The organism is Halorubrum sp. BV1 (genome assembly GCF_000746205.1).
Lineage (GTDB): Archaea > Halobacteriota > Halobacteria > Halobacteriales > Haloferacaceae > Halorubrum.
On record NZ_KN050825.1, the window covers coordinates 113,519 to 170,251 of the forward strand.

51 protein-coding genes and 3 pseudogenes (2 of these 54 only partly in view) are annotated in these 56,733 nt (G+C 69.1%); 37 read left to right on the top strand and 17 right to left on the bottom strand.

Features of this window, described 5'->3' with window-relative positions:
- The 11 genes from EP28_RS12120 to EP28_RS12170 form a co-directional block, all read left to right on the top strand.
- On the top strand, positions 1–305 hold the 3' portion of the coding sequence (locus EP28_RS12120) for a PUA domain-containing protein (RefSeq protein WP_049984266.1). It extends 223 nt beyond the left edge of the window; the window shows 305 of its 528 coding nt (coding positions 224–528); the start codon falls outside the window, past its left edge; its stop codon occupies positions 303–305.
- 70 nt (positions 306–375) lie between these two features.
- Positions 376–1,341, top strand: coding sequence for a rhomboid family intramembrane serine protease (locus EP28_RS12125; RefSeq protein WP_049984267.1), 966 nt, complete (start codon positions 376–378; stop codon positions 1,339–1,341).
- The gene (locus EP28_RS12130) at positions 1,342–2,262 is read left to right on the top strand and encodes an endonuclease V (RefSeq protein ID WP_049984268.1); all 921 of its coding nucleotides are present in this window, start codon (positions 1,342–1,344) and stop codon (positions 2,260–2,262) included. It begins immediately after the preceding gene.
- Positions 2,263–2,379: 117 nt separating this feature from the next.
- Positions 2,380–2,652: a DUF7385 family protein gene (locus tag EP28_RS12135; RefSeq protein ID WP_049984269.1), complete on the top strand. Its 273-nt coding sequence runs from the start codon at positions 2,380–2,382 to the stop codon at positions 2,650–2,652.
- Between the two features lie 51 nt (positions 2,653–2,703).
- Positions 2,704–3,471: a nucleotide-binding protein gene (locus EP28_RS12140; protein WP_049984270.1), complete on the top strand. Its 768-nt coding sequence runs from the start codon at positions 2,704–2,706 to the stop codon at positions 3,469–3,471.
- Positions 3,468–4,118: a DUF8054 family protein gene (locus tag EP28_RS12145; protein WP_049984271.1), complete on the top strand. Its 651-nt coding sequence runs from the start codon at positions 3,468–3,470 to the stop codon at positions 4,116–4,118. The genes EP28_RS12140 and EP28_RS12145 overlap by 4 nt, the downstream gene beginning before the upstream one ends.
- A gap of 126 nt (positions 4,119–4,244) precedes the next feature.
- Positions 4,245–4,880 (top strand): DUF8116 family protein, encoded by a 636-nt coding sequence (locus tag EP28_RS12150; RefSeq protein ID WP_049984272.1) that lies wholly within the window; start codon positions 4,245–4,247, stop codon positions 4,878–4,880.
- Positions 4,881–5,288: 408 nt separating this feature from the next.
- Positions 5,289–7,583, top strand: coding sequence for a phosphoenolpyruvate synthase (gene ppsA / locus EP28_RS12155; RefSeq protein ID WP_049984273.1), 2,295 nt, complete (start codon positions 5,289–5,291; stop codon positions 7,581–7,583).
- Between the two features lie 84 nt (positions 7,584–7,667).
- Positions 7,668–8,735, top strand: coding sequence for a tyrosine decarboxylase MfnA (gene mfnA / locus EP28_RS12160; RefSeq protein ID WP_049984274.1), 1,068 nt, complete (start codon positions 7,668–7,670; stop codon positions 8,733–8,735).
- A gap of 240 nt (positions 8,736–8,975) precedes the next feature.
- Positions 8,976–9,656, top strand: coding sequence for a 2,5-diamino-6-(ribosylamino)-4(3H)-pyrimidinone 5'-phosphate reductase (locus EP28_RS12165; RefSeq protein ID WP_049984275.1), 681 nt, complete (start codon positions 8,976–8,978; stop codon positions 9,654–9,656).
- Between the two features lie 233 nt (positions 9,657–9,889).
- Entirely contained in the window at positions 9,890–10,813 is a 924-nt protein-coding gene (locus tag EP28_RS12170; protein ID WP_049984276.1) for a coiled-coil protein, read from the top strand.
- Between the two features lie 182 nt (positions 10,814–10,995).
- Here the strand turns inward: EP28_RS12170 and EP28_RS12175 are convergent, their stop codons facing one another.
- The gene (locus tag EP28_RS12175) at positions 10,996–12,525 is read right to left on the bottom strand and encodes a uracil-xanthine permease family protein (RefSeq protein ID WP_049984277.1); all 1,530 of its coding nucleotides are present in this window, start codon (positions 12,523–12,525) and stop codon (positions 10,996–10,998) included.
- Positions 12,526–12,744: 219 nt separating this feature from the next.
- Here EP28_RS12175 and sppA point away from each other — a divergent pair, with 219 nt between their 5' ends.
- The 3 genes from sppA to EP28_RS12190 all read left to right on the top strand — a co-directional run bounded on the left by sppA (position 12,745) and on the right by EP28_RS12190 (position 15,861).
- Positions 12,745–13,680, top strand: coding sequence for a signal peptide peptidase SppA (sppA, locus tag EP28_RS12180; protein WP_049984278.1), 936 nt, complete (start codon positions 12,745–12,747; stop codon positions 13,678–13,680).
- Positions 13,681–13,757: 77 nt separating this feature from the next.
- A complete protein-coding gene (locus EP28_RS12185) occupies positions 13,758–14,882 on the top strand; it encodes a DUF373 family protein (RefSeq protein WP_049984279.1) in 1,125 nt (374 codons plus the stop codon).
- Positions 14,883–15,036: 154 nt separating this feature from the next.
- Entirely contained in the window at positions 15,037–15,861 is an 825-nt protein-coding gene (locus tag EP28_RS12190; RefSeq protein ID WP_049984280.1) for a shikimate dehydrogenase, read from the top strand.
- Positions 15,862–15,905: 44 nt separating this feature from the next.
- Here the strand turns inward: EP28_RS12190 and EP28_RS12195 are convergent, their stop codons facing one another.
- Complete coding sequence (locus tag EP28_RS12195) at positions 15,906–16,364, bottom strand: hypothetical protein (protein ID WP_049984281.1); 459 nt, start codon at positions 16,362–16,364, stop codon at positions 15,906–15,908.
- A gap of 113 nt (positions 16,365–16,477) precedes the next feature.
- On the opposite strand from EP28_RS12195, the gene EP28_RS12200 reads away from it, so the two are divergent.
- The 6 genes from EP28_RS12200 (at position 16,478) to EP28_RS12225 (ending at position 22,285) form a co-directional block, all read left to right on the top strand.
- Complete coding sequence (locus EP28_RS12200) at positions 16,478–16,963, top strand: helix-hairpin-helix domain-containing protein (RefSeq protein ID WP_049984282.1); 486 nt, start codon at positions 16,478–16,480, stop codon at positions 16,961–16,963.
- 100 nt (positions 16,964–17,063) lie between these two features.
- Positions 17,064–18,695, top strand: coding sequence for an anthranilate synthase component I family protein (locus tag EP28_RS12205; protein WP_049984283.1), 1,632 nt, complete (start codon positions 17,064–17,066; stop codon positions 18,693–18,695).
- Positions 18,688–19,371, top strand: a complete 684-nt coding sequence (locus tag EP28_RS12210) for an anthranilate synthase component II (RefSeq protein WP_049984284.1) — start codon at positions 18,688–18,690, stop codon at positions 19,369–19,371. The genes EP28_RS12205 and EP28_RS12210 overlap by 8 nt, the downstream gene beginning before the upstream one ends.
- Positions 19,364–20,371, top strand: a complete 1,008-nt coding sequence (locus EP28_RS12215; RefSeq protein ID WP_080506163.1) for an aminotransferase class IV — start codon at positions 19,364–19,366, stop codon at positions 20,369–20,371. The genes EP28_RS12210 and EP28_RS12215 overlap by 8 nt, the downstream gene beginning before the upstream one ends.
- A gap of 64 nt (positions 20,372–20,435) precedes the next feature.
- On the top strand, positions 20,436–20,906 hold the full coding sequence (locus tag EP28_RS12220; protein ID WP_049984286.1) for a Rieske (2Fe-2S) protein: 471 nt from the start codon (positions 20,436–20,438) through the stop codon (positions 20,904–20,906).
- A 194-nt stretch (positions 20,907–21,100) separates the two neighbouring features.
- Entirely contained in the window at positions 21,101–22,285 is a 1,185-nt protein-coding gene (locus EP28_RS12225) for a S24/S26 family peptidase (RefSeq protein ID WP_049984287.1), read from the top strand.
- Positions 22,286–22,322: 37 nt separating this feature from the next.
- On the opposite strand, the gene EP28_RS12230 is transcribed toward EP28_RS12225, so the two are convergent.
- Entirely contained in the window at positions 22,323–23,276 is a 954-nt protein-coding gene (locus EP28_RS12230) for a DUF5658 family protein (protein WP_196219644.1), read from the bottom strand.
- Positions 23,277–23,365: 89 nt separating this feature from the next.
- Entirely contained in the window at positions 23,366–24,091 is a 726-nt protein-coding gene (locus tag EP28_RS12235) for a TetR/AcrR family transcriptional regulator (RefSeq protein WP_049984289.1), read from the bottom strand.
- 240 nt (positions 24,092–24,331) lie between these two features.
- On the opposite strand from EP28_RS12235, the gene EP28_RS12240 reads away from it, so the two are divergent.
- Entirely contained in the window at positions 24,332–25,987 is a 1,656-nt protein-coding gene (locus EP28_RS12240; RefSeq protein ID WP_049984290.1) for a COG1361 S-layer family protein, read from the top strand.
- A 3-nt stretch (positions 25,988–25,990) separates the two neighbouring features.
- Positions 25,991–28,471 (top strand): efflux RND transporter permease subunit, encoded by a 2,481-nt coding sequence (locus EP28_RS12245; protein WP_049984291.1) that lies wholly within the window; start codon positions 25,991–25,993, stop codon positions 28,469–28,471.
- Here the strand turns inward: EP28_RS12245 and EP28_RS12250 are convergent.
- Both EP28_RS12250 and EP28_RS12255 read right to left on the bottom strand, forming a co-directional pair.
- Positions 28,468–29,937, bottom strand: coding sequence for a tubulin/FtsZ family protein (locus tag EP28_RS12250; protein WP_049984292.1), 1,470 nt, complete (start codon positions 29,935–29,937; stop codon positions 28,468–28,470). The genes EP28_RS12245 and EP28_RS12250 overlap by 4 nt on opposite strands.
- Positions 29,938–30,015: 78 nt before the next feature.
- Positions 30,016–31,188, bottom strand: coding sequence for a tubulin/FtsZ family protein (locus tag EP28_RS12255; protein ID WP_049984293.1), 1,173 nt, complete (start codon positions 31,186–31,188; stop codon positions 30,016–30,018).
- A gap of 223 nt (positions 31,189–31,411) precedes the next feature.
- On the opposite strand from EP28_RS12255, the gene EP28_RS12260 reads away from it, so the two are divergent.
- From EP28_RS12260 to EP28_RS12275, 4 genes are all read left to right on the top strand, one after another.
- A complete protein-coding gene (locus EP28_RS12260; protein WP_230455361.1) occupies positions 31,412–31,843 on the top strand; it encodes a DoxX family membrane protein in 432 nt (143 codons plus the stop codon).
- 120 nt (positions 31,844–31,963) lie between these two features.
- Positions 31,964–32,206: a ribbon-helix-helix domain-containing protein gene (locus tag EP28_RS12265; RefSeq protein WP_049984294.1), complete on the top strand. Its 243-nt coding sequence runs from the start codon at positions 31,964–31,966 to the stop codon at positions 32,204–32,206.
- Complete coding sequence (locus tag EP28_RS12270; protein ID WP_049984295.1) at positions 32,199–32,924, top strand: queuosine precursor transporter; 726 nt, start codon at positions 32,199–32,201, stop codon at positions 32,922–32,924. The genes EP28_RS12265 and EP28_RS12270 overlap by 8 nt, the downstream gene beginning before the upstream one ends.
- A gap of 77 nt (positions 32,925–33,001) precedes the next feature.
- A complete protein-coding gene (locus EP28_RS12275) occupies positions 33,002–33,733 on the top strand; it encodes a DUF5781 family protein (protein WP_049984296.1) in 732 nt (243 codons plus the stop codon).
- Between the two features lie 70 nt (positions 33,734–33,803).
- Here the strand turns inward: EP28_RS12275 and EP28_RS12280 are convergent, their stop codons facing one another.
- On the bottom strand, positions 33,804–35,183 hold the full coding sequence (locus EP28_RS12280) for a hemolysin family protein (RefSeq protein ID WP_049984297.1): 1,380 nt from the start codon (positions 35,181–35,183) through the stop codon (positions 33,804–33,806).
- Between the two features lie 136 nt (positions 35,184–35,319).
- Between EP28_RS12280 and EP28_RS12285 the strand changes: the two genes are divergently transcribed.
- Positions 35,320–35,580, top strand: a complete 261-nt coding sequence (locus EP28_RS12285) for a glutaredoxin family protein (RefSeq protein ID WP_049984298.1) — start codon at positions 35,320–35,322, stop codon at positions 35,578–35,580.
- Between the two features lies 1 nt (position 35,581).
- Positions 35,582–36,091, top strand: coding sequence for a redoxin domain-containing protein (locus EP28_RS12290; protein ID WP_049984299.1), 510 nt, complete (start codon positions 35,582–35,584; stop codon positions 36,089–36,091).
- A 39-nt stretch (positions 36,092–36,130) separates the two neighbouring features.
- Here the strand turns inward: EP28_RS12290 and EP28_RS14600 are convergent.
- The 6 genes and pseudogenes from EP28_RS14600 to EP28_RS12310 form a co-directional block, all read right to left on the bottom strand.
- A pseudogene (locus EP28_RS14600) lies at positions 36,131–36,742 on the bottom strand (replication factor C small subunit); the annotation flags it as partial.
- Positions 36,743–36,745: 3 nt separating this feature from the next.
- Positions 36,746–38,074: pseudogene (locus tag EP28_RS14605) on the bottom strand (replication factor C small subunit); the annotation flags it as partial.
- A pseudogene (locus tag EP28_RS14610) lies at positions 38,048–38,419 on the bottom strand (AAA family ATPase); the annotation flags it as partial. The pseudogenes EP28_RS14605 and EP28_RS14610, both read right to left, overlap by 27 nt.
- 66 nt (positions 38,420–38,485) lie before the next feature.
- Complete coding sequence (locus tag EP28_RS12300; RefSeq protein WP_049984301.1) at positions 38,486–39,436, bottom strand: electron transfer flavoprotein subunit alpha/FixB family protein; 951 nt, start codon at positions 39,434–39,436, stop codon at positions 38,486–38,488.
- Complete coding sequence (locus EP28_RS12305; protein ID WP_049984302.1) at positions 39,433–40,221, bottom strand: electron transfer flavoprotein subunit beta/FixA family protein; 789 nt, start codon at positions 40,219–40,221, stop codon at positions 39,433–39,435. The genes EP28_RS12300 and EP28_RS12305 overlap by 4 nt, the downstream gene beginning before the upstream one ends.
- 40 nt (positions 40,222–40,261) lie before the next feature.
- A complete protein-coding gene (locus tag EP28_RS12310; RefSeq protein WP_049984303.1) occupies positions 40,262–41,725 on the bottom strand; it encodes a DUF7345 domain-containing protein in 1,464 nt (487 codons plus the stop codon).
- A gap of 129 nt (positions 41,726–41,854) precedes the next feature.
- Between EP28_RS12310 and EP28_RS12315 the strand changes: the two genes are divergently transcribed.
- Positions 41,855–43,189, top strand: a complete 1,335-nt coding sequence (locus EP28_RS12315; RefSeq protein WP_049984304.1) for a DUF7094 domain-containing protein — start codon at positions 41,855–41,857, stop codon at positions 43,187–43,189.
- 79 nt (positions 43,190–43,268) lie between these two features.
- Here EP28_RS12315 and EP28_RS12320 read toward each other — a convergent pair whose 3' ends face one another.
- Entirely contained in the window at positions 43,269–43,631 is a 363-nt protein-coding gene (locus EP28_RS12320) for a hypothetical protein (protein WP_049984305.1), read from the bottom strand.
- A 157-nt stretch (positions 43,632–43,788) separates the two neighbouring features.
- Here EP28_RS12320 and EP28_RS12325 point away from each other — a divergent pair, with 157 nt between their 5' ends.
- Both EP28_RS12325 and cysS read left to right on the top strand, forming a co-directional pair.
- Complete coding sequence (locus EP28_RS12325) at positions 43,789–45,219, top strand: cryptochrome/photolyase family protein (RefSeq protein WP_049984306.1); 1,431 nt, start codon at positions 43,789–43,791, stop codon at positions 45,217–45,219.
- Between the two features lie 358 nt (positions 45,220–45,577).
- A complete protein-coding gene (gene cysS, locus EP28_RS12330) occupies positions 45,578–47,065 on the top strand; it encodes a cysteine--tRNA ligase (protein WP_049984307.1) in 1,488 nt (495 codons plus the stop codon).
- Positions 47,066–47,315: 250 nt separating this feature from the next.
- On the opposite strand, the gene ilvA is transcribed toward cysS, so the two are convergent.
- A complete protein-coding gene (gene ilvA / locus EP28_RS12335; RefSeq protein WP_049984308.1) occupies positions 47,316–48,527 on the bottom strand; it encodes a threonine ammonia-lyase in 1,212 nt (403 codons plus the stop codon).
- Positions 48,528–48,865: 338 nt separating this feature from the next.
- On the opposite strand from ilvA, the gene EP28_RS12340 reads away from it, so the two are divergent.
- From EP28_RS12340 to EP28_RS12360, 5 genes are all read left to right on the top strand, one after another.
- Positions 48,866–49,936: an ATP-binding protein gene (locus EP28_RS12340; protein WP_049984309.1), complete on the top strand. Its 1,071-nt coding sequence runs from the start codon at positions 48,866–48,868 to the stop codon at positions 49,934–49,936.
- Between the two features lie 29 nt (positions 49,937–49,965).
- A complete protein-coding gene (locus tag EP28_RS12345) occupies positions 49,966–51,522 on the top strand; it encodes an MATE family efflux transporter (RefSeq protein ID WP_080506149.1) in 1,557 nt (518 codons plus the stop codon).
- A gap of 53 nt (positions 51,523–51,575) precedes the next feature.
- The gene (locus tag EP28_RS12350; RefSeq protein ID WP_049984310.1) at positions 51,576–53,084 is read left to right on the top strand and encodes a stage II sporulation protein M; all 1,509 of its coding nucleotides are present in this window, start codon (positions 51,576–51,578) and stop codon (positions 53,082–53,084) included.
- A 49-nt stretch (positions 53,085–53,133) separates the two neighbouring features.
- Positions 53,134–53,676 (top strand): Hsp20/alpha crystallin family protein, encoded by a 543-nt coding sequence (locus tag EP28_RS12355; protein WP_049984311.1) that lies wholly within the window; start codon positions 53,134–53,136, stop codon positions 53,674–53,676.
- 68 nt (positions 53,677–53,744) lie between these two features.
- Entirely contained in the window at positions 53,745–54,302 is a 558-nt protein-coding gene (locus EP28_RS12360; protein ID WP_321163597.1) for a type IV pilin domain-containing protein, read from the top strand.
- Positions 54,303–54,339: 37 nt separating this feature from the next.
- Here the strand turns inward: EP28_RS12360 and EP28_RS12365 are convergent, their stop codons facing one another.
- The gene (locus tag EP28_RS12365; protein WP_049984312.1) at positions 54,340–54,963 is read right to left on the bottom strand and encodes a methyltransferase domain-containing protein; all 624 of its coding nucleotides are present in this window, start codon (positions 54,961–54,963) and stop codon (positions 54,340–54,342) included.
- Positions 54,964–55,141: 178 nt separating this feature from the next.
- Here EP28_RS12365 and EP28_RS12370 point away from each other — a divergent pair, with 178 nt between their 5' ends.
- Positions 55,142–55,939, top strand: coding sequence for a DUF6663 family protein (locus EP28_RS12370; RefSeq protein ID WP_049984313.1), 798 nt, complete (start codon positions 55,142–55,144; stop codon positions 55,937–55,939).
- Positions 55,940–56,017: 78 nt separating this feature from the next.
- Here EP28_RS12370 and EP28_RS12375 read toward each other — a convergent pair whose 3' ends face one another.
- Positions 56,018–56,733 carry the 3' portion of a C-terminal binding protein gene (locus tag EP28_RS12375; RefSeq protein ID WP_049984314.1) on the bottom strand. Its footprint extends 259 nt past the window's final position, so the window shows 716 of its 975 coding nt (coding positions 260–975); the start codon falls outside the window, past its right edge; its stop codon occupies positions 56,018–56,020.

The window sequence follows — 56,733 nt, forward strand, 5'->3', positions numbered from 1 at the left end:
GAGTCGCCGGCGGGCGGCGGCTCCGGTCGGCCTTCGGAGCGCCTCGACACCGAGTTGTCGTGGGGGAGGAGAGCGAGCCGTTCGTCCGCGAGGGGAAAAACGCCTTCGCGAAGTTCGTCACCGAGGCCGACGACGCGATCCGCCCCGGCGACGAGGTGCTCGTCGTCGACGGGGGCGACGCGCTGTTCGCCGTCGGTCGCGCGGAGCTGTCGGGCCCCGAGATCGCGGCGTTCGACACCGGTCCCGCGGTGAGCGTCCGGAACGGGGTCGGCCCAGCGAACGCCGTGGACGACGACGGCCAGTGACCGCCGGGCGGTCGTCGGGACGCCCCCGCGGAGCCAAACCGCTTTAGGAGCGCCCGCACAAGGGCGGGTAATGGCGACGTGCGACGTGTGTGGGGAGTACGAGAACCTCCCGTACCAGTGTAAGCGGTGCGGGCAGACGTTCTGCGCCGAGCACCGCCTCCCGGAGAACCACGACTGTCCGGGGATCGGGGAGTGGAACGACCCGGGCGGCGTCTTCGACAGCGGGTTCGACGACGGTGTCGACGGGAGAGCCGGGGGAACGGTCGGCGGCGATAGCGACGGCGGCGTCGTGAGCCGCCTCAAGCGCCGGATCGACCGCGAGACGAGCACCGGCGGGCTCGTGAGCTACGTCCGCGGCAACGCGACGTACGCGATCCTCGCAACGATGTGGCTCACGTTTCTCGCACAGCAGGTCGCGCTCTTCGTCGGCGGACAGGCGCTCCACAACACCCTGTTCGTGCTCCAGTCGAGCGCCTTGGGGAACGTGTGGACGGTCGTCACGTCGGTGTTCGCGCACTCGCCGTTCTCGCTTTTCCACATCATCGGAAACAGCGCCGTGATCCTGTTTTTCGGCCCGCTCGTCGAGCGCGCCGTCGGATCGAAGCGGTTCGTGGCGTTCTTTTTCGTCTCGGGGATACTCGCGGGACTCGGCCACGTCCTCTTCGCGGTCGCGACGGGAGCGCCGCCGACCGGCGTGCTCGGAGCCAGCGGCGCGGGGTTCGCGATACTCGGCGTGCTCACGGTCTGGCGGCCGAACATGCAGGTGCTTCTGTTCTTCGTGATCCCGATGAAGATCAAGTACCTGACGTGGGGGATCGCGCTCGTCTCCGCGTTCCTCGTCGTCACGACCGGCGCCGGCGGCGTCGGCGGCATCGCTCACCTCGCGCACCTGATCGGCTTCGCGATCGGGCTCGCGTTCGGCAAGCGAAACGAGGGGCTGGCCCGCTCCGCCGGCGGCGCGGGCGGCGTGCAGATGGGCGGCATGCGCGGGCCGGGCGGCCCCGGCGGCCCCGGCGGGCCGGGTGGCCGGTTCTGAATGGATCCGGCGAATCCGGCGTTCCGACCGGACCCCGCCCTCTCGCGGACCGAGATGGAGTCGCTCCAGCGCGAGATCGCGGCGAGGGCGACGTTCGCGGACGACCACGACCTCACGCCCGGTGCGGTCGCGATAGCGGAGGCGGCTGACCTGACGAGCGGCCTGCCGCCGGCCGCTCCGGACACCGATTCACCCACCGATCCCGGCTCGATCGGCGCGGCCGACGGTTCCGATGCGGCCGACGGTTCCGATGCGGCCGACGGTTCCGATGCGGCCGACCTCCCGATCGTCGTCGGCGTCGATCAGGCGTTCGTCACGGACGACGGTCCGGAGCGCGCCGTCTCCGCGGCGGTCGCGGTCCGCGACGGGCGGGTTATCGAGTACGCGACCGCGACGACGCCGCTGTCGATTCCGTACATCCCCGGACTGCTCGCGTTCCGCGAGGGCGAGCCGGTCTGCGCCGCGCTCCGCGCGCTCGACGTCGACCCCGACCTCCTCGTCTGTGACGGGTCGGGACGCATCCACTACCGCGAGGCCGGTCTCGCGACGCACGTCGGCGTCTTATTCGACGTTCCAAGCGTCGGCGTCGCGAAGAGCCTGCTCTGCGGCGAGCCGGACGACGCCGTCGACGGGCGGCCGGCCGGATGGCGGACGCCGATCCGCGCCGACGGCGCGGTGGAGACGACCGCGAGCGACACCGCGAGCGATCACGACACTCCGCCCGTGATCGGCCACGCGTTCCAGTCGCGCCAGTACCCGAACAGCCGCCGCGTGAACCCGCTGTACGTGAGTCCGGGCCACCGCGTGTCCGCCGAGACGGCGGTCGACCTCGTCGAGGCGCTGTGTGCCGGGTACAAGCTCCCGGAGCCGACGCGGCTCGCCGACGCGGCCGCGGACGCGGCGAAGCGCGGCGACGACTGACCCAACCGTGTCGAGTTCGACACCGACCGCGGCAACGGCGTCGACACGGTCGCTCCATCCGTGCCACCGATTGCCACAGACAGGCGGTTTATATACTGTGGGCCAAAACAGTGGAGCATGGGAGACGAGGACACGGACGGCCCGATGTCTACGGAGCAGTTCAGATCGCTGCGGGACGGCCTGGTGCGGCAGAGTTCCGGCGGCGGCACGACCGTCTACAAGAACGCGGCCGGCGTCGGCTGTCCGAACCCGAACTGCGACCGCGGCGTGTTTCAGACGCTGTTCGTGAGCGACCACGGCTGGCAGCAGATCGGCGCGACCCGCGACGGGATCGACCTCTGTGTGGTCAACACCGACTCGAAGCGGCTCGTGTTTATCCACGACGAGTGACCGTCAGCGGCCGATAGACAGGTTTTAGCCGGGTCGCCGGGCAGACTGTGCATGGTTGAGGCGTTCGCGGTCGCCAGCGGCAAGGGCGGCACGGGGAAGACGACGAGCACGCTCGCCTTGGGTATGGCGCTCGCCGACGAGTACGACGTGACCGTCGTCGACGCCGACACGGGGATGGCGAACCTGCTCTTTCACACCGGGCTTGACGACGCGACCGTGACGCTTCACGACCTGCTCGTCGGGGAGACCGCGACCGGCGTCTCGGAGGCGACCTACGATCGGTTCGGACTCTCCGTCGTGCCCTGCGGCACGTCGCTCGCGGGCTTTTCGGCGGCCGAGCCGGAGCGCCTCCGGGCGGTCGTCGCCGAACTCGCCGCCGACACCGACGTGCTGCTTCTCGATTCGCCGGCCGCGCTCGGATCGAAGTCGGCGGTCCTCCCCGTCGTGCTCGCCGACCGCGTCGTGATCGTCGTCGAGCCGACGATCCCCGCGCTCTCCGACGGGCTGAAAGTCCAGGAGTACGCCCGGTCGTACGGCACCGAGACGGCCGGCGTCCTCTTCAACAAGGTCCGCGAGGGAGCCGCCGACGTGACGGCACAGGCGAGTCGACACTTCGGCGGCCCCGTGCTCGCGAGCGTCCCCGACAGCGACGTGGTCCGAGCGGCCCGCCGCGCCGGCGAACCCCTCCTCGCGCACGCGCCGGAGAGCGACCCCGCCGCCCGATACCGGCGCGCAGCCGGACGGCTCGACGTGCGTGAGGGCGACAGCGACGCCGTCGCAGACCGGTTTCGCAGCGCGGTCGTCCCCGACACGCCATGAGCGGAGACGCGTCGCCGACGCTGCGGATTCCGCGGGGGAACCTCCTGCGCTCTCGCGTCGTCTCGGAGATCGGGACGACGCTGTCACGCGCGCTCGACCGCGAGGTGACGGGCTACGCGACGGTCGTCCCGCAGGAGACGCTGCTTCTGGCCGGCGAGGCGAAGGGCGTCATCACGTTCGACGACGGCGTTCCGGTGTTGGCGTACAACACGGTGAGCGACAGCGGCGGAGCCGACGCGCTCGCCGAACTCGCCGTGCCCGGCCCGTACCGCGTCGAGCTGTACGCGGTCGACGCCGACGGGCTGGAGGCCGCCCACCGAGCGGACGCGCTCCGCGTGACGCCGGGCGCGGTGGCGACCGAACTCGCCGACGACCAGCGGCTCGCCGACCGGACGCGGGCCGCCGCCCCCGACGAACGCCTCGTCGACGCCGACGAAGACGACACCGACGCCGTCACGGCGTTCCTCGAAGACGATGACCGGATCGCGGCGATCCGCGAGCAGGCCCGAGCGGAAGCGGCCGCTCGCGCCGAGGAGTGGGGGATCGGCGACGCGCTCGACGGCTCGGCGGACGGGGACGGATACGACGACCGCATCGACCGCGACAGCTCCAGCGCGCGCTCGAACGCAACGACGTCCGAGCGGTAGCGTTTTGCTCCGGACGGCACTACCCCCAGTATCACGGTCTTTCGCCTGCTCGGGCTGACGACGCCTGCCGACTTCGCCGAGTGGTACGCGGCGAGCCGCGCGTACACGAGTCACGTCGCCGAGGGGATGGGGTTCGACGGTGCCGACGCGCTCGACGGGGCGCGAATCGCCGCTCGCCTCCGCGAGGACCACACGGCGTTGTCGTCGGAGGCGGCGCGTTCGGTCGCGGCCACGCTGCTCGCTGACGGGGCGTTCTCCGAACCGTACTGCGAGTGGCTCCCCCTCTGGTACGAACTGGGGTTGATCGCCCCCGTGCGGTACGGCGAGTGGCGGCTGCGTCGGGTGGCCGCGACCGTCGCCGACGCGGCGGGCGTGACGGTGACCGCCCCGCGATACTCCCGACCGCAGGACGTGATCGTCGACGGTAACGCCGCGCTCGCCGGCGTGTCCGGATTCCGAGCACGGTTCCTCCTCGCCGACTCGATTATCCACCTCGACTGGTTCGTCCGCGTCGCCGCCGCCGATGGCATCGACGTGCCGAGCACCCTCGTCGAACGGACCCGCGAGGAGTCGCTGGCCTACTACGGCGGCGACCGGGACCGGCTGTCGCCGACGGTCCGCCGCTTCCAGCGGCACCTGTTTGCCGACGACGCGTGGGTCGCCCGGGTAAACGATCGGTACGACCTCGACAGCCCGTTGTTCCGCCTCTGGGAGCGACTCCTACGGCGAGAACGGGAGCGGCTCGCCGCCGAGGGCGGGTGATCGGTCCGGTGCTTGGCGACGTGCGTGTGCGACCGCCCGTGGTCTGTCGATGAGCGGATATTCGACCGCTGTCTAGTCACGGTTTCTGTTACAGTCCCTGTAACACGTTACTGGTGCGATCGATCGCGCAGAAGGTAAGTATAGGCAATCCCGGCGCGTACCGGAGTGTACGGACCGATCGACGGTTCGTCCCCACCCTCGCGTTTTCGGCCCTCATTCATCCCTCGGCGGTTGTCAGGATACCGTTCCGGTCCGCGCGACTACGGCTCCGCGTCGACGCTGCCGCTGTCCACCCCGCCGCCACTCTATGGCCCTCGCCGAGACTACTCGATTCTGAGTTGTGTTTTATTCAGTGTTGCGCAGGTCGGAAGCTTCATACGTCGGCTCTCGGATCCTCCGGGTACACGAATGGCAGTACTCTGGCTGGAGGATGTCGACGCCGACGACGTTGGGACCGTCGGCGGGAAAGCGGCTTCGCTCGGTGAACTCATCGGTGCCGGACTCCCGGTACCGCCCGGTTTCACGGTCACGGCGGGGACGTACCGCGCCTTCATCGAGGAAAGCGGGATCGACGACGAGCTGTTCTCGGCCGTCGACGTCGACCCCGAAGACTCCGCCGCTCTCCGAGAAGCGGAAGAGACGGCCGAAGAGCTGATCCTCGAAACCCCGCTCCCCGACGAGGTCCGCGACGAGATCCTCGAACGGTACCGGTCGATGGGAGGTGACGACGAGGCGTTCGTCGCCGTTCGGTCGTCCGCCACCGCGGAGGACCTTCCCGACTCGTCGTTCGCCGGACAACAAGAGACGTTCCTCAACGTCCGCGAAGCGGACCTGATCCGCCGGGTCAAGGAGTGCTGGGCATCCCTTTTCACGCAACGAGCGATCTACTACCGGCAGCAGCGCGGCTTCCCGCACGCCGATGTCGACATCGCCGTCGTCGTCCAGCGGATGGTCGACGCCGACAAATCCGGCGTGATGTTCACCAGCCACCCCTCTACCGGCGACCCGCAGATCACGATCGAGGCGGCGTGGGGGCTCGGCGAGGCGGTCGTCTCCGGGACCGTCTCCCCCGACAACTACGTGTACGACCGCGGGCGCGGTGCCGTCGACAAGGTGACGGTCGCCGAGAAGAAAGTCGAGATGGTCAAAGACCCGGAGACGGGCGAGACCGTACAGCTCGACATCGAAGACGACCGTCGCGAGAGCCGCGTCCTCTCCGACGAGGAGATCGATCGCCTCGTCACCCTCGGCGAGCGCGTCGAGGACCACTACGGAACGCCACAGGACGTCGAGTGGGCGATCCACGACGACGAGATATTCATGCTCCAGTCGCGCCCGATCACGACGATACAGGAGAGCGACGAGGCCGACGACACGACGGCCGACGCGACGTCTGACGGCGACACCGCCGGAGACTCCGAGGCAGACGTGCTCGTCGACGGCCTCGGCGCTAGCCCCGGCGTCGTCTCGGGCGCAGTCCGGATCGTGCACAAGCTCGACCACCTCGATCAAGTGCAGGAGGGCGACGTGATGGTCACGGAGATGACGATGCCGGACATGGTTCCGGCGATGAAGCGAGCGGCCGGCATCGTCACGGACGAGGGGGGAATGACGAGTCACGCGGCTATCATCTCGCGCGAACTCGGCGTGCCGGCGGTGGTCGGCACCGGCAACGGCACGCGGCTGCTCGGAGACGGCCGAGAGGTCACGCTCGACGGCGACAAGGGAACGATACGCGCCGGCACCGACGACGAGGCCGAACCCGGCGAGGAGTTCGAACCCGTCGAGGCGGCGCGCCCGGAGACGCCGGTGAAGCCGATGACCGCGACGGAGGTGAAGGTGAACGTCTCGATCCCGGAGGCCGCCGAGCGCGCCGCGGCGACAGGCGCGGACGGCGTCGGTCTGCTCCGTATCGAACACATGGTGCTCTCGCTCGGGAAGACGCCGGAGCGATACATCGCCGACCACGGCGCTCGGGCGTACCAAGACGAGCTGATCGATGGCGTCCGGCAGGTGGCGGAGGAGTTCTACCCGCGTCCGGTCCGCGTTCGGACGATTGACGCGCCGACTGACGAGTTCCGCGATCTGGAGGGCGGCGACGGCGAGCCGAACGAGCACAACCCCATGCTCGGCTGGCGCGGAACCCGCCGGAGCCTCGACAAGCCCGAACCGTTCCGACAGGAACTCGCCGCGTTCGCGCGACTCTTGGAGATGGGCTATGACAACCTCGAAGTGATGTTCCCGCTCGTCAACGACGCGGCCGACATCGAGGGGATCAAACGCCACATGCGAGAGTCCGGGATCGATCCCGAGACGAACCGGTGGGGCGTGATGATCGAGACGCCGGCGAGCGCGCTACAGATCGAGGACCTCGCCGCCGCCGGGATCGACTTCGCCTCGTTCGGAACCAACGACCTCACCCAGTACACGCTGGCGGTCGACCGCAACAACGAGCACGTCGCCGGCCGCTTCGACGAGCTTCACCCGGCCGTGTTGACACTCATCGGGAACACGATCGAGACGTGTCGAGAGCTCGGCGTCGACACCAGTATCTGCGGACAGGCCGGCTCGAAGTCGGAGATGGTCGACTTCCTCGTCGAGGAGGGCGTCTCCTCTATCTCGGCGAACATCGACGCGGTTCGCGACGTCCAACACGAAGTGAAGCGGACTGAGCAGCGACTCCTCCTCGACTCGGTTCGCTGATCGGAGCCGGTCGGGTCATGTCGGGAGCGGGTCGGGACGCCGAGAGCGGAACGGATAACACGCTCCGCGACAACGACTCTCCGAATGCAGCAGCCCGAGCCGCAGTCGTTCGACCGGGTGCTCTCTTCGATGTGTACGGAACCGCATCCGGCGGCACGAGAGGCGGCGGAGCGCTTCCTCGCAACGAACCCGGGCGACCCGGCCACCTACGAGGCGGTCGCGGCGCTCGAAGAGCGCGCGGTCGAACTGCTGGCGACGCTCGCTGACCACCCCACGCCGACCGACGCCGCGGGATACGTCACGTCGGGCGGAACGGAGGCGAACGTGCAGGCGGTCCGCTCGGCGCGGAACCGACACGACGCGAGCGACGTGAACGTCGTCGTCCCCGAGAGCGGCCACTTCTCGTTTTACAAGGCCGCCGAGTTGCTCGGCGTCGAACTTCGGACCGTTCCCGTGGATGACGACCACCGAACACAGACCGACGCCGTCAACGCGGCGGTCGACGCGTCGACGGCGCTGGTCGTCGGGGTCGCGGGCAGCACGGAGTACGGCCGCGTCGACCCGATCGCGGCGCTGACAGACATCGCACACGACGCCGGAGCGCTGATGCACGTCGACGCCGCGTGGGGCGGCTTCGTCCTCCCGTTCACCGACCACGAGTGGTCGTTCGGCGACGCAGCGGTGGACACGCTGACGATCGACCCGCACAAGTTCGGACAGGCACCCGTCCCGGCCGGCGGGCTCCTCGCGCGCGAGGCGGCGGCGCTGGACGCGCTCGCGGTCGACACGCCCTACCTCGAGACGCGCTCGCAGGCGACGCTGACGGGCACGCGGAGCGGGGCCGGCGTCGCCGGGGCGGTCGCCGCGATGGAGGCGCTGTGGCCTGACGGTTACAGAGACGCCGTCAAGCGGGCCAGCGACAACGCCGGGTGGCTCGCCGCGGCGCTCGGCGACCGCGGGTACGACGTCGTGGAGCCGTCGCTGCCGCTCGTCGCCGCGGCGCTTCCCGAATCCGAGTTCGACGCCCTGCGCGAGGCCGGCTGGAAGGTGGCGCGGACGGCGAGCGGAGCGCTCCGCGTTGTGTGTATGCCACACGTGACCCGCGACGGCCTCCGGGCGTTCGTCGCCGATCTCGACCGGATACGGGACTGACGACACCGTCGCTCTCGGCGGCCGCGTTTGCGGCGATGGCGAACAGACGGCGAGTCAGGTCCCGAGCGGTTCGCCGTGCAACCGTCTCGACCGGCTCGGGGCGAGCGTTACGTCACGGGACCCGATCGGTTCGGCTTCGCATATGAACGGTCGCATGCTCGGGGAAGAACGCGGCGGAACCGCCGACGCGGCGGAACCGGGACCGAAACGATCATGCGACGAGCGCGCGACCGTCTGCGTATGCACGTCGTCGTCAACGCCGCTCAGAGCGTGGACGGAAAACTCGCGGCCCGAAACAGAGAACAGCTCCGCATCTCTGGGACGGCGGATTTCGACCGCGTCGATCGGGTGCGAGCGGCGGCCGACGCGGTGCTCGTCGGCGTCGGAACCGTCCTCGCCGACGACCCGCACCTCACGCTCGACGAGGAGGACCGTCGAGTCGAGCGCCTGCGGAACGGCCGGTCGGGACACCCCGCTCGGGTCGTCGTCGACTCGACGGGACGGACCCCGACAGACGCGCGAGTTCTCGACGATGCGGCGACGACGCACCTGCTCGTCTCGGAGGGAGCGTCCACGGAACGCCGGGAGGCGCTCGCGGAGGCCGGCGCGGAGGTGATCGTCACCGGGAGCGACGACGGCGATCGCGTCGATCTGGCGTCGGGAGTGGACGCGCTCGCCGAGCGCGGGATCGGCCGACTCATGGTCGAAGGGGGCGGCGAGGTGATCTACTCGTGTTTTGCGGCCGGGATCGTCGACGAACTCCATGTGTACGTCGGGTCGATGGTGGTCGGCGGCCGCGACGCGCCGACGCTCGTCGACGGCGAGGGGTTCGTCGAGGGGTTTCCCACCCTGGAACTCGTCGGAACCGAACGGCTCGACGACGGGATCGTGCTCTCTTACGACGTCGACGCGGCCCCCTGACCGCCACCGTGGTGTGTGACGGCTCGGCACGGATCGGGCGGTACACGGTCCGTGCTACCGGTTTGCACTCGAATCACCGAAGTCTTTATATATGCCCCGACGGTATTGTTCGGTACCAGAACGCCTCCGGCGCTGGTGGATCGCACGCTGAAATGAACGGGAGCTCTTGTGAACGGCCCCACACACGACGGCGAGCGGTCGCTATCTCCGGAGCGGTGATGGAGAGATAAAAAATGGTAACGAAAGACGAAGTCATCGAACAGTACGATATCGAGGCGATGGACGAGGCGGACAACGTGGACCTTTCTGAAGACGACTTGGAGAACGGCTCCAAGGGGCAACTCATCAAACGCGCCGGTCAGCTGCGGGACCGACGCAACGAGCTGAACCAGATGGCCTCCGAGCGCGCCTCCAAGCGCGACGACCTCAACGCAAAGACCCGCGAGAAGGTCGACGAGGCCCAGGAACACCGCGAGAAGCGCGACGAGCTCAACGAGCAGGTCCAAGAGCACAAGGACAAGCGCAACGAGCTCAACGCCGAAGCCAACGAACTGTTCGACGAGGTCGAAGAGCTCAAACAGGACATGGAACTCGGCTCGGGCAAGTCGATCGAGGAGCTCGAATCCGAGATCGAGGACCTGGAGTTCCGTCAGCAGACAGAGGTCCTCGACGCGGAAGACGAGCGCGAACTCATCGAGAAGATCGACGAGAAACGCGAGAAGCTCGCCGAGAAGAAAGAGAAGGTCGACGACACGAGCGAGCTCGACGATCTCGTCGAGGAGGCAGAAGAGGTCCGGTCCGAGGCGTCCCAGCACCACCAGAAGGTGACTGAACTCGCGGACAAGGCCCAGGAGCATCACAACCAGATGATCGAGGCCTACCGCGAGGCCGACGACATCCGCGACGAGGCCGACGAGATGCACGAGCTGTTCGTGGAGGCACAGGAGGCGGCCGACCAGCACCACGAGGACTTCGTGCGCGTCCAGAAGCGTCTGCGCGAACTCGACAAAGAGGAGGAGCGCGAGCGCAAGGACGAACGCGCCGAGAAGCGCGAAGAGGAGAAAGAGGAGGCCGAGGAGATCTATCAGAAGTTCAAGGAGGGCGAGACGCTCGACACCGAGGACCTGATGAAGCTCCAGAAGACCGGCCTGCTGTAGGTCGGCCGCGACGCTTCTGCGGTCTTTTTGCAGGTGCGGGCGCTTGTTCGGTGAGCGGCCGCGTTCAGACGCGTGGAGTCCGCGGTGTCGGTGGAGTGGTCACGGCGTGAGGACCGTCGCAGTCGCCGATCGAGCGATTAGTCAGTGGTGACGAAAGCGGTCGGGAGCCGGTCACGGCTCTATCAGTCGCTGCGGGTCGTCTCCTCCTCGGCGACGAAGCGGTCGTACGCGGACGTGAACTCCTCGTCTTCTTCGGCTGCGTCCTCCCACGCGGTGAGGCCGCGTTCCGCGGCCGTCCCGGCGATGGAGTTGTCGAGTGCGAACGCGACAATCCCGCCGACGGCCATACCCGTCGACCCGATGACGTAGACGGTGTTCGCGACGACGTCGGCACCGAGGAGGGGACCGAGCAGAGCGGTTTCTGCCAGTCCCTGTTGGAACGCGCCGGCACCGCCGACGCTCCGCAGGTACTCCGGGATGGCCAGTCCCGAGAAGAGCGCGATCCCGATGACGAAGATGTTTCGCGACGAGTCGAGATCGACGTACTTGAGATTCGAGAGCCCGACGCCGACGATCTGTGCGAACATCGCGATGTAGAGGCCGCCGATGATCGGCCCCGGAATGGTCGCGACGAGTTGACCGAAGTAGCCGACGAAGCCGACGAGGATCATGAGCGCGGCACCGATCTGGACGACGTAGCGCGAGGCCACGCCGGTGAGGCCGATGGCACCGATGTTCTCTGAGTACGAGGTCGACCCACCGGTGCCCATGAGTCCGGAAAAGACGTTCATGACGCCCTCCATGCCGATACCGTGAGTCATTCGTTCGCTGCTCGGAGCGCCCATGCCGGAGAGGCGAGCGACGGCGTGGTAATCGCCGATCGACTCGACTATCGAGGCGGCGATGCCGGCGAGCATGCCGATGACGAAGGCGGGCGTGACGCTCGGCATCCCCCACTGGAGCGGGTAGATCGGGTGGACCGGGTCGGCCGCGGCGACGCTCGCCAAGTCGACGTACCCGGGCGCGTCCGGTCCGATGACGCCGGAGACGGACAGCGCGGCGGCGAGTATCCACGCGACGACGATACCGAGGAGAACCGGGAACAGCTGGAACACCTTCGATTTTGCCCCGAGGTACTGTGAGAACAGGACGATCGCGACCAGCGTGAGACCGACGAGCCACCAGTTCTGCGTGGCCGTCGTGATGTCGGGTGAGTTGAAAAGCGACAGACCGATCAGGACGATGACCGGGACGATGACGACCGGGGAGAGGAACCGCCGTAACCGTCCCACGAGCCCGAGGTATCCGATCGCCACCTCGGCGAACGCGGCGACGATGATTGCGCCTTGGAGCTGGAGCAGCGCCGCCCGCCACGCGACGATACCTTCCGGGGGATTCGCGGTCACGACGCCGATGACGGCCAGCGCGGGCGCGAGCATCGAGAACGGTGCCCCCTGTACGATCGGGTAGCGGTTGCCGAGCGTCGTCTGCGCGAGGGTCGCGATGCCGGAGACGACGAAGAACGTACCGACGAAGCGCGGGATGACCGCGTCCGGCATCCCCATCGCGCCGGCGAGGATGAGGGGGACGGCGATGTTCGCGCCCACCATCGTGAGGTAATGCTGGGCACCCAACAGGAGCGATTTCCCGAGCGGCGGTTTGTCCTCGATCCCGTACTGTACGAACGTGTTCTCGTCCTCGTTCCCTGCCATCGTTGTGGCGTCAATCGCCGCAGGGCTACAAAAGTTCAATCGTTGCCGCGTGACGGTGGACGGGTTTCGACAGAAACCGGAGCCGGATCGAACGCGCGGCCGAGTGGCGAAGACGGTCGTCCGTCTCGGCGCGCGGGCGGCAGGATCCGGGCGAGCACTCGGCGCGTCGAGAGCGTTCTCGTCGACAGTATATATACGGCCGCACGTCTAACCGAAGGCATGGAACGCGATCCTCGCTCGAACGGGACGGATCTCCTCGCGGCCGCCGCGGTCGGCGCGACGGCGGCGGTGGCCGGCACGCGTGTCGTCGCGCGGCTCACCCGAGGACGGTTCGGCGACGCGGCGGAGTACAACGTCGCAAAGGTGTCCGTGTCCGGACCTATCACCCGGGACACCGGGCGACCCTCGCCGCTGTCGAGGCCGGGCGGAGCGACCGCAGACGACATCGTCGAACAGATCGAGGCGGCCGACGACGACGAGAACGTGGAAGCGCTCCTCGTCGAACTCAACACGCCCGGCGGGGAGGTGCTTCCGAGCGACGACATCAGGCGCGCCGCGGCGGCGTTCGACGGGCCGACGGTGGCGTACGCGACCGATCTCTGTGCGTCCGGTGGGTACTGGATCGCGAGCGGCTGCGACGAGCTGTGGGCGCGCGACGCGAGCCTCGTCGGATCGATCGGCGTGGTCGGCTCGCGGCCGAACGCGGCGGGGTTGGCCGACAAGCTCGGCATCTCCTACGAGCAGTTCACCGCCGGGGAGTACAAGGACGCCGGCGTTCCGCTCCGAGAGATCGAAGACGACGAGCGCGAGTACTTACAGGGGATCATCGACGGCTACTACGAGCAGTTCGTCGAGACGGTGAGCGAGGGCCGAGACATGGATCCGGAAGACGTCCGCGAGACCGAAGCGCGCGTCTACCTCGGCAGCGACGCCGCAGATATCGGTCTCGTCGACGAGTTGGGCACCGAAGACGACGTGGAATCGCGGGTCGAGTCGCTGATCGGTTCAGAACCCGAGATACGCGAGTTCGAGCCCGAACGAGGGATCGCAGAGCGGCTCGGGTTGGGCGCAGAGCGGGTCGCGTTCGCCGCCGGCAACGGGGTCGCAAGCGTGTTCACCGACGGTGGCGGCGACGTCGACGTCGAGTTGCGGTGACGGCTCTTCGGCGGGTGTGAATTTTTCACAGTCGGGCGACGGGGAGCTTTTTATTCGGGCAGATAGAGTATCGAGACGTGACGACGCTGGTCATCTGTATCGATCGCTCGGGGGCGATCGGCCGGGCCACGAACGTCCCCATGCCCGTGGCCGGCTGGGAGGCCGTCCGGTCGCTCGTCACGGACGCCGGGCTCAGCGACCCGGAAGACGCCAGCGTCAACTGCCTCCTCGAATCACTGCGGGTCGCTCGCGACCTCCGCGACGAGCGTGAGGAGTCGGTCGTCGCGGTCGTCTCCGCCGAGAGCGACAGCGCGGTCGGCGCGGACCGCTCTCTCGCCGCGCAGCTCGACGACCTCGTGGACCGGTACGATCCTCGCGCGGCGATCGTCGTTGTCGACTCGGCGGAAGACGAGCGCGTGCTTCCGATAGTCGAGTCCCGGATGCCCGTCGACTCCGTCGATCGCGTCGTCGTCCGGCAGGCCCGCGACATCGAGTCGACGTACTACCTGCTCAAACAGTTCCTCGCCGACGAACAGCTCCGGTCGACGGTACTCGTCCCCTTCGGCGTCGCGCTGCTCCTGTTGCCGGCGCTTTTCTACTGGTTCTCTGCCGGTGCCGCGGTCGCGGGCGTCGCCGGGCTGCTCGGTGCCGCGCTCCTGTACAAGGGCCTCGCAATAGACAGGGTCGTCGCCGGCGCGCCGGAGCGGATCCGCGAGGCGCTGTACGCCGGCCAGGTGTCGGTCGTGACGTACGTCGTCGCGGCCGGTCTCGCGCTCGTCGGTGGCTTTTTTGGCGTGCTCTCGGCGTCGGATCTCGGACCGGCGGAGCCCACGATCGTGCAGGCGGTGGAGTTCGCGTTCGCCGCGGTTCCGTGGGTCGCTGTCGCGGGCGTGACGGCGGCGGTCGGCCGACTGCTCGACGAACTGATCCGCGACGAGGGGATCCGCACGCAGTACCTCAACCTCCCGTTCGTCATCGTCGCGGTCGGGCTGGTCGTCCGCGGCTTCGCCGGGTACTTCCTCGCACAGGAGGCGATTCTCGACCCCTTCGAGACGGCGTGGTTCGTCGTGACGCCGGTCCAGCGGCTCGCCGCGTTCATCGTCGGCGGGATCGTCGTCTCGCTCGTCGGCGTCAAGGTCGCGAGCGACGTGGGAACGGAGACGCTCGAAGAGGTCATCGACGCCGACCGGGACGGGAAGTGATCGCGGCTCTCGACGATCGCGTGCGCTCGGTGACCGCACATCTCGGCGATCGCTCGCGCTCGTCCACCACGCCCCTCAGCGATCGCTCGCGCTCGGTGACCGACCGCCCTCGGTGACCGCGCCCCTTTTGTCGCTCGCCGTCGCGTGAACGCGCATGGACGTATACGGACTGATCGGGAACCCGGTCGGCCACTCGCTTTCGCCGCCCCTTCACGAGGCGGGCTACGAGGCGCTCGATATCGATGCGCGCTACGTGACGTTCGAGCCGGATGCCGACGCCGCCGCGGCGGCGATCGCGGGCGCGGCCGACCTCGGGGTCGCCGGACTCAACGTGACCATCCCGTTCAAGCGCGACGTCGCGGACGCGGTCGATGCGGACCCGCTCGCAGAGCGGATCGGCGCGGTCAACACGGTCGATTTTTCTCCGGTGAGCAAGGGTGACGCCGACCGCCCCCGCGGATACAACACCGACGCGGCGGGCGTAACGCGTGCGTTCGCGCATCACGGCGTCTCGCTCGACGGGGCGTCCGCGGTCGTCGTGGGGGCCGGCGGGGCGGGGCGGGCCGCGGCGTTCGCGCTGGCCGACGCCGGCGCGGCCGTACACGTCGCGAACCGAACGCCAGAGCGCGCGTCGTCGCTCGCGGCGGCGGTCGGCGGCGCGAGCGGTGGGGGTCTCGACGATCTCGGCGAGCGGGTCGCGGCGGCGGACGTGCTCGTCAACGCGACGAGCGTCGGGATGGAGTCGCCGGACGAGACGCCGGTGCCCGCGGAGTTCCTCCACGGCGATCTGGCCGTCCTCGACGCGGTGTACGCGCCGATCGAAACGCGGCTGCTCCGGGAGGCGGCCGCGGCGGGCGCGACGGCGATCGACGGCGCGTGGATGCTGTTGTTTCAGGGAGTCGAGGCGTTCGAGCTATGGACCGGCGCGGACGCGCCGGTCGAGGCGATGAACGCGGCGCTGCGGGCGGAGCTGGAGTGAGCGGGGGGTTCGGCTCGGCGAACCGGTGAGGCATCCGACCGCGACTAGGCGAACCCGGGCGTCGCCAGCAGGCCGGCGACAACGAGGAGGACGACGGAGAGCCCGGCGGCACCGTAGAAGAACGGCTTCGCGTCGCGGGCGGGCTCGCGGAGCTTGCCGGCGTCGACGCCGGAGAGCAGTTTCCCGCTCGCGACTTCAACGAGGCCAGTGATCACGAACCAGAGCGCGAGCATCGTCAACACGAGGTGACCCCGACCGCTCCCCGTGAGCGACTCGACCGTGTACAGCGTGCCGGCCATGTGGCCGCCTGTGGCGAGGAACGCCAGCGCGCCGATCCGGGTGATCCACCTGAGGCGGCCGACGATGCGCGAGAGGGCGTCGCCGGCGACGTCGCCGCGGAGCGCCGACGGGAGCACAGCGATCGACACGAACAGCACGCTGCCGGTCCACAGAACCGCGAAGCCGACGTGGACCGACCACATAACGGGATTGAGCGCGTCCATATCCATGGAACGCGCCGGGGACACTTATATACCGGCGGGACCGACTCGCGGGGCGGTGCTCGGCGCTCCCGCGTCGAGTGCTTTTAACTGTACCACGGTCGTATCACCGGTCGATGGCCCTACTCCAGAAGATCAAAGAGGCGCTCGGGTTCGGGAGCGCCCCCGCCGAACGCGACGAGGCGGACACCGAAGTGACGGTCGAACACGAGCCGGACGACGCGGACGCGGAGCCGCCGGGTTCCGGTTCGAGCGACGGTTCGGACGGCGGGGGACAGCCGGTTGCGGCCGAGACGGACGCCGCCGCCTCGACCGGGGCGCTGGTCGACGAGGACGGCTCGGCCGCCGAGACCGAGGAGGCCGCGGAGCCGGCGGAGGCCGCGGAGGGAGCAGACGAGGAGGCGGCGGTCGACGACGACGACGTCGGTCCCGGCGTCGAGAACATCACCGGGATCGGCCCGGCGTACGCCGAGCGACTGGCCGGAATCGGCATCGAGACGATCGACCAGCTCGCGGCCGCGGACGCCGCCGACGTCGCCGAGCGAACGAGCGTCGGCGAAACGCGCGCCGCGACGTGGATCGAGCGGGCAAACGAGTTCTGACCGGGGGCTCTCGGTGCGTCCGTCGCGGTCGGATCTCGTTCGAATCGGTATCGACTGGCGGGACCACAACTGTTTCCTCCGCGCCACCGAACCGTCTCTCATGCAGCGATCGGTACGCACCGACCGGGATCGATTCCGCGCAGTCGCGGCCGCAGCGCCGGCCGGTGCTCGGGTGCCGGTCGAGTGCCGTGTGACCGTCGCGGACCCGTTCGCCGCGTACCGGCGCGCGCGCGACGGCCCTGGCGGCTTCTTTTATGAAACCACGGGCGGGCAGTCGGGATGGGGATACTTCGGTGTCGACCCGGTCGAGCGGCTCACCGTCTCCGCCGACGCGGCCGTCGCGGGCGAGTCCACGACCGGGGACTACCGCCGGCCGTCGCCGACGCTCGCCGCCCTGGAGGGTCTCGCCGAGGGCGAGACGCTCGCTCGCGGGGACTGCGAGGTCCCGTACCCCTGCGGCGCGTTCGGCTGGCTCTCGTACGACGTCGCGCGCGAGCTGGAATCGTTCCCGGCGTCGCCGCCCGAGGGTCCCGGTGCGATCGACGACCGAGGCCTCCCGCGGCTACAGGTGGGCGTCTTCGACCGCGTGGCGGCGTGGGAGTGTCCGACTGGCGGCGAACCGAGCGTCACGCTCCGCGTGACCGCGTGTCCGCGGGTGCCCGTCGGCCTCGATGACACCGAGATCGACAGAGACGCGCTCGACGGACTGTTCGACGCGGCGGCGGCTCGGGCGGACGACCTGATAGACCGGATCGAGTCCGGCGATCCGGCGGTCGGGCCGGCACCCGCCTCGGACGCGGCGACGGCGACGTTCGAGAGCGACGTCGGTCGTGGAGGATACGCAGAGGCGGTCCAGCGGGTGAAGGCGGCGATCCGCGAGGGTGACACGTTTCAGGCCAACGTCTCACAGCGGCTCCGCGCGCCGGCGGCGGTCCACCCGGTCGACGCCTACGACGCCCTGCGGCGGGTGAACCCGGCCCCATACTCGGGGGTGATCGAGTTCTCCGGCGTCGAGCGCGGCGACGCGCGGCGCGGCGTCGACCTCGTGAGCGCGAGCCCGGAGCTGCTCTTGGAGCGCGTCCCGGACGACGAGACCGCCGATCCGGAGGGGGGCACCCGCCTGCGTACGGAACCCATCGCGGGGACTCGTCCCCGGGGCGAGACACGAGAAGAGGACGCGGCGTTGGAGACGGCACTGACGACCGACGCCAAAGAACGCGCCGAACACGCCATGCTGGTCGATCTCGAACGCAACGACCTCGGCAAAGTCTCCCGGTTCGGGACGGTCGACGTGACCGAGTACCGCCGCGTCGACCGCTACAGCGAGGTGATGCACCTCGTGAGCCTGATCGAGGGCGAGGCGCGGTCGGACGTGGGGCTCGCAGACGCTATCGCGGCGTGTTTCCCCGGCGGGACGATCACCGGAGCACCGAAGCCGAAGACGATGCGTATCATCGACGAATTGGAGGCGACCCGACGCGGCCCCTACACGGGGTCGATGCTCGCGGTGGGGTTCGACGGCCGCGCCACGCTGAACATCGTGATACGGACGCTGGTCCGGCACGCAGACGAGTACCACCTGCGGGTCGGCGCGGGGATCGTCCACGACTCCGAGCCGGACGCCGAGTACGACGAGACGCTCGCGAAGGCCCGGGCGCTCGTGAGCGCCACGGACGAGGCGCTCGCGGCCGGCGGGATGGCGATCGGCCGGCCGGAGGTGACGGATGACTGACGCGCGCCGCGGAGAGAGCTCCACCGCAGATGGCCGACAAACCGGTAGAGACTCGCCGGCCGGTGGCGGCTGGCGGGCCGGCAAAGGCGACCTCGACGCGCGCATCCTCGTCATCGACAACTACGACTCGTTCGCGTACAACCTCGTCCAGTACGTGGGCGAGGTCGCCGGCGCGGTGACGGTGCGACGGAACGACGCGGTCGATCTCGCTGGGATCCGCGAGATCGACCCGGACGGCGTCGTCGTCTCACCCGGACCGGGGACGCCCGCCGACGCCGGCGTCTCCACCGCCGTCTTTGCCCTCGATCGCCCCGTCTTCGGCGTCTGTCTGGGCCACCAGGCGATGTGTGCCAACCGCGGCAGCCGGGTCACTCATGCCCCGGAGGTCGTCCACGGGAAACCGTCGACAATCACCCACGACGGCGCGGGTGTGTTCGCCGGGCTCCCCGACCGCCTGCGAGTCGGCCGGTACCACTCGCTTTGTGTCACGCGCGAGGATCTCCCCGACGAGCTTGTCGAGACCGCACGCACCGAGGACGAGCGGTCGGTCGTGATGGGCGTCCGCCATCGAGAGAAGCCGCACGTCGGCGTGCAGTTCCACCCCGAGAGCATCCTGACGCCGCGCGGCGAGGCGATGGTTCGGAACTTCGCGGAGGTGTGTGCGGACCGTGCCTGAAGATCAGCTGCGGTACCACGTCGACGGCGACCTCGTCCCGGCCGACGAGGCGACGGTCTCCGTCGAAGACCGCGGGTTCGCGTACGGCGACGCCGCCTTCGAGACGCTGCGGGCCTACGGCGGGGAGGTGTTCCGGTGGGACGCGCACGCGGCGCGGCTCGCCGGCACCTGCGAGACGCTCGGGCTCGATCACGGCGTCGCCGATGCGGAGTTGAAAGCTCGGATCGACGAGACCCTCGCGGCCAACACCCTCGACGACGCGTACGTGAAGTGCTCGATCACCCGTGGAGTCCAGTCCGGGACGCTCGACCCGCGGCCCGACGTCGACCCGACCGTCGTCGTGATAGCGAAGCCCCTGCCTCGCGGGGGCGTCGGAGCGGGAGACGAGAGGGCGGGCGAAAACGGCGCGAACAAGGACGGCGTGGGAGACGAGATGGCAGGCGAAAACGGCGTGGGAGCCGTCTACGACGGGCCGGCCGCGCTCCAGACGACGAAGACCCGCAAGCCGTCGTCGCGTGCGTTCCCCGCGGACGCGAAGACGCACAACTACCTGAACGGGATCCTCGCCCGACTCGAACTTCGCGTCACGGGCGCGGACGAGGCGCTCATGCTCGACCCCGAGGGAAACGTCGCCGAGGGGGCGACTTCGAACGTCTTCTTTTCTGACGGCACCGCGCTCAAGACGCCATCGCTCGACGGGCCGGTGCTCCCCGGGATCACCCGTCGCGCGGTGATCGAAATTGCCGAAGAGGAGGGGATCCCCGTCGAGGAGGGGGCGTACGCGCCCGACGCGGTTCGGGAGGCCGAGGAGGTGTTCCTCACCAACTCGACGTGGGAGATCCGGCCGGTCGCGACCGTCGACGGGATCGCGGTCGGCGGAACGGGAGGGGAGAGAACGGGCGGGGGGGCGGACGCCGCCGCGGGCCCGCTCACCACGCTCCTCTCGCGGCTGTTCGACCGACGCGTGGAGGAAAGGTACTACGACGGCGAGCGGCTGTGATACGGGGGCCGTCCTTCCCCGCGCCGACCGCAGCGTTCAAACGCGCCGCAGGCCACGGACGCGTATGGACGCGGAGCGCCGAGTCGCCGCCGTCAAGGAGGTTCCGGAGGAGAGCACGCTGCTCGTGACGCTTCGGCCCGTCGACGCCGACGCGGTCGACGACGGCGAGGGCGACGTGGGCGAGTCCGACGACGGCCGGCCGGAGGCCGAGGCGATCCTCACGCGGGCGACCGGCGAGGTGACTGCCTTCCGGAACTACTGTCAACACTGGACCGACGTACGCCTCGACAAGGACGACGGCGCGTTCGTCCGCAACGGCGAGGTGTTCTGTCAGAAGCACGGCGCGACGTTTGAGGCCGACTCCGGCTACTGCAACTTCGGCCCTTGCGAGGGCGCGATCCTCGAAACGGTCGACGTGACCGTCGACGACGACGCGGTGTTCCTTGCCGACGACGCCTACGAGTTCGTTCGACTCGGACCCGCCCGGCGCGACGGCGACGCGGGCGACTCGCGGATCGATTTTACCGGAAACTAACCGCCCGCAGCACCGCCGAACTGAGCGTACGCCACAACTCCTCCGTACGCCGCAATCCCTCCGTACCACAACTCCTCCGTACGCGACAACTCCTCCGTACGCGACAACTCCTCCGTACGCCGCAAACGCCTCGTGCGTCGCCGAACGGCATTTATTAACGGCGATCGTACACCGCACTGAAGCGCCCCCGCACGATGAATCTCAGATCGCTCGCCGGCTCCGGCGCGACCGCTCTCCTCGTCGGCCTCGTCGTCGTCATGCTGATCGGCCAACAGCTCGGTCAGCCGATCCTCCTCGGGTTCGTGCTCACCGGCAGCATGAACGCCGAGCCGGCCACCATGGCACCCGGCGACGGGTTCGTCGCGGTCCCACCGTCGCTCGCCGGCGACGTCGAGGAGGGGGACGTGGTGACGTTCGAGGCCAGAGAGCTGCAAGGGGGCGGACTGACGACCCACCGGATCGTCGGCGAGACGGACGAGGGGTACATCACGCGCGGCGACGCCAATCCCTTCACCGATCAGGACGGCCCGGAGCCGCCGGTACGGGAGTCACAGATCGCCGCCGTCGCGCTTCAACTCGACGGGGAGGTGGTGGTGATACCGAAGATCGGCCTCCTCGTGTTGGGGATGCAAGAGGCGTTCTCTATCGGCGCGTCGGCTCTCAGCGGCATGCCGGGGCTGGGCGGGCTGGCCGACGGCGACGTGGGCACGTCGATGGTCGCCGTCGGGCTGCTGCTCTTGGCCTACAGCGTCGTCGCCGAGATGGTCGGCGGCGAGCGGGGGCGGCCGGACCGGTCGGAGCGGTCGCGCAGCCGGCGGAGCGAGACGAGCGCGGTGCTCGTGCTCGTCGTCATCCTCCTTCTCATCACCGTCCCGGCGACCGCGAGCATGGTCGTCCCGTCGGGGACGAACGACATCACGATCGTGAGTTCACAGACGCCGAGCGGGAACCCGACCGTCATCGAACGGGGCGGCTCGGTGGAGTACACGTACAACTTCACGAACGACGGGTTCGTCCCGCGGATCGCGGTCGTCGAGGCCGCGAGCACGGGCGTCGACGTGAGCCACTCCGCGCTGGTGGCGGGTCGCGGCGAGACCGCCTCCTCGACCGTGACGATCCACGCACCGAACGAGACCGGCGCGTACGTCAGGTCCGTCGGCGAGTGGCAGTACGTCCAGTTCCTCCCCGCGTCCGTGATACTCGCGCTTCACGCGATACACCCGTTCGTCGCGGTCGCGGCGATAAACGCCGTCATCGTCGTCATCGTCACGGCCGTCTACGTCGTCGCCGTCGGGCTCGAACCGTTCCGGTTCCGCGACCGCAACCGCGACGTCGGCCTCGCCGACCGCGTCCGGCGGCGGATCCGCAAGTGGCTGTGAGCGCGGCCGTCGCGAGTCTCACCCGCCGCCCGCCCGGTCACAGACCGAGTATCAGCCGGAGGTTCCACCCCGTGAGAAGCAACCCGAGCCCGGTCGCCACGACCGGCGGCCAGTAGTAGGAGTACCGGTCGCGGACGCGTCCGCCCTGCACGCTGACCGAGATCAACACGAGGAAGACGAGGAGCTTCAACGCGAGGAATCCGGGGATGCCGACGGTCGCGAGCAGTCCCCCGACAACGGGGTTCCCCTCGATCAGCCCCGGGACGGCGACGGTCGCGTACAGGGTCGAGACGACGTCGCCCGCGCCGTAGGCGAGCGCCGCGACGAACCAGAGCGCGTAGAACGCTCCCGGCCGACTGCGGTAGAGTGGCGGCTCCGCGACGTTCGAGTGCTCGACCGCGGCGGCGGGGCGGGTGTCCGCGTCATCAGCGGTCGCCGCGTCCGCGCCGTCGGTCCCGCCCGTCGTCCGCTCCAACAGCGTGTCTATCTGGCTGCGCCGGGCGGCGATCTCGCCGGTCAGCTCCCGGTATCGCTCGTCGTCGTCCAACTCCTCGGGGTCGCGTCTGGCCTCAACACGTCGACGCCGCTCGACGAGCGAGAGGTATCGGTCGAGCGCCCCCTCGACCGCGCCGTGATCGACGAGGCGGGCGACCGTCTCTCGCAGTTCCTCGCGGGCGATCGGTCGCGGGACGTACTCGTCGACGTCGAGGCCAAGAACGGCGATTCCGCCCGAATCCCCCGATAGCAGCCCGATCTGACAGTCCGCGTGGCGGGCGCGGATCCGGCCGACCGTCGAGGCGGGATCGGCGTCGATGAGCCCGGCATCGAGGAGCACGACGTCGACCTCGTCGTCGAGTGCGTCGAGTCCGCTCTCGACGCTCTCCGCGACGCGAACCCCGTACGCGTCGAGCCACGCGGCGTACTCGTCTCCGCGGTCGGGGTCGGCGTCGAGGACGAGGACGAGGACGATGCCGTCGGTGTCGCGAGACATTCGCATCGTCACGTCGTGCTCGCGGAGGCCTAAGGGTTGGTGTCACCTCGGAGACCGGCAGACACGCCTCGCCTCGGCCACGGTCTCGCTCACGACTCCGTTGGCGGGTCCGCGAACAGTCCCGCGACAACCGTCTCGATCAGCGCCTCCTCGACCTCGTCGTAGGTCCCCGCCGGCACGACGGGCGTCTCCCGCGCCTGCGTGACGAAGAGCAGCGACCGCATGAGCCCGCGGACGACCGCCGGATCGTCGATCCGGAAATCGTCCCGTTCGACCCACTCGTCCGGCTGCGGTAACACCCGGTCGAAGGCGACCCGCTCACCGCTGTCCGCGGTGTCGGTGCCATCGCCGTTTTCGTGACCATCGCTGTTTTCGTGGCCACCGCCGTCGCCGCATCCGACCGTCGGTCCCTCGCCTCCGGAGTCGTGCGCGTCGTCGTAGCTCGTCCCGTTCAACTGCTCGTCGATGCGTCGGATCTCGCCCTCGACGAACAGCCGCCGGATGAGCGGGTTCGACCGCACCTGTCCGAGCGTCGTCCGCAAGATCGTCTCGGCCTCCTCGCGCGGCGTCTCGGCGGCGGCGACCTCCGCCTCCAGCGTCTCGAACAGCCGCCCGCGCTCGGCGATCAACACCGCGAGGTACAGCGCCTCCTTCGAATCGAAGAACTGGTAGAACGTGCTCGTCCCGATCCCGACCGCGTCCGTCACGTCGCTCACGCGCGTCCGGTCGAACCCGTGTCTCGCGAACAGGTCGTGGCCCGCCTCGATCAGATCCGCGCGGATGCGATCGCGGTCTTCCTCGGAAAATCTCGTCACTGCGCGCCTCCGCACGCCGGCCGCCGGCCCGACTCGAACGCTCGGTCTCTCGGCTCCATACCGGACATGCGATTTCACGAACGAAATATTTATTGATTCGTGAACCGAGTATTGACCGTGCACCGAGCTAGTTTCTCCGCCCCGAACAGCCCCGACCTGTCACTCCTCCAGTCGCGGAGCACGGCCCCCGCTAACGCGGTGTCGACCGTGGACGCCGCGGCGTCCGAGGCGCGGTAACGCATGCGGACGCGAACCCTGACTGCGATCCTCGTGAGCGTCCTGCTCGTCGCGAGCGGCGTCGGCGCGGGTGCCGTCGGCGCGGAACTCGCCGGGACGTCGGCCGGGGGGATCGACAGCGGTCCGGCACAGACTGGAACAGTTTACGGATCGCCTGATATTGAGGTGTACACACCGAATCCAAACCTCGTTCCGGGCCAGACGAATGAAGTCCAGATCCAACTTTCCAACGAAGGCAATCTGCGGTCTGGGGCCTCAACCGACCGTAGCGTCGTTACGACGGCGCGAAATGTCCGCATCGAGGCTGACGATCAGTTCTCTCCACTATCTGTCGAGTCTGGCGAGGTTGTTGTCGGTTCGGTAACCTCGGAAGCACCCGGAGAAGTGACACTGGATGTCAACGTACCAGAGGATCTTGAATCTGGGACGTATGATCTCGATCTGGATATCACCTATCGGTATCAGTCCCTAGTCAGGCCAAACGATAGTGACCGACAAGTCACTGAGCGAACAGTCACCGTCTCTCGCGATGTCGAACTCCGCGTCCGCGACGACGCCCGGTTCCAGGTCGTCGACGTCGAGAGCGACACGCAGGTCGGCGACAGCGGTACCGTCGAGGCGACGATCGAGAACGTCGGCGCGGAGACGGCCCGAAACGCCGACGTGACTTTCAGCACGCAGAGCAGCAGCGTCACCGTGAGCGGCGGACAGTCAGACACAGTCCGTGTCCCGGAGATCGGCCCGGGCGAGACGGCGACGGTCGCCTACGACGTCGGCGTCGCGTCGGACCTCCCGGCCCAGCAGTACACCCTCGCGGGCTCCGTCGCGTTCGAGGACCCGGACGGAATATCTCGGACCGACGACGGGCTCTCGCTCGGCGTCCTCCCGCTCGCAGAACAGGAGTTCGCGCTCACCGACGTGGACTCACAGCTCCGCGTCGGGGAGGACGGCGACCTGGTCGGGACCGTCCGAAACGACGGTCCGGTGCGGGCCGAGAGCGTCGTCGTGCAGTACGCCGGCGACGACCAGAGCGTGATCCCGGCGGAGCGGTCGACCGCCGTGGGGACGCTCGGTCCCGGCGAGTCTGCGAACTTCTCGCTGCCGATCGCGATCGGCGGCGAGGCGGAGGCCGGGCTGCGCTCGCTCGACATGGCGGTCCGGTACCGCAACGACGAGGGCGAGACCAGGGCATTCGAGGATCTCGTCGTCGACGCCGAGGTCGCTCCCGAGCGCGACCGCTTCGACGTCGCGATCGAGAACCGCACCATCCAAGCTGGCGGGACCCGCACCATCGACGTCGCGGTGACGAACAACCTTGACGAGCCCGCGAGCGACGTGGAGGCCCGCCTGTTTGCCGACGACCCGCTGGACACCGGCACCACCGACACGGGGTACGTCCAGTCGCTCGATCCCGGCGAGACCACGACGATGACATTCGAGTTGACCACCACGGCCTCCGCGACACCGGGGAGCACCTACCCCGTCTCACTCGACTTCCGGTACGACGACGCCGACGGCGACAGCCAGCTCACCGACACCTACCGCGTCCCGATCGACGTGACCGAAAGCGAGGAGGGCGGACTGCCGCTACCGGTCATCGTCGTCGCGCTCCTCGTCGTCGGGACGGGGGCGCTCGTCCTCTACAGGAGGCGGCAGTAACCGATGTCGCGGTCGCTCGGCGAGCAGACCGAGGCGTGGACGCGGCGGCTCAACGACGCTATCGTCGACAGCCCGCGCCGAGTCATCGTCATCTTCCTCGTGCTCACGCTGGTGTTCGCCGGCGGAATCGGGCTCGTCAGCACGGACACCGAAGCGACCGACTCGTTCACCGAAGACCTCGACGAGCAGGAGGCGCTCGACGCCGTCAATCAGGAGTTCGAAGACCCGTTCGAACCGGAACGCGAGTCCACGCAGCTCATCCACTCGGGCAGTAACGTCCTGACGAAAGAGGCGCTTCTCAGGGACCTCCGGGTCTTAGAGGAGATAGAGTCGCGAGACGACCTCCGCGTCGCCTCCGCGAACGGCCCGGCCACGGTCGTCGCCCAACGGCTCGACCCGACGGCGACCACGGCGGCCGAACAGCGGCGCGCAGTCGAGTCGACGAGCGCGACCCGCGTCAGACAGGTCGTTCGCGACCTCTCGGAGAACCCGCGGTTCACGGGGACGCTCGCGACGGACTTCAATCCGACGAGCGCGAGCGCCTCTGCGTCTATCACGGTCGTCTCACACGACGTTCCGGCCGGATTCTCGTCGGGAGACCTCCAGGAGATCCAGACGTCGATCCGGTCCATCGCGGCTGATCAGCCCGGCGAGATAACGGCGTTCGGCAGCGGCGTGACGAACGCCGAGACGGCGAACGTCATCGGTGACTCGCTCACCATCGTGATGCCCGTCGTCGTGCTGCTGCTGTTGTTGTTCTTAGTCGTCGCCTACCGCGACCCGATCGACCTCGCGCTCGGGCTGTTGTCGCTTTTGATGACCGTCATCTGGACGTTCGGGTTCCTCGGCTTTTCGGGAATCCCGTTCAGCCAGCAGCTCATCGCGGTTCCCGTGCTGTTGCTCGCGGTCGGGGTGGACTTCGGGATCCACATCATCAACCGCTACCGCGAGGAGGTCGTCGACGGCTACGAGGCCACGGAGGCGATGCGCGAGGCGAACAACCAGTTGATGATCGCCTTCATCATCGTCACCGTGACGACCGTGTTCGGGTTCGGCGCGAACGTTATCTCCGATCTCGGACCGATCCGAAACATGGGGCTCGCCTCCGCGATCGGGATCGTCTTCACCTTCCTGATATTCGGGCTGTTCCTCCCGGCGGCGAAGCTGGAGGTCGACCGGTTCCGAGAGCGGTACGGCGTCCCCGAGTTCAACTCCGCGCCGATCTCATCGGAAGACTCGACGCTCGGAAAGCTCCTGGCGTTCCCGGCGCAGGTCAGCCGGTACGCCCCGATCGCGTTCGTCGTCGTGTTACTCGTCACGGGAGGAATGACCGCGGCGTACGGCAGCGGCGTGGACACGTCCTTCGAGACGGAGGACTTCCTCCCGCCCGAAGAACAGCCCGACTACATGACCGGGCTCCCTGAACCGTTCGCGCCGAGCGAGTACACCGTCACCGAGACGCTGAACCTCCTCGAAGACCGCTTCTCGACGAACCAGGATCAGTCGGTGAAGTTGTACGTCGAGGGGAACTTCGAGGAGGGCCACGCGCTGGAGGCGCTCGCGGACCCGAACGACGACCCGCCGGGCGCGCTCGCCGTCGGCGACGGCGGGAGCGCCCAACCGACCAGCATCGTGACGGTGATTCGGGCACACGCCGATCGGGACCCCGAGTTCGCCGCGCTGGTCGCCCGCAACGACGTCGACGGCGACGGGATCCCCGACCGCAACCTCGCCCGGATCTACGACGTGCTCTTCGCCTCGTCGGCCGGCGACCGCGCGGAGCAGTATCTCACGCCGGACCGGCGGAGCGCACAGGTCGACTACGCGATCGATTCGAGCGCCTCACAGGGCGAAGCCGCCGTCGACGCCCGCGAGTTCGCGGACGAGTTCCGGTTCGAGACGACCGCGACCGGCCAGCTCGTCGTCTTCGACGCGGTGACGGACATCATCTTCAACTCCGCGATCCAGGGGCTGATCCTCGCGATGGCGCTGACGGGAGTGTTCCTCGTCATCGCGTACGCCACCTTGGAGGGCAAACCGCTCCTCGGGATCGTGAACCTCTTTCCGATCTTGATCGCGATCGCGTTCCTGCTCGGAACGATGCGGTACCTCGGGATGTCGCTAAACGCGCTCACGGCGACGATCCTCTCCATCTCGATCGGACTCGGAATCGCCTACTCGGTGCACGCGACTCACCGGTTCATCGACGAGTTCAACGCGGGCGCGGACGCCTACGAGTCGATGATAATCACGCTCTCGGGGACCGGCGGTGCCCTGCTCGGGAGCATGCTCACGACCTCGCTCGGGACGGGCGCGCTCGCGCTCGCCATCACCCCGGTTCTCGGCGACTTCGGCCTGCTGATGGCACTGAGCGTTGTCTACTCGTTCGTGTTCACGATCGTCGCCCTCCCTCCCGCGGTGCTGCTGTGGGAGCGGTATCACGGCGCGTGGGACGGTCTCGCGGTGCGCGTGACGGGAGCCTAGCTCCCCGCGTCGTCGTCCGTCGCGTCGTCGGTGAATTCGAAGTCGTGATCGCGCGTCGTGGCGTCGCGGTCGTCTCCATCTGGTTGTCTCCCGTCCGGTTCGCCCGTGTCGGTCGCGACGGGGTCGACGTCGGCGGTTCCGCCGTCGGTGTCGGTGACGGGTGCGTCGGCCGCGTCCGCATCGCTCGCGCCGGCCGTATCCTCACTGCTCGCATCGATCGCGTCCGCATCGCCCGCGCCGGCCGCATCCTCACTGCTCGGGTCGAACGCGGCCGCTTCCGTCGCCCGCGCCTGTAGCTCCTCGATCCGCGGAACCGAGGTCACGTTGGCGAAGAGCACCGTCGCGGTGATCGTCTCCGCGTCGGGCAGCGGCTCGTCGCCGGCGAGCACCTCCACGGTCCCCGTCTCCTCCTCGAGGAGGTACCGCCCCGTCTCAAACCCCTTCCGTGAGATCGCCGAGGGGGGACCCGAGAGGATCAACAGCGCGCGATCGGTCGACCCGATGTCACAGGGCAGCGTCAGAGCGGAGTTGAGCGCCTGTTGGACCAGCCGCTTGACCGTCGCCGCGTCGGTCTCGTGACCGCCGCGAGTGTCGTCTGCGAGCCCGAGAAGTCGAAGCAGGCGATCGATCCAGCCCGACGAGTCGGTATCGATGGTGACCGTCTCGCGGCCGATAGAAGCGATGCCGCCGACATCGAGCGTCCGCCGGATGTCGGCGGGGTCGATCCGCATTTCGGAGGGAGAGGTTGGGTCGCGCTCGCCGGCACCAAACAGCCCCACGATCCGCGTCGCGATCGCGTCGTTGATCGCGTCGTAGCGGTCCGACACGGGATCTTCGCCGTGTCGCCACGCCTCGTTGTCGACCGGGAAGACGGCGTCGGCGAGCGGGACGAGCGTCCGGATCCCGCGGGCGGCAGTCAGCGCTCGCCGGTCGGACTCGGTCGACGCCGGGAGGACGCCGAGCGCGTACACCGGGCTCTCGTGGACCGCCTGCAGCTCCTCGACTATCACGCTCCCGACGCCGGAGCCCGTCCCGCCGCCGAGCCCCGCGACGACCATCGTCGCCGCAACCTCCGTCTCGTCGATCTGATCCAGCGCGCGGCGGATCTCCGGGAGGTCAGTCGTGGCGACGTCGGCACCGACCTCCGGGTCGCCGCCGACGCCGGGACGTTCGGCGGTTGAGCCTCCCGCCGCACCGCTAACGTCCGCCTCGTCGCGGCCTGCAGCGGTGGAATCCGTCCCGTCCGTGTCGTCCGGGACGCGCTGGGTGACGGCCGGGTGCGTGTCGCCGATCAGGACCTGCCGCTCGTCCGGGATCGACTCGGTCTCGTCGAACGCGTGCGCCGCGGTGTTGAACGCGAGGACGTTCCCCTCGGTGAACCACCGGCCCGTCTCCGCCTCGGCTGCGACCAGCCGGTCGACGATCCGCGTGCCGGCGTCACCGACGCCGATCAGCGCGAGTTTCATGCGCCCCTCGCCGCCGTCTGTCCGGACCGAGGCGTTCTCTCGGGCCGCCGCGGCCGCTCGGACCGTCGATTCCGATCGTCAGACGATCGGGTCGAGGTCATTGTTGTCGTCGGTGATCAGCGACTCGATCTCCTCGTCGCGGACCGCGTCCAGCTCGCGGATCTTGTTTTGCGCGTCGACGGCCTGATTCTGGATCTCGTCGATCCGGGGCGTCTCCGTGACGTTCGAGAGCAGGACGACCGCCGCGAGCGTCGAGGAGCCCGGGCGGGGGTCGTCGCCGGCGAGCACGTCGACGGTGTCGGCCTCGTTCTCTAGCCACTCGCGGGCGGACTCGACGCCCTTCCGGGAGATGACCTCCGGCGGCCCGGCGAAGACGATGAGCGCGCGGTCGGCGCTCGATACGTCACAGGGGACGGTGAGCCGAGAGTTGACGGCCCGGCGAACGAGCCCTTTGATCTTGGCCGCGTCCGTCGACTCCGCCTGCGGCTCCTCTGCGTCGTTGAACTTCGAGAGCAGCCCCTCCTTGGGGACCTCGAGGTCGGTCGACGCGTAGCCGATCGAGGAGACGCCGCCGACGTCGAGGGTGCGCATGATGTCGCTGGAGTCCATCGCGTTCTCGCCGACGTCCGATTCGTCGACCTCGCCGGCCGCGAGCAGAGTGACGATCCGGGTCGCGAGCTCCCGGTTCATCTCGGCGTACCCCTGCTCTATCGTCTGACCGCGGGAGCGCCACGCGTCGTTGTCGAACGCGATGAAGTTGTCGACCTTGGTGACGAACGACTGCAGCGAGCGGGCGGCGTTGAGCGCTGGGCGGCCGCCCTCGTACTGGCCGGGAAGCACGCCCAGCCCGTAGATCGGCTCGTCGTACATCTTCTGTAGCTCCTCGATCACGACCGGCGCGGCTCCGCTCCCCGTCCCGCCGCCGAGGCCGGCCGCGACGAGCACCGCGTCGACCTCGTGTATCTCGATGTCGTCGAACACGCGGCGGATCTCGTCGATGTCGGTTTTGGCCACCTCGGCCCCGATCTCGGCGTCGCCGCCGACGCCGTGTCCGCGAGCCTTTTTGTGGGTGTCGCCGATGAGGACTCGGCGGTCGTCGGGGATGTTCTCCGGCTTGGCGAGGTCGGTCCGGGCCGTGTTGATGACGAGGGCGTGCCGACAGAGGTCTCGGCCGGTCTCGACCTCGAACTCGATCATCTGGTCGATGAGCTTGCTGCCGGCGTTGCCGACGCCGATGGTCGCGAGCTTCATCGGTCGGTCCTCCGCGGTTGGTCTGTGTAGTGTGAATGCGGCTGTCGTCCGGCGCGGTCGGTACGGACGCGGATCTCGGTGTTCATGGGGTTGTTGAACGTCTCGTACTCGACGCGTATTAAGTTGTGTCAGACGCGAGAGCCCGCGTCGGGCGAGCGCGTCCGGACGCGCGCCTGTCTCGGAAACGGATCCGTTAACACCGCGACAGCCTTCGATCGAGTAGATGGAAGAGACAGACGAGACCTCGGCGAGTACCGCCGACGCGCAGACCGACACCGACTCACGCGATCCCGCACCACTCATCGGCCGACTGCTCTTCGCCGGCGGGCTGTTCGCGCTTGCGGTCCGAAACCTCACCAACCTCGACGGTCGGATCGCCTACGCGGACGCCAAGGGTGTCCCCAAAGCCGACGCGCTGGTTCCCGCCGCGAGCGGTCTCCTCCTCGGCGGTAGCCTCGGCATCGGTGCCTGGAAGCTCCCGAAGCTCTCCGCGGGCAGCATCGCCGCCTTCTTCGCCGGCGTCACGCCGGTCATGCACGACTTCTGGGCGGCCGACGACGACTCGCGCGACGAAGAACTCACGTCGTTCCTCCAGAACCTGACGCTGTTCGGTGCCGCGGTCGCGTTTTTCACCCGCGCCGGCGGCGACGAGTGAACTCGCGGGTACGTCCGCCCGCCGATAGGGCTGCCCCGGAGAGACCGTGACCGGCACGAGTATTCTCCAGAGAGCACACAGATAAGAACGCTCTTGACCGTCCGCGATGGACGGAGCGGCATGCCGAAAATCAGCGTGGAGATACCCGCCGAACTGCTCGCCGACCTTGACGACCACGTCGGCGACGACGGAAAGTTCGTGAACCGCAGCGACGCCGTCCGCGCGTCGATCCGCAAGACGCTGGACGTGCTCGACGAGATCGACGCGCGCCACGACCGTCTGGAGAGCGGAGCGGCCGACTCCGACGGACCGACCGACCGCGACGGGCAAGCGGATCGCGACGGAGCGAAGACCGATGAGTAGCCGCGCGGACGGCCTCGCCGGAACCGACGGCCCTTTCGCTGTCGACCCGCTGGACCGGTCCGCGGTGGCCGCAATCGCGCTCGTCACGCTGTTTACCGTCGCGCTCGCGACGGCGCAGCTCACCGCCGCGAAGGTGATCGCGCTGCCGCTTCCCGTCGCGATCCCCGTCGTCGGGGCGGAGATCACGCTGCCGGGTGCCGCTCTCGCGTACGCGCTCACGTTCCTCGCGTCCGACTGTTACGCCGAGCTGTACGGCCGCCGCGCGACGCAGGTCGTCGTCAACGTCGCCTTTCTCGCGAACTTCCTCGTGCTCGCGCTCGTGTGGTCGACGCTCGCCGCGCCCGGCGTGAACCCTGAGATATCGGCCGCGTTCGAGACCGCGCTCGGCCCCGCGACCAACATCGTCGCCGGGAGCCTGCTCGCGTACGTCGTGAGTCAGAACTGGGACGTGTTCGTCTTCCACGCGATCCGCGAGCGCACCGGCAGCAGCCTGCTGTGGCTTCGGAACATCGCGTCGACCGCCACCAGTCAGGCGCTCGACACCGCGATCTTCGTCGGCGTCGCGTTCTACGCGGCCCCGACTCTGCTCGGCGTCGGCTCGCCGCTGCCGCCCGCCGTTCTGCTCGCGCTCGGCCTCGGTCAGTACCTCCTGAAGGTCGCGATCGCCCTCCTCGATACGCCGATAGTCTACCTCGTCGTCGGGTTCGTCAGCGAGTGACCGGCGCTCGACGACGCAATCGGACGGCGGCCGCCGGCGCAAGAGACTTATCGGCCGCACCCGTGTGAGATATACACATGGACCTCCGCGTGCAGGGAGACGTCCCTCCCGATCCGTTCCTCGGTGCCGCAGACCTGTTCGAGACCGAGTGCTCGCTCGCCGATCCCGTCCAAGTGAAGGTGCGGGAAGACCCCGACGAGCGGACGTGGGCCGGTCACTACGACGGCTACCACGTCTTGAACGTCTCGAAGCGCGCCGCCACGAGCGCGATGGCCCGCGAGCTGGCGGTCCACGAACTCTCGCACATGGCCCGCTACGAGGAGGGCCACGCCTCGCACGTCCAGTCGACGGAGGAGGCGCTGTACCTGGGTCTCTCCGGCGAGCGCGTCGAGCGTCGAAAGCTCGCGCATTGCTACCAGATCGCAAACCACATGAAAGACATCTACGCCGACGACATCACGCTCTCGGTCGCGCCCGCCGACAAACTCTTGGGCTTCCTCGAATCGACCCTCGCGGCCGCCGTCGCCGACAGGCCGACCGCCTCGCGTGACGGCTCGCCGCCCGTAACGGCCGGAGCGGACCCGGAGATCACCGCCGTCAACGCCGCCTTCGCGCTCGCGTTAGTCGAGCGCCACGACATCGCCGGCCCGGGTCACCGGATCTACGACCTCGCGCGGGCCGCCGGCAGCGACACCGACGCGGTCGACGTCGACGCGTTCAAAGAGCGGTTCCTCGCGCTCGGTCCCGACCCCTCCGAGAGCGACTACCGGAAGGCCCTCGTCGACGCCGCTCGCGCATACGCCATCTGAGAGGTAGAGCTCGCCGTCGAGAGGTAGAGCGTACCGTTGAGAGGTCGCGGCTCACCGCGGCAGCGACCGCTCAGGCCGTGTCGTCCGTGGCGGTCTCGGTCCCGTCCGCCTCGCCCGCTGCGGTCGCGTCGCCGTCGTCGACGTCGAGCACCGTCACCCGGGCAGACATGATCCGGGTGTTGTCGACGCGCTCGATCCGGATTCGGATCCCGTCGAACTCGATCTGCTCGCCCTCCTCGACGAGGCGGCCGGCGCGGTTGAACACGAACCCGGCGAGCGTCTCGAACTCCTCGCCCTCCGGCAGGTCGATGCCGAGTAAGTCGTTCACCTCGTCGATGTTCACCTCGCCCTGCACGACCGCGACGTTCTCCTCGATGAACTCGACGGGCGCGGACTCGTCGCCCTCCAATATCTCGCCGACGATCTCCTCGACCATGTCTTCGAGGGTGATGATCCCCTCCGTCGTGCCGAACTCGTCGATCACGGTGACCATCTGGAGGCGATTGTCCTGCATCTCCGCGAGCAGTTCGTCGGCGTTCTTCGACTCGGGGACGTGCAGCGTCGGCTTGACGACCCGCGCCAGCGACGGATCGCCCTCCGAGTAGCGCAGTTCGCGGACCAGGTCTCGGACGGTCACGACGCCGATGATGTTGTCGAGGTTCCCCTCGTACACCGGAACTCGCTCGTGGTCGGCCTGGATGCACGTCTCTATCGCCTCCTCGACGTTCGACTCCTTCGCGACCGCCGTGACGTCGAGCCGCGGCGTCATCACCTCCTTGGCGATGGTGTTGTTGAACCGGAAGATCCGGTCCAGCATCTCGCGTTCCTCCTCCTCTATCACGCCCTCGCGCTCCCCCGTCTCGATGATGTCCTGTATCTCGTCGCGGGTGACGTACGTCGATTCGATGGCCGCGGAGCCGCCGATGACGCTGTTGACGCCCTTGACGATGTAATCGAAGATCACCACCAGCGGGTAGAGGGCGTACTCCGAGAGCTTCAGTGGGCGGGCGATCCGCAGCGCCCACGACTCCGTGTTCTCGACGGCGTACGATTTCGGCGCGCTCTCGCCGAAGATCAACACGAGCGTCGTGATCCCGAACGTGGACGCGAGGACCGACTGCCCGCGAGAGAGGTAGATCCCGAACAGCGCGGTCGCGATGGAGGTCATCGCGACGTTGACGATGTTGTTGCCGACGAGGATCGTCACCAGCAGCCGGTGGGGGTTCGCTTTCATCTCGCGGATCGTCTCCGCGCCCGCGACGCCCTCGTCGACGAGGCTGTCGACGCGGTGTTGCGGGAGCGAGAACATCGCGATCTCAGAGGAGGAGAAAAACGCCGACAGGCCGACTAACAGGAAGATCGCCAGAATTCCGAGAGCGGCGATCGCGTCCAGCCCCGGCAGCGGAAGCTGGAGGAGGTCGACGGCCGGCGCGCTCGACGACAAGCCCATGTTCATTCACGTTCCGGCGGCACGGGGTTAAAGGATTACCTTCGGACGGTGACGGCGTCGGGTGCCGCGTCGTCACGACCGCACACAGCGTGCCGCCGCCGATACGATTACCCGTTCCGCGATCGAACGGGCGGACATGACGGAGCCACAGATCACCCTGTACCGATTACAGGCGTGTCCGTACTGCGAGCGCGTCGCCCGGACGCTGAACGAACTCGGCGTTTCGTACCGCTCGCGGTACGTCGAGCCGATGCACTCAGAGCGCAACGTCGTCAAGCGCGTCTCCGGTGCCCGGAGCGTCCCGGCGATCGTCGACCCCGAGACGGGCGTGACGATGTCCGAGAGCGCGAACATCGTCGAGTACCTCGAAGGAACCTACGGCGACGGAGGTGCCTGAGATGCCCGACTTCGACGTCGTCTCCCTTCCCGAGACGGACCACGTCGCCGAGGGCGACACCGCGCCCGACTTCACCCGCCCGCTCGTCGACGCGGAGTACTGGGAAGACCGGTCGCTCGATTCCGTCGTCGACGGACCCACGCTTCTGGTCTTCCATCCGATGGATGGTGCGTTCCAAGCGACGTACCTCTACAACACGGTCGACGAGCACGGATGGGCCGACGACCTCGACGTGGTCGGACTCTCCGTCTCCACGCCGTACGCTCACAAGCGCCTGCTCGGCGAGCGTGCCGACGGCGTCCGGATCTTCTCCGACCCCGGCGCGGGCGTGATAGAAGAGTACGGGCTCGCACACGACATCGACGGCATGACCGGGATCACGGAGACGCGGCCGGCCGTCTTCCTCCTCGACGGCGACCGGAGCGTCGAGTACGCGTGGGTTGCGAGCGACCACCCCGAGTTCCCCGACGCCGAGGCGATAGACGCCGCGGTCGACGACCTGCTCGACTGAATCGGTCGACGACCATCGGATCGCGGTTTTTCCGGTTGCCTACTCCGCTAGCGACAGTGCGGCGAGAAGCGACTCCAGTTGCACCTGCTCGTTCGCGCCCTCCGCGATCCGGTAGTCGGCCTCGCCGATCCGCTCCATCAGGCGGACGGCCTCCCGCTCCGTGAGGTCGAACTCCCAGACCGAGCGGTGCAGCTGGTCTATCACGTCCCCGCCCGCCATTCCCGTCTCGGTCAAGAGCGTGTCGAGCGTCGCCCGCGCCTTGGTGAAATCGCCATCCAAGGCGTCCGTCACCATCGACTCGATCTCCTCGGGTCGGGCCGTGGCGGTGATCGCGTACACCGCCTCCTCGTCGACGACCTCGCCGGTCGTCGCCGCGGCCTGCAGCGAGTTGATCGCGCGGCGCATGTCGCCGTCTGCGGCGTAGACGAGGGCGTCGACGCCCGCGTCGGTCACCTCGATCCCCTCCGCGGCGGCGATCTCGCGCACCTGCGCAGCCACCGCGTCGTCCGACAGCGGCGAGAACCGGAAGACGGCACACCGCGACTGGATCGGGTCGATGATCTTCGACGAGTAGTTACACGAGAGGATGAATCGGGTGTTATCGGAGAACTGCTCCATCGTCCGGCGGAGCGCTGATTGTGCGTCATCGGTGTTGTGCGTCAGGATACCGTTGGCGAGCATGAAGTTGGGTGTTCCCTCCATGCTGATGTTGTACGCTTTCCCGCGGTGGCTGTACTCGATCCGGCTGATCTCGGCGGTCTGAACCGACTTCACACCACCGTCTGTGACGGCAGTGGCTTCGAACTCGTCTTTCTCGTAGTGTTCGTGGTGTGGGAGTTCACCGTCACCGACGACAACGAAGGTGTACTCGTCGCCGTAGGTCTCCAGGAACTCTTCCACCTTTTCCGTCTGTCCCCAAAGTGCGGCCACTCCCTTGACTTCGATTACCGTCTTATCCACCACGAAGTCGGGGTGATACACGGAATCAGACAGCTCAAACGCCGGCTCGTACTCGTACTCGATTCCCGCGTCTTGCAGCTTCTTACCGACCTCGTACTCCCAATCGGACCGGACGAGATGGCCCAAATCGTCGCTGTGTCTGACGTTACCGCCTGTGGGCTCGTGACCCTGAAGCGCCTCGGAGACTTTCGCTGCGATCTCCGGGTCACGCATCGGATTTTTGTCGCCACTGATGTCACAGACGGGGTAGCCGCAGTTCTCGACACTCTTTTCGATGACCGCTTCCCGCTCATCGTCGTCCAAACTCTCCCACCACTCGGCTGTGGCTGCACCGATGTCTGCTTTCACCTCGTCGGGATCTGCGTCGACGACCCACTCCTCCCACGACGTTCCCGACCGCATCTCGCTGACCGTCTCGCGGAATCGTTCAACCGTCTCGTCGTCCATCTCCATGACGTGGGTCCCATGGAACTCGCCGCCGTAGTTCGGATTGTTCTCGCCAGCGAGCCGCCCGTCGGAGAGCGCGTCGATGATCTTCTCCCGTCGCTCGTCGGACCACTCCACGCCGTGCATCGGGTTCCCCTCGCCGCGCATGTCTCGGCTGTGCCCCTCGTTCTTACATTCGAGAGAGCAGAACCGGCCCGCTGTCCAATCGTCACAGACATCACACTGCGACACACCGATATCGTCTCTGAAGTCCGCGACCTCGTCTCCGGGAGACAGTTCTCGGAGTTCTTTCTCAACGAGCCGGCCATCGTCGCCGACCACGAAGAACGGGTGCGTCGGACTGGCCAGCATCGTCCGACCGTCGCCCAGTTCCAATTCGAAGAAGTCCGCGACGCCGGAATCGACCAGATGACCCTCGTCGGACTGAACTTCGTTTGTCTCGAAATCGACGGACGGGATCGGCTCCCCGTCTTCACTCACTTCTTCGATCGGTTTTATTTCTGGTTTCGACGGATACCCCGTGACGACCTCAGTTCCGGGTGGCACGCACAACGAGTCCGCCTCGTCGAGAAACACGATCCGGAAGTCGCCGCCGAACGACGACCGCGCGAACCCCTTGATCCGGTCGCGGACAACGTCGATCCCGCGCTGGTCCGAGGCGTTGAGCTCTAAGAAGTTCCCGCGCCAGTTGTCTTCGCCGTAGATTTCGCGGGCGATGGCGGTTGCAGCAGTGGTTTTTCCGATTCCTGCCGGCCCTGAAAATAAGAGGTGGGGCACGTCGTCCTGTGCGATGTAGCTCTGGAGCCGCTCGACGATTTCCTCCTGGCCGTGGATGTCGTCGAGCGACTGCGGCCGGTATTTCTCGATCCAGATCTCCCGGCCCGTCGCCGTCGCAGCCGGCTGCTCGTCGGCATCGCTCATTGTGCGATCGGACGACCGGCGGGGTCATAAACGAACCGAGAGGCGGGCAGGTCGCCGCGGCGCGTTCTACTCGAACTCGTCGACGAGCGCGGGCACCACGTCGAAGAGGTCGCCGACGATCCCGTAGTCGGCGATGTCGAAGATCGGTGCGGTCGGGTCGGTGTTGATCGCGATTATCGTGTCTGCGCCCTTCATCCCGGCGACATGCTGGACCGCGCCGGAGATGCCGACCGCGACGTACACGTCGGGGGTGACGACCTTCCCCGACTGGCCGACCTGCCGGTTCTTCGGCAGCCAGCCGTTGTCGACGATCGGCCGCGACGCCGAGAGCGTCGCACCGAGCGCGTCGGCGAGCGCCTCGACGACCTCCAAGTTCTCCTCCTCGCCGATCCCACGGCCGACAGAGACGAGCACGTCGGCGTCGGCGATGTCGACGTCACCGCTGCCGACCTCCTCGAACCCGGTCACGCGAGCGCCCGACTCGGGGAGATCGACTTCGGCCGTCTCGACGGTCGCGTCGCCGACGCCCTCCGCCGGTGGCCACTCGCCGCCCCGAATCGTGACGACGAACCGGTCGCCGGCCACGTCGACTGTGGTCTCCACCTTCGAGCCGTACATCTCGCGGGTGAGGGTCAGGCCGTCGTCGTACGCGACGCCGATCGCGTCAGTGGCGATCGGCACGCCGAGGTCCTCGGCGAGCGCGGGGGCGTAGTCGAGCCCGTTCACGGAGTTCGGGATCACGATCGATCCGGCGTCGATCCGCTCCGCGAGTTGCCGGACGGCCGCCTGATAGACGGTGTGGTCGAACTCCTCGCCGTTCGGGACGACATGGATCGCGTCGACGCCCTCGCGGTCCAGGTCTTCGGCGAAGGCGTCGACGTCGCCCGCGACGACCGCGACGTGGCAGTCGCCGCCGCGCGCGTCTGCCAGTTCTCGACCCGCGGTGATCGCCTCGTACGAGACGTCTCGAAGCTCTCCGCGGCGGTGTTCGGCGACGACGAGCGCGTCTTCGGTCACGCCACCACCCCCGTCTCCCGCAGGACCTCGGCGAGTCGGCTCGCGGCCTCCGCCGCGTCGCCCTCGATCAGTTCGGCGTCTGACTCGCTCTCCGGTTCGGACATCGACGTAATCGTCACGTCGCTTTCGACGTCGGCGGCGGCGAGCCCGAGGTCGGCTAACTCGCGCGCGGCGATCTCCTTCTGTTGGGCCTGTCGGATCCCGCGGAGGCTCGCGTACCGCGGCTCGTTGAGGCCGGTCTGAACCGTCAACACCGCTGGGAGGTCGACGTCCGTCAGCTCCTCGACGCCGCCCTCCAGTTCGCGGTGGACGTGTGCGACGCCCGCGTCGGGATCGATCTCCAGATCGTTGACGACCGCGGCGTGTTCGAAGCCGATCCGCTCCGCGAGCGCGACGCCCGTCGCGCCGAATCCGGTGTCGGCGGCCTGGACGCCGCCGAGGATCAGGTCCGGGTCCTCGTCGGCGACGACCGCCTCGAACACCGTCGCCTTCGCTTTGACGTCCGCGAACCCCGTCTCGAACGCGTCGTCCCAGACGCGAACGGCGCGATCCGCGCCCTTCGCGAGGGCGGTTCGGATCGTCTCCTCGGCCCGCTCCGGACCGATCGTGACGGCGACGACCTCCGCTGCGATCCCGGCTTCGGACAGCTGTGCCGCCGCCTCGACGGCGTAGTCGTCCCACTCGTTGAGGCCGTACTCGAGGTCCGACGGCGCGATATCCGTCCCCTCGATCGCGAAGTCATCGCTCGCCTCCGCGACCTCCTTGACGGTCACCAGAACCTTCATGATCGATACTCCGGCGTTTGGTGGGTAATGGTTTTCGGAACTACCGATCGCCTCCCGAGCCGGGATCGACCTCGCCGTCGGGGTCGGTTCCAGTGTCGTCGCCGCCTCGCGCAGCCGCGTCCGTCCCGCTATCGGGAAGGGAGATCAGGTTCTCACGGCCCAGTCGGAGCTTTTCGACGCGGCCCTCGTCGGTCATCGCGGACAGGAGCTGTGACACCTTCGCGTCCGACCAGCCTGTCTCCGAGACGATGTCGGCCTGTCGCATCCGCCCGCCGTTGTCGACGAGGAGGTGTTCGACGCGCTCTTCGTCGGAGAGTAACGACTGGTCGATCTCGTCGGCCCGTTCGCGTCCCTCCGCCGAGTCGGACGACTCCGTCGGTCCGCTCTCGTCCGGACCCGAATCGGTCTGCGTGTCGGCGCTCGCGCCGGCAGCCGGCTCGGTCCCGCTGTCGCCGGGCGCGTCGGGTTCGGTCGGGTCACCGGACTTCGCGGGGGTGCCGTCTCTCGGCGTCTCGGTACCGTCGGCCGCGCGGCCGCCCGCATCCGACTCGCCCGAACTGGCGTCGCTCGTCTCGGGGTTGCCGACGCTGGCGTCGCTCGCACCGGTCTCGCCCGCACGCGTGTCGTCCGCGGTGGTCGGCGACGCGCCCGCGTCGTCAGAGCCCGCGGCGACATCACGCTCCCGCCGTCGGTAGCTGACGATGCTGCCGGCGATGATCAGCGCGCCGACCACGATCGCGGCGGCGAGCATCGTCCACGGCGGTCCGGGCGTCCCGGTCGACGCGTACACGACCGCGACGCCTTCGCCCTCGTCGAACGTCCGCGGCCCCTCGATCACCACGGCGTTGTCCCGCAGCGACGCCGTCGTGCTCGTGACCGTGTAGCCGTCCGGCGTCGTCACTTCGAGCGTCTGCCCCGGTTCGAGCGACCGCAACCACGTCCCGTCGGGCGTCGTCAGGGCGTCGCCCAACACGAGCTCCTCGCCGTCCTGCGTGAGAAACGCCGTCCAGACGAACGACAGGCGAAGTTCGCCGACGGCGGCCGCGTCCTCGTCCGCGACGTCGAACGACGACGTGTCCTCGTGGACGATGGCCTCGCGTTCGGCCGATTCGATCCGCATCGTCCGGTTGAGGTTCCGGCTGGCCTCGCGGGCGAACCCGGCGAACAGATCGGCGCTTGGACCGATCTCGCCGTTCGCGAACCGGTCACCGACCGTTTCGAACGCCGCCCGATCGGCCTCGTCGGTGAGCGCGTACCGGACGGACACGGTCCAGCGAGCGTCGCCGTCCGGGGCGGGCTCGATCCGGATCCGCGTCGCCGTGGTCGGATCGACGCCGTCGTCGGCCTGTTCGATCACCGGATCACCGGTCACGGCCGCCGCCCGGTCGGCCGGCGACGCGGAGGGGGAGGCGGCCGCGGCTCCCGCGGCGGACGCGAAGACGCCCGCGAGGAGGAGCACGCCGACGGCCGCGGCGAGGAGAACGCGAGACGGAGGGTTCCGCATACACCTCAAAATCACTCAGGCACCGGGCAAAACGCTTTCCATGGGCGGGATGGAACGGCGGCACGGGACGGCGAACGCGACCGGCGCAGTGGGGTGGATTTTTTATATCGCGCGGCGAACCGTCGCCTAATGAGGGCCCTCCCCGTCGCCGTCGCAGTCCTCCTACTGCTTGCGCCGGTCGCCGGCACCAGCCTGTCGACCGATCCGGGTCCGGCAGCGTCCGCCGCCACGACAGCGTCGACCGACGCGCACTCGCCCGTCTCCCCGCCGGCGACCGCGCCGGTCGAGGCGACCTCGTCGCAGTCCGCCTCCGCGGGGCTCGGTGCACCCACCCCCCGACAGGCATCGGGCGAGAACCGCACTTTCCGGACGCTGTCGGTGCCAGACGGCGGCCCCATGCGGATCGAACGCACTACCCGCGGCGCGAACCTCGGCCCGTCTCTCGACGTCGCGGTCGACGAGACGAACGCGGCGATGGAAACCGCGACCATCGTCGAGCGGGTCGACGCCGCAGAGACGAGCGCTGATCGCCGCCAGCGGATCCTCGACGCGCTCGACAGGGTCGAACGCGACGAGACGCGGCTCTACGAGCGGCAACGGACCGCGATCCGTGAACACGCCTCGGGCGACCGCACGAACCGGGAGCTGCTCAACGAGCTCGTCCGGATCGCGGCCGCCGCCCGCGAGTACGACGAGCGCCTCGACACGCTGGACACGCTCGCAGACGAGACGAGCGGTTTCAGCGCACCCCCCCGGCTCGCCGAGCTACGGGTTCGGCTGCAAGTGTACGGAGGACCGGTCCGCGCCCACGCGCTCGCCGCCGCCGGCGGCGCTGTCACCGCCGCCGACGTGCACGTTCAGTCGAGCGACGACGCGCTCGTGCTGGCGACGATCGCCGACGGCCAGTACGTCCGGGAGGTGATCCGGCTGGACCGGTGGGACCGCGACGGTGACTCGATCAGCAACGACGCGGCGATCGACGCGGTCTCCGGCGCGTATCCGGAGACGGTGGCGCTCCGCCAGCCCGACGCCTTCGGGGCGGGATCGGTTCAACGGATCACCGTGCCACACGAGTTCGGACTCCTCCGGACGTACGTCAGCGGCGGAACGACGCGGGTGTTCGTCGAGCATCAACGGATCGACCTCGACGCGTTCGCCGACACCGAGCCGGTCACGGAGGCGGGTGATGGCTTCGACGTGACCGTCGACCGGAGCTACGTCGGCGGTCCGGTGACCGTCACCGTCCGCGACGAGGAGAGCGGCGACCCCGTCTCCGGCGTCACCGTCACGAAACGCGTCGGCGACGCCGACAGCCGAGCGATCGGGGACACGAACGGCGACGGCGTCGTCCGAACCCTCTCGCCCGCGGACACCTATCGCATCACGGTCGTCGACGAACCCCGCGTCGTCGTGGTCGAGGGCCTCGATCCGATCGCGACGCCCGCGCCGGTCGAGGACACGTAAGGTCGACCGAGCGCGCCCGGTGGCTCGCAGGCCGCGACCCCGCGACGACCGGCGACCGCCGGCCGTCCGACACGGCCCCTCAGAGGTCGACGCCGTCCGGGTCGTTCCACTCGTCTTCGTCGCCGTCGTCGGGAGTCCCACCGTCGGCCTCGGTGCCGGCCGGTCCGAGGGACTTCTCGCCGCGTCGAGACTCGTGGACCGCGAAGCCGGCCTCCCGGCTCTCGCCGCCGCCGGCGTAGGGGTCGTCCGCGGGGTCGTAGTCCAGTTCGCTCCGCTCGAAGACGTACGCGAGAAAGCCGAAGAGCGGAACGAAGAAGGCGAGCGCGGTCCACTTCCGGCGGTCCATCCCGTGTCTGGGTGCGTCGACGTAGACGTACGCCGCGAATCCGACGAGCCACACGAGTGGGACGCCGACGAGGATGGCGGCGACGAGCGGGTCCATACCGCCGATTCGCGCACACGGACATAAGCGCACGGGAGGTTCCGATGACGAGAGACCGCGCCGGCGGCGCGAGACAGGACGACGACGCGAGACGGAACTACGACGCGAGACGCCCGGTCGGCCGAAGACACTAGCCGACGGAGCCCGTGTCGGTCGTATGCAGCTGTTCTGGCACCGGCGCGACCCGCGGACGCGCGACAACGCCGGGCTCGCGGCCGCCGCCGACGCGGGCACGGTCCTCCCGGTGTTCGTCGTCGACGACGACCTGCTCGCGACGCTTGGCGCGCGACAGCGGGCCGGTTATCTTGGATGCGTCTCCCGACTCCGGAAGCGCTACCGCGACCTCGGAAGCGACCTCGTCGTCGGAGTCGGCGACCCCGAGACGGTCCTCGTCGATCTCGCCGCCGAGTACGGCGTCGAGCGGGTGGTGTACAACGAGCACTATCGGCCCGCGCGCCGGGAACGCGCTCAGGCGGTCGCGGAGGCGCTCGCGGCGGCCGGGGTGGAGACGGCGTCGCGGACCGACCTCGTGTTGGTCGACCCCGGCCGGCTGGCGGACGCGTACCCGAACCACGGCGCGTTCCGCGACGACTGGGACGCGGTCCCGAAGGCGGAGCCGTATCCCGAACCCGATCCCGACGCGCTGGCCGATCCGGACCACGGCGCGTCGGTCGGGTCGGCCGACCACCCGGCCGCGAACGCGACCCCAGTCGACGTGCCGACCCCGAGCGCGGACATCGACCTGCCGGAGCCGGGGTACGAAGCCGCCCGCGGTCGGCTCGACCGGTTTCTCGATCGGGGGATCCGGTCGTACGCCGACACCCGCGACGACCTCGCGCGGGCGGTCGAGGCCCCCACCCTCGCCGTTTCGCGGCTGTCGCCGTACCTCGCCGCGGGCGCGATCGGGATCCGCGAGGTGTGGACCGCCGCGGGCGACTGCCTCGGAGACGCGAGCGACGACGAGCGGCGGAACGTCGAGAAGTACCGCGACGAGCTGACGTGGCGCGAGCAGCAGTACCACCTGCTGTATCACGCCCCGGATCTGGCCGAGGCGAACTACAAGACGCTCCCGAACGCGATCGCGTGGCGCGATGACGACGCGGCGTTCGAGGCGTGGACCCGCGGCGAGACGGGGTACCCGCTCGTCGACGCCGGGATGCGACAGCTCGAAGCGGAGGGGTACGTCCACAACCGCCCGCGGCAGGTGGTCGCGAGCTTCCTCACGAAACACCTCCTGATCGACTGGCGGCGGGGGGCGCGTCACTTCACGGCGCGGCTGGTCGACCACGACCACGCGACGAACCACGGGATGTGGCAGTGGATCGCCTCTACCGGCACCGACTCCGTCGACGTGCGGATCTTCGACCCCGTGAGCCAGACCGCCAAGTACGACCCGGACGCCCGGTTCGTGAAGGCGTACGTGCCGGAACTCCGCGACGTGCCCGCCGACGAGATCGTCGACTGGCCAACGCTTTCGGCGGACGAACGCGAGGAACTCGCGCCGGAGTACCCGGAACCGATCGTCGACCGCGACGCGGCGTACGAGCGCGCGCAGCGCGTCTTCGAGGAGGCGCTCGGAAAGCGGTGACCGGAAGCGATGACCGGAAACGGGGACAAACAACACGCGGCGGCGCGCCGGTGAGCGCCCGGAGGGCGCGAACCCGACCGCGAGGGAGCCCGCGACGGCGCTTGTAAGCGCCGCCGCGGCGAGGTTGGGGAGGCGTGAGGCGCGGTCGCGGGGCGGTCGGAGCGGAGTGGTATGGCCCGCGGTGGTCGGAGCGGGACGGTCGCGGGGCGGGACGGTCGCGGGGCGGGACGGTCGCGGGGCGGGACGGTCGCGGGGCGGGACGGTCGCGGGGCGGGACGGTCGCGAGGCGGAACGCAAACGGATCGCGATGAGGGCGAATCCGACGATTTAAAACGCTCACCGCAGCAACGAGCCGGTAATGAGTCTCGTCGTTACCGACACCCTCGAAGACGAGCGCGTCGAGTTCACGGCCGATGGCGACGTCACGCTGTACGTCTGCGGCCTGACGGTGTCGGACGACCCCCACCTCGGGCACGCCCGGCTGTGGTTCCACGCCGACGTGCTCCACCGGTGGCTGGAACACGAGGGGTACGACGTGCGCCACGTCGAGAACGTCACCGACGTCAACGAGAAGATCACGGCGCGGGTGGGCGAGCGCGACGAGTGGACCGCGGAGCGCGACGTCGCAGAGACATTCTCCGCCTCGACCTTTTCCGCGATGCGCGGACTGAATCTGCTGCGCGCGGAGGTGTACCCCCGCGTCACGGAGCACGTCCCCGAGATCGTCGACCTCGTCGCGACCCTCGTCGAGAAGGGGTACGCCTACGAGTCGAACGGCTCCGTCTACTTCGACGTGACCCGCTTCGACGACTACGGGGCGCTCTCGAATCAGAACGTCGAGGAGCTGGAGGCGCAGGGCGAGCCCGACGAGCGGTCCGAAAAGCGGCATCCGGCGGACTTCGCGCTCTGGAAGGCCGGCGGCGTGAGCGAGACCGCCGCGCGCGACCACGCGAAACACGACCACGGCGATTCGGTCCCGTCGGGTGAGACGTGGGAGTCGCCGTGGAGCGAGGGCCGACCGGGGTGGCACGTCGAGTGCTCCGCGATGTCGACGACGCACCTCGGCGACACGCTCGACGTCCACATGGGCGGGCGCGATCTGGTCTTCCCGCACCACGAAAACGAGATCGCGCAGTCGGAGGCGGCGACCGGCGAGACGTTCGCGCGCCACTGGCTCCACGTCGGCCTCCTGGAGATGGACGGCGAGAAGATGTCCTCGTCGATCGGCAACTTCTGGACGGTGCCCGACGCCCTAGAGGAACTGGGCGTCAACGTGGTCCGGACGTTCTACGCCGGGGCCGCCTACCGCTCCGAGCAGGCGCTCACCGAAGAGACGATCGCGGAGGCCGAGGAGCGCTGGGAGCGCCTCTCGCGGACGCGGGAGCGCGCAGTCGAGGCGCTCGACTCCGTCGACGCCCGCGCAAAGGCCGAAGATGAGGACCTGCGCGCGGGCGTCGCCACCGCCCGCGAGGAGTTCGCCGCGGCGATGAACGACGACTTGAACCTGCGAGAGGCGACCGCGGCGCTCTTGGAACTCACCGACGCCGTGAACCGCCACGTCGACGGGGTGAGCGAGGGCGACGACGCGTACGACTACCGCGGGCTCCGCGAGGCCGTCGAGGCGTTTGACGACCTCGCCGGCGACGTGCTCGGACTCCAGTTCGAGGCGGAAAGCGACGGCGAGGTCGGTCTGGCGGACGAGCTGGTCGAACTCATCGTGGACGTCCGAGAGGCGGAGCGCGAGGCGGGCAACTACGAGCGCGCAGACGAGCTTCGGGACGCGCTTCGCGAGGTCGGCGTCGAGATCGAAGACGGTCCCGAGGGAACGACGTACCGATTCGCCTGAGTTCGGTAGAACACATCTCCCAACAGCGCGCGCCGAGGGCGCAGGCTAACGTCCACACCTTTCTCGGGACGACCTCGTGCAGTACTCCGAGCCGTTCGAGCCGTCGCGGTCTCGTGGCTGGACGGAGACGAACCGACCTGACGCCCGCTCGTCGCCGTCAGCGGCGGACATCTCTGCGCCGCCGGTTCTGGGCGAAGAGATCACGCAGGGAGGGACACGAACCGGTGAGATGGCGACGCCCGATAGAGCGTTACGAGAGGATTTCGACGTCGTAGCCGTCGGCTTCGAGCGCGTCCACGATGTCGGCGGCGTGTTCGGCGTCGTCGGTCTCTAATTCGAGTTCGAGCTCGGCGGCGTTGACGGCCACGTCGCGGGAGGTGCGGTCGTGGTGGACCGCGTACACGTTCGCGCCGGTGCGCGCGACGATGCTGGAGACGCGTTCGAGCTCGCCCGGCCGGTCTTTCAGGTCGATAGTGATCTTGAGGTACCGTCCCATCTGGACGAGCCCTCGCCGGATCACGGTGCCGAGCCGGTTGAGGTCGATGTTGCCGCCACAGAGCGCGGCGACGATCGTCTCGTCGTCCGCGTACTCGACCGCCTCCGAGAGGATGGCCGCGAGCGCGACCGCACCCGCGCCTTCGACGAGCGTCTTCGATCGTTCCAAAAGGAGCGTAAGCGCCAACGCGATCTCGCGGTCGTCGACGGTGACGACCTCGTCGACGTACTCCGCCATGACTTCGAGGGTCCGTTCGCCGACGGCTCGCGTCGCGATCCCGTCTGCAATCGTGTCGACGCTGTCGATCTCGACGACCTCGCCCGCGGCGAGCGACTTCGCGGCCGAGGCGGCCCCCTCGGCTTGCACGCCGACGACGCGAACGTCGGGCCGCTGTTCTTTGATCGCGACGGCGACCCCCGAGATGAGCCCGCCGCCGCCGATGGGGACGACCACGGTGTCGAGGTCGGGGCAGTCGTCGACGATCTCCAGCCCGAGCGTCCCCTGTCCGGCCATCACCACCGGGTCGTCGAACGCGTGGACGTAGGTCCGCCCCTCCTCGCGCTCTAACTGGTGGGCGTACGCCTGCGCCTCGTCGTAGTCGACGCCCTCCAACCGGACGCTCGCGCCGTAGCCGCGGGTGGCTTTCACCTTCGAGACGGGCGCGAACTTCGGCATCACGACGGTGGCGTCGACGCCGGCGCGCTCGGCCGCCAGCGCGACGCCCTGCGCGTGGTTGCCCGCGCTCGCGGTGACGACGCCGGCGTCGCGTTCTTCGGACGAGAGCGTCGCGATCCGGTTCATCGCGCCGCGGATCTTGAATGCACCCGTTCGCTGGAAGTTCTCCAGTTTGAGGTGGACGTCCGCCCCGCTCATCTCGGAGAAGGTCCGCGACTGCTCCAGCGGCGTGTGCCGGGCCACGCCGTCGACCCGTTCGCGCGCCTCGCGGACATCGGAGAGCGTCAACATAGCCCAGTATCGCCCGGCCGGCCGCTAATCGGTTCCGGTCTGGGAGGCGTCGTCTCGACTCGTGTCGACGAGCCAGCGGCTCCGGGGCGGTGAAAGGGGGAATGCACGCGTGTGACGTGCAGGTGAAACAAGCGCGCCGATATATAAAAAGGTGCGGCTAGCGAAGTGAAAGTATAACCGACAGACTGCGGCGGCGTCATCCCTCTGTCAGACGGTGTTTGCGGGTGTGAGACACACACCCAGATGTGTTCGACTCGCCGCGGTGTCATCCGGGGTGTGTCTTCGGACGCGGCGTGGGATCCACAACGGCTTTGCTCGTCGCCGCCGTTAGTTCTGCCATGCGGACCCCCCGCGGCCACCACGCGATCGTCGCGCTCGGGGCCGCCGCGTTCCTCGCGTCCGTGGTCCACCACGGATCCGAGCTCGGGTCGACGTCGAGTCTGGCGGGCCCGCTCGTCGCGTTGGCCGTCGACGGCGGGATCGCCGTCGCCGTCGTCTACGCCGGGCGACGGATCGCCGCCGCGGGATTCTCGCGCGCCGAGGAGTGGCGGATCGCTCGCTTCACGCTCGCCGGCACCGTCCTCGCGGTCGCCGCTATCGGGGCGACGCTCGCGGTCCGCGGGTTCGAGGGCCGCCCGCTCGCGGAGCCGGCGTTCCCCCTCCTCGTCGCCGCCGGAGCGGGCAGCCTCGGCGGCGCGATAGCCGGCTACCACGCGGCCCGACAGGCGGCCGAGACCCGCCGGGCGCGGAACGCGGTTCGCGCCGTCTCGATCGTGAATCACCTCCTGCGTCACGACCTCCGCAACGACCTCACGACCATCCGAGGCTACGCCGACCTCGCGGCCGAGGGGAGGGGTAGAGCCGACGCCGCCGACGTCATCGCACGGGCCGCAGAGCAGGGCGTCGACCGGATCGAGGAGGCGAGCGGCGTCGCGGACGCCCTCCTCGGGGACGCCGACCTCCGCCGGATCGACCTGACGGACGCGGTCCGCCGCGTGACGGCCGGGGTCGCTGATCGCCCCAGCGTGACCGTCGAGACCGACCTCGCCGACGAAGCGGTGATAGCGGCCACCGAGGGCGTCCGATCGATCGTCGACAACCTGATCGAGAACGCGGTCGAACACGGCGGCTCCGAGCCGACCGTTCGCGTCACCGTCCGCGAGGGCGACGAGGCGGTCGTCCTGACCGTCGACGACGACGGCCCGGGCCTCCCGCCGGAGCGCCACGGTCCGCTGACCGCGGATAACGACGGGAACGGCGGCCTGTGGCTGGTCGCGACGCTCGCGGCCGAGTACGGCGGCGACGTCACGGTCGGCGAGTCGGACCTCGGCGGTGCGCGGTTCGTCGTGACCTTCCCCCGGTTCGACCCGGCGCGGTCGGCGGCGACGACCGACGACGCCGACACGTAAAAGCCGCGTCCGCCCGACGACACAGCCACATGGACGTTTCGCGGCTTCGAGACGCGTGGAGCCGCGTGTTCGGACTGGCGTGGCCGGTGATGGCCGAGCAGACGTTTCGCACCGCGATGCGGACGACGGACGTTCTGATCACCGCGCTGTTCTCTCCCGCCGCCGTGGTCGCGATCGGACTCGCCGACCTGTACGCCCGGTTCCCGCTCCGGATCGGGCTCGGTCTCGGCGGGGGTGCGATCGCGCTGTCGTCACAAGACACGGGCGCGGGCGTGACCGATTCCCGCGACGAGGCGGTGACGCAGGCGATCCTCCTCGGCGCGCTGGCCGGCCTCCCGTTCGTCCTCTTCGGCCTCCGCTTCGGCGAGCGGGCGATCGACGTCTTCGGGCGGCTCGTGGGGGAGGGCACCGCCCCCGAGGTCGTCGCGCTCGGATCGACGTACCTCGCGATAGTCTTCGCCACCGCCCCGGCGCGTCACGTCGCTCTGGTCGCCGCCCGGGCGCTACAGGGAACCGGCGACACCCGCACGCCGATGTACGTGAACGTCGCGGGCAACTCGGCCAACATCGCCGGCTCGGTCCTGCTCGGTCTCGGCCTGTTCGGCCTCCCGAGGCTGGAAGTCGTCGGCGTCGGCCTCGCGACCGCGGGTGCCAACGTCCTGACTGCGGGACTGCTCTGTGCCGCCATCTGGGGTCCGTGGACGGACGCGAGCTTCGCTCGGCCGCGCGACCCGACCGTCGCGAGTCAGCTCCTCCGCGTGAGCGCGCCGCGGGTCGTCGAGGGGTTCGGGTCGGAGCTCGCCGAGTTCCCGTTCAACGCCCTGCTCTTGGGCTTCGGCGAGCCGGTCAACGCCGGGTTCCAGATCGGCAGGCGGGTGTACCAGCAGGTCACCGGTCCGCTCTCGCGCGGGTACAACGTCGCCGCCTCCGTGCTGGTCGGACAGGCGCTCGGCGCGGGCGACCCCGAGGCCGCGCGGTTCAACGGCTGGGCGGTCGCCGGGCTCGGCGTGCTCACCGTGGGCGCGATCGGGATCGGACTCGTCGCCGCCGCGCCTCGGCTCGTCCCCGCGTTCACCGACGACCCGGAGACCGTCACGTACGCGGTCGACTTCGCCCGCGTGTACGGCGTTGCCGGCGTCGCCCTCGTCTGTTTCTCCGCGCTCTCCGGGTCGCTTCAGGGCGCGAGCGAGACGCGAATTCCGCTCGCCGCGCGGCTCTCGGGAATGCTCGGATTCTTCGTCGGACTCTCGTGGCTGCTCGGACGGACCGCGGGGGTCGGGCCGGCCGGGGCCTACGCCGGCGTCCTGCTCGCGTACGCGTGGATGGCGCTCGTCGTCGCCGCCGGCTTCCGGTACACGGGCTGGGCCGATCGCGCGGACGACCTGATGGCCGAGCGCGGGACCGCCGGCGGCGCGGCGGGCACCGATTCCGGGGCGGGAGACGATTCTGCGGAGAGCGACGGCTCCGAGAGAACCGACGATTCTGCGGAGAGCGACGGCTCCGAGAGAACCGACGATTCTGCGGAGAGCGACGGCTCCGAGAGAACCGACGATTCTGCGGAGAGCGATGGCCCAGGGGCGACCTGACCGCGCTCGCGTCCGCGGACCGATTTAAGTATCGTCCGGCCGATGACTGCCGCATGGACCTGTCCTCCGCTGTCACGACGACGGCTGCGACCCTCCGACAGCGTCCGGGCGACCTGCTCCCGTTTTACTTCCTCGGGACGGCGGTCCCCGTCATCGCCCGCGTGGGGATGTTCGTCGCACTCGTCGGAATGTACTTCCACTTCGAACTGACCGGCCGCCTCGCCGACGCCCGTGCGGCGCTCGCGGGCACGGACCTCAGCCCGCCGGACCCGCAGAACCCGGAGGCGATGCAAGCGTGGGCCGAGAGCGTCGAACCCGCGCTCTCTCCGCTCGCGTCCCCCACCGCGATACTCCTCCTCGTCGCCGGCGTGCTGGCGACCGCGCTCATCGCCGTCCTCGCGTACGCCGCGATCTCCGCCGGCCAGCTGTCGGCGGTCGCTGGCCGCCTCCGCGGCGAGCGGGGACTCACCGCGGGCATCGCCGGTGTTCGCGGCCGGTGGCTCTCGTTTCTCGGGATCTACGTCGCCGAGCTTCTGGTGTGGACCGGCGCGTCGCTCCTCGGTGCCGCCGCGGTCGCGGGCGGGTTCGCCGTCAACCCCTTCCTCGGTGCCGCCGTCGCACTCGGGGTGCTCCTCGTCGGGTTCGTGGGCCTGCTCGCGGTCCGGATCGTCTTCGCGTTCGCGCCCGCGGCGATAGTGGTCGACGACGCGACCGCGTTCGAGGCGATCGCGGCCTCTGTGGGGTTCGTCCGTTCGAACCCCGCGGACGCCGCCGCGTACCTCGTTATCGCGATCGGCGTCCTCATCGGGACCGGCTCCGCGGCCTCGGGGCTCGCGTACCTCGGTGCCGGCGCGGTCGTGGCGCTTTTGAGCGCCGTCGTCGTCGCCCCCGCACTCGACGTCCTCAAGACCGCGTTGTACGGCGACTATCGCGACGCAGTCGTCCCCGTTCCTCCGCCGGCAACGGGTCCGATAGACCAGTTCCGCGGGGGCGTCCGCCGGGGGTGGGTCGAACTCCTCGCGTTCGTCCGGCGGTCGCCCGGTGCGCACGGCGTCTCGGTCGCCGTCGGGATCGGCTTCGGCGCGCTCGGCTGGGTCGCAGCGGATCCGCTGGTCGGTGCGGTCACGACATCTATCGAGTCGCGACTCGTCGGGCACGTCCCCCCGGCCGCCGCCGTCAACTTCTTCGGAAACAACTGGGGAGTCGCGATCGCCACGGCGACCGCGGGCGTCGCGCTCGTGATTCCGGCGCTGTCGTCCATCGCCTTCAACGGCGTCGCGCTTGGTGCCACCGCGGCGCTGGAGTCGAACCTCCTCGCGCTCGCCGCGTTCGTCCTCCCGCACGGCGTCTTCGAGATCCCCGCGCTCGTCGTCTCCGGCGCGCTCGGGATCCGACTCGGTGTCGTCTCGTGGCGCACGTTCCGCGGTCGCCTCTCGCGTGAGGCGTTCGCGAACGCCTTAGAAAACGCCTTCTGGGTCCTCGTCGGGCTCGGGATCCTCCTCGGCGTCGCCGGATTTATCGAGGGGTTCATCAGTCCGTACTACTGGCGGCCGTTCCTGTGAACGACCCCGCCCGCACGTTCAAGTCGCTCCGTCTCGAATCCTGACCCGTATGACACGACGCGATCCCTTCGACGAGATCGACGACCTGCTCGACCGAATGGGGCGCGAGTTCGAGGAGCTCGGCGAGACGTTCGGAGCGCCCGGTCCGACGGGAGGCCCCGACCTGTTCGGCGCTCGGAATCCGCCCGTGGACGTGCTCGAAGACGACGACGCGCTCACCGTCCTCGTTGATCTCCCCGGATTCGACGACGACGATATCGACGTCGAACTCCGGGAGGACGCGCTCACCGTCGCGGCCACGCGGGAAGAAACGAGCGAGGCGGCGAGCGACGCCACACCGATCGACGCCGCAGATGAGAGCGCCGCAGACGAGAGCGCCGCAGACGACGACGCGGCGGCCGAAAGAGACGATCCGACCGTCCGATACCATCGGCGCGAGCGTCGCGGCCGGTCAGTGTCCCGAACGATACGCCTCCCCGAGCCGGTCGAACGCGCCGAGGCGACGGCCGCTTATGACGACGGAGTGCTCACAGTCACCCTCCCGAAGCGGTCGGCATCCGACGCCGGCGGCCGCCGCATCGACGTGAACTGACCGACGCGACGAGCGAACCGACGCACCTCTCGCGGTCACTTTTTATTCGATACCGCGGCAGTCATCCCGTGCGACCCAACAGCCCGCCGGACCCAACGCGGACAGACACCCGTGAGCGTCGTCTCCGTCGACGATGGCCACGACGGCCACGACGGCCGCGGCGACCGCGCTCGGACCGCGGCACCGCGCCGGTCGCGGGCATCCTGCTGCTCGCGATCACCGTCGTGCTCGCGGGCGGCGTCGTCGCGGCCGCGATGGACGCGCCGCCGGAGCCCGCACCGACGGCGATGGTGTCGCTTTCGGTGACCGACGATACGGTCACGTTCATCCACCGCGGCGGCGACCCGCTCGACGTGACCGAGCTGACGGTTCGCGTCCGCGTCGACGGCGAACCGCTCGCCAGACAGCCGTCGCTCCCGTTCTTCTCGGCGGCCGGATTCCGCCCGGGACCGTCCGGAGCGTTCAACACCGCTGGAGAGAACGTCCTGCAGGCCGGCGATACGGCCTCGTTCCGCGTGGCGGGGACGAACCGGCCGACGCTCGAAGCGGGACGGACCGTCGCGGTCGAACTCTCGGTCGACGGACGGCCGGTCGCGTCGCTTGAGGCGGTGTCGTCTCCGGGGTGAGACGTGTCGCCGAACGAGGGGACGCCTCGGCGGACGGCTACTCGTCGGGGACGTGCGCGACGGTCGTGATCGCGCGCGGACTTCTCGGGGTCGCCTGCTGGATGTGGTGTTCGAACGACTCGTAGCCCGCCGCCTCGAACATCCGGTCGGCTTCCGCCTCGTCGTAAAACAGCATGATCGCGTCGGCGAGCCGCTGGAGCACGCGGTTGTGCGGGTAGTCGGGACCGACGACGAGGACTTGCCCGCCCGGCTTCGCGACGCGGCGAAGCTCTCGAAGCCCTGCGACGGGGTTGGGCCAGTACTCGATCGAGCCGGACGACCAGACGATATCGAAGGCGTCATCGCGGAAGGGAAGCCGCTCGGCGTCGCCGCGGTAGAAGTTCACGCGGTCGCGTTTCCCGAACTTCTCGAAGGCCTTCTCCATCTGGTGGACGCTCTGGTCGAGCCCGTGCACGTCGTCGGCGTGGTCGAGCAGGCCCTCGGTGCCGAACCCGGTGCCGCAGCCGACGTCGAGCACTTTCGGGTCGTCGCCGAACTCCAGCCACGAGAGCGCCTCCGACCGCATCTCCTCGGTCCAGTTGAACCGATTGACCTGGTCGTACACCTTCGAGAGGTACTTGTAGAACAGGCGGGCGTTCGACTTGTCCTCGAGGATCCCCATTTACCGATTCGTTGGGTCGCCCACCCCATAACGGCACGGATCCGCCGCTAACCGCGTCCGCCACCGCGACCCGCGGCCGGGCGGCGCGGAGCCGCGATCCGACGGTGGGAGCGCCGCCCAAAGCGGCGACGACGGCCGTTCCGACCGGCTTATCCGCCCGGGCGACAGATCCGGAGGCATGGATCCGACGACGAGCGGCCGGTTCCGCGTCCACGACCGCCGCCCGCGGCCGGACATCGAGGGAGCCGACGACGAGGCCGGTGAGGAGTCCGACACGGACAGCGACGACGAGGAGTTCGTCCTCGTCGAACACGCGGACGGTCCCGTCGATCCGACCGAACCGGGCGCTGCCGACCGGTTCGACCCCCTGTACGCGACCGCCGAGGGGTACGACGGCGACCTCGCGGACCGCGTGGCGTCGCTTGAACCCGGCTACGTCGTCGACGCGACGCTGGCGTGGACGGACGGGTCCGCGCGCTTCGCGGACGTCGAGGTCGTCCGCGAGACCCGATTCCGCTACGCCGACGCGGTCGACGGCATGTTCGAGGCGGCCGTCGACGCGTGGCGGTCGCTCCGCGCGGACGGCGAGGCCGTCGGGTCGGTCACCACTCGGTCGAACGACGGCGACCCGAACGGGGCGCTCTACCTGTTCGCCGACGGCCCGGGAACAGACACCTTCGACGACCTGCGGGCCGGGCGACTCCCGGTCGAACCCCTCGTCGCGCGGGTGAACGCCTCGCGCGGCGACGACGATCCCCGCGAGGTGTTCGTGCTCGCTCCCGCCGACCACGCGTTCGTCGCGGTCTACGTCGTTTTCGACCGGGACAGCGTGCTCGCACGGACGGTCCGTGACACCTACGGACTGGGTTCGGGACTGGCGGCGGGACTCGAGTCGGGCGTCCCCGACACGGCGAAGGCGGGCGAGGACGACACGGCGGGCGCGGACGGCGACTTCGACGCGCTCGATCGATTGTAGCCGAGCGGCCGGGCGCGTTCCAGAGGGTGACTCCGGCCGAGCGAGGCGACGACCCCGCCGGCACCTCCCGGCCGCCGATCAGAGCCAGTCGGCGTCCGGATCGACCCGTCCCGGCGGCGTCTCGCCGGTGAGCGCGGCCGCGACATCGGCGGCCGCGCTCCGGTTCAGATCGTCGCGGGCCTCCTCGCTGTACCACGCCGCGTGCGGCGTGACGATCGTGTCGTCTCGGCCGACGAGCGGGTCCGCAGTCGGGGGCTCTTCGGCCAGCACGTCGAGGCCCGCCCCCGTGATCGCGCCGGCCTCCAAGGCGTCGAGCAGGGCGTCGGCGTCGACGACCGGCCCGCGTCCCACGTTGACGAGCACCGAATGCGGGCCGAGCTTCGCGAGCGCGTCGGCGTCGACGATCCCGCGGGTGGCCTCCGTTAGGGGCGCGTACACGGCGACGTGGTCCGCGCGCTCGAACAGCGCGTCGAAGTCGACCGGCTCGACGCCGCGGTCGGTCATCCGCTCGTCCTCGACGAAGGGGTCGTGCGCGACGAGATCGGCGTCGAAGCTCGCGAACCGCTCGGCCGCTCGGCGGGCGATGGGGCCGAAAGAGAGCAGTCCGATAGTCGAGGCGCTCACGCGGTTGACCGGACGACCGGCCTCCCAGCTCCATCCGCCGTCGGCGACGTCGTCGTCATACCGCTTCAGCGACCGGAGGCAGGCCAGAAACAGCGACACCGAGTGGGTCGCCACCTCGTCGGTGCAGTAGTCGGGAACGCGGGTGACCGTGACACCGCGCTCGGCCGCGG

What these genes read in the sequence shown, in the direction of transcription:
- EP28_RS12225 (WP_049984287.1), top strand. Translation starts at nt 21,101, where the DNA reads ATGAATCTCAGATCGCTCGCCGGCTCCGGCGCGACCGCTCTCCTCGTC.
- EP28_RS12245 (WP_049984291.1), top strand. Translation starts at nt 25,991, where the DNA reads ATGTCGCGGTCGCTCGGCGAGCAGACCGAGGCGTGGACGCGGCGGCTC.
- mfnA (WP_049984274.1), top strand. Translation starts at nt 7,668, where the DNA reads ATGCAGCAGCCCGAGCCGCAGTCGTTCGACCGGGTGCTCTCTTCGATG.
- EP28_RS12135 (WP_049984269.1), top strand. Translation starts at nt 2,380, where the DNA reads ATGGGAGACGAGGACACGGACGGCCCGATGTCTACGGAGCAGTTCAGA.
- ppsA (WP_049984273.1), top strand. Translation starts at nt 5,289, where the DNA reads ATGGCAGTACTCTGGCTGGAGGATGTCGACGCCGACGACGTTGGGACC.
- EP28_RS12290 (WP_049984299.1), top strand. Translation starts at nt 35,582, where the DNA reads ATGCCCGACTTCGACGTCGTCTCCCTTCCCGAGACGGACCACGTCGCC.
- EP28_RS12320 (WP_049984305.1), bottom strand. Translation starts at nt 43,631, where the DNA reads ATGGACCCGCTCGTCGCCGCCATCCTCGTCGGCGTCCCACTCGTGTGG.
- cysS (WP_049984307.1), top strand. Translation starts at nt 45,578, where the DNA reads ATGAGTCTCGTCGTTACCGACACCCTCGAAGACGAGCGCGTCGAGTTC.
- EP28_RS12130 (WP_049984268.1), top strand. Translation starts at nt 1,342, where the DNA reads ATGGATCCGGCGAATCCGGCGTTCCGACCGGACCCCGCCCTCTCGCGG.
- EP28_RS12230 (WP_196219644.1), bottom strand. Translation starts at nt 23,276, where the DNA reads ATGTCTCGCGACACCGACGGCATCGTCCTCGTCCTCGTCCTCGACGCC.
- EP28_RS12165 (WP_049984275.1), top strand. Translation starts at nt 8,976, where the DNA reads ATGCACGTCGTCGTCAACGCCGCTCAGAGCGTGGACGGAAAACTCGCG.
- EP28_RS12150 (WP_049984272.1), top strand. Translation starts at nt 4,245, where the DNA reads ATGGGGTTCGACGGTGCCGACGCGCTCGACGGGGCGCGAATCGCCGCT.
- EP28_RS12210 (WP_049984284.1), top strand. Translation starts at nt 18,688, where the DNA reads ATGACTGACGCGCGCCGCGGAGAGAGCTCCACCGCAGATGGCCGACAA.
- EP28_RS12170 (WP_049984276.1), top strand. Translation starts at nt 9,890, where the DNA reads ATGGTAACGAAAGACGAAGTCATCGAACAGTACGATATCGAGGCGATG.
- EP28_RS12260 (WP_230455361.1), top strand. Translation starts at nt 31,412, where the DNA reads ATGGAAGAGACAGACGAGACCTCGGCGAGTACCGCCGACGCGCAGACC.
- EP28_RS12140 (WP_049984270.1), top strand. Translation starts at nt 2,704, where the DNA reads ATGGTTGAGGCGTTCGCGGTCGCCAGCGGCAAGGGCGGCACGGGGAAG.
- EP28_RS12255 (WP_049984293.1), bottom strand. Translation starts at nt 31,188, where the DNA reads ATGAAGCTCGCGACCATCGGCGTCGGCAACGCCGGCAGCAAGCTCATC.
- EP28_RS12345 (WP_080506149.1), top strand. Translation starts at nt 49,966, where the DNA reads ATGGACGTTTCGCGGCTTCGAGACGCGTGGAGCCGCGTGTTCGGACTG.
- EP28_RS12250 (WP_049984292.1), bottom strand. Translation starts at nt 29,937, where the DNA reads ATGAAACTCGCGCTGATCGGCGTCGGTGACGCCGGCACGCGGATCGTC.
- EP28_RS12125 (WP_049984267.1), top strand. Translation starts at nt 376, where the DNA reads ATGGCGACGTGCGACGTGTGTGGGGAGTACGAGAACCTCCCGTACCAG.
- EP28_RS12240 (WP_049984290.1), top strand. Translation starts at nt 24,332, where the DNA reads ATGCGGACGCGAACCCTGACTGCGATCCTCGTGAGCGTCCTGCTCGTC.
- EP28_RS12310 (WP_049984303.1), bottom strand. Translation starts at nt 41,725, where the DNA reads ATGCGGAACCCTCCGTCTCGCGTTCTCCTCGCCGCGGCCGTCGGCGTG.
- EP28_RS12265 (WP_049984294.1), top strand. Translation starts at nt 31,964, where the DNA reads ATGCCGAAAATCAGCGTGGAGATACCCGCCGAACTGCTCGCCGACCTT.
- EP28_RS12220 (WP_049984286.1), top strand. Translation starts at nt 20,436, where the DNA reads ATGGACGCGGAGCGCCGAGTCGCCGCCGTCAAGGAGGTTCCGGAGGAG.
- EP28_RS12315 (WP_049984304.1), top strand. Translation starts at nt 41,855, where the DNA reads ATGAGGGCCCTCCCCGTCGCCGTCGCAGTCCTCCTACTGCTTGCGCCG.
- EP28_RS12280 (WP_049984297.1), bottom strand. Translation starts at nt 35,183, where the DNA reads ATGGGCTTGTCGTCGAGCGCGCCGGCCGTCGACCTCCTCCAGCTTCCG.
- EP28_RS12205 (WP_049984283.1), top strand. Translation starts at nt 17,064, where the DNA reads ATGCAGCGATCGGTACGCACCGACCGGGATCGATTCCGCGCAGTCGCG.
- EP28_RS12365 (WP_049984312.1), bottom strand. Translation starts at nt 54,963, where the DNA reads ATGGGGATCCTCGAGGACAAGTCGAACGCCCGCCTGTTCTACAAGTAC.
- EP28_RS12355 (WP_049984311.1), top strand. Translation starts at nt 53,134, where the DNA reads ATGACACGACGCGATCCCTTCGACGAGATCGACGACCTGCTCGACCGA.
- EP28_RS12325 (WP_049984306.1), top strand. Translation starts at nt 43,789, where the DNA reads ATGCAGCTGTTCTGGCACCGGCGCGACCCGCGGACGCGCGACAACGCC.
- EP28_RS12270 (WP_049984295.1), top strand. Translation starts at nt 32,199, where the DNA reads ATGAGTAGCCGCGCGGACGGCCTCGCCGGAACCGACGGCCCTTTCGCT.
- sppA (WP_049984278.1), top strand. Translation starts at nt 12,745, where the DNA reads ATGGAACGCGATCCTCGCTCGAACGGGACGGATCTCCTCGCGGCCGCC.
- EP28_RS12190 (WP_049984280.1), top strand. Translation starts at nt 15,037, where the DNA reads ATGGACGTATACGGACTGATCGGGAACCCGGTCGGCCACTCGCTTTCG.
- EP28_RS12195 (WP_049984281.1), bottom strand. Translation starts at nt 16,364, where the DNA reads ATGGACGCGCTCAATCCCGTTATGTGGTCGGTCCACGTCGGCTTCGCG.
- EP28_RS12340 (WP_049984309.1), top strand. Translation starts at nt 48,866, where the DNA reads ATGCGGACCCCCCGCGGCCACCACGCGATCGTCGCGCTCGGGGCCGCC.
- EP28_RS12200 (WP_049984282.1), top strand. Translation starts at nt 16,478, where the DNA reads ATGGCCCTACTCCAGAAGATCAAAGAGGCGCTCGGGTTCGGGAGCGCC.
- EP28_RS12145 (WP_049984271.1), top strand. Translation starts at nt 3,468, where the DNA reads ATGAGCGGAGACGCGTCGCCGACGCTGCGGATTCCGCGGGGGAACCTC.
- EP28_RS12285 (WP_049984298.1), top strand. Translation starts at nt 35,320, where the DNA reads ATGACGGAGCCACAGATCACCCTGTACCGATTACAGGCGTGTCCGTAC.
- EP28_RS12370 (WP_049984313.1), top strand. Translation starts at nt 55,142, where the DNA reads ATGGATCCGACGACGAGCGGCCGGTTCCGCGTCCACGACCGCCGCCCG.
- ilvA (WP_049984308.1), bottom strand. Translation starts at nt 48,527, where the DNA reads ATGTTGACGCTCTCCGATGTCCGCGAGGCGCGCGAACGGGTCGACGGC.
- EP28_RS12275 (WP_049984296.1), top strand. Translation starts at nt 33,002, where the DNA reads ATGGACCTCCGCGTGCAGGGAGACGTCCCTCCCGATCCGTTCCTCGGT.
- EP28_RS12305 (WP_049984302.1), bottom strand. Translation starts at nt 40,221, where the DNA reads ATGAAGGTTCTGGTGACCGTCAAGGAGGTCGCGGAGGCGAGCGATGAC.
- EP28_RS12350 (WP_049984310.1), top strand. Translation starts at nt 51,576, where the DNA reads ATGGACCTGTCCTCCGCTGTCACGACGACGGCTGCGACCCTCCGACAG.
- EP28_RS12175 (WP_049984277.1), bottom strand. Translation starts at nt 12,525, where the DNA reads ATGGCAGGGAACGAGGACGAGAACACGTTCGTACAGTACGGGATCGAG.